The 52745-nt window shown below is 61.7% G+C and carries 47 protein-coding genes and 1 pseudogene; 21 read left to right on the forward strand and 27 right to left on the reverse strand.

All coding sequences use genetic code 11. The features are described 5' to 3' along the window. Positions 1-286 precede the first annotated feature (286 nt). The 3 genes from ACZXDY_RS29735 to ACZXDY_RS29745 are packed head-to-tail and all read right to left on the reverse strand — an operon-like array spanning position 287 to position 4346. Complete coding sequence (locus ACZXDY_RS29735; RefSeq protein ID WP_464347957.1) at positions 287-2509, reverse strand: xanthine dehydrogenase family protein molybdopterin-binding subunit; 2223 nt, start codon at positions 2507-2509, stop codon at positions 287-289. Beyond that, positions 2506-3000, reverse strand: a complete 495-nt coding sequence (locus tag ACZXDY_RS29740) for a (2Fe-2S)-binding protein (RefSeq protein WP_028168700.1) — start codon at positions 2998-3000, stop codon at positions 2506-2508. The genes ACZXDY_RS29735 and ACZXDY_RS29740 overlap by 4 nt, the downstream gene beginning before the upstream one ends. Beyond that, on the reverse strand, positions 2997-4346 hold the full coding sequence (locus ACZXDY_RS29745; RefSeq protein ID WP_464347958.1) for a cytochrome c: 1350 nt from the start codon (positions 4344-4346) through the stop codon (positions 2997-2999). The genes ACZXDY_RS29740 and ACZXDY_RS29745 overlap by 4 nt, the downstream gene beginning before the upstream one ends. A gap of 107 nt (positions 4347-4453) precedes the next feature. Between ACZXDY_RS29745 and recQ the strand changes: the two genes are divergently transcribed. Together recQ and ACZXDY_RS29755 are read left to right on the forward strand one after the other, a co-directional pair. Then, complete coding sequence (recQ, locus tag ACZXDY_RS29750) at positions 4454-6316, forward strand: DNA helicase RecQ (protein WP_464347959.1); 1863 nt, start codon at positions 4454-4456, stop codon at positions 6314-6316. Between the two features lie 53 nt (positions 6317-6369). Continuing rightward, on the forward strand, positions 6370-7311 hold the full coding sequence (locus ACZXDY_RS29755; protein WP_464347960.1) for a metallophosphoesterase: 942 nt from the start codon (positions 6370-6372) through the stop codon (positions 7309-7311). Positions 7312-7539: 228 nt separating this feature from the next. Here ACZXDY_RS29755 and ACZXDY_RS29760 read toward each other — a convergent pair whose 3' ends face one another. Both ACZXDY_RS29760 and ACZXDY_RS29765 read right to left on the reverse strand, forming a co-directional pair. Then, entirely contained in the window at positions 7540-8814 is a 1275-nt protein-coding gene (locus ACZXDY_RS29760; protein ID WP_464347961.1) for a S1C family serine protease, read from the reverse strand. A 209-nt stretch (positions 8815-9023) separates the two neighbouring features. Continuing rightward, a complete protein-coding gene (locus tag ACZXDY_RS29765) occupies positions 9024-10037 on the reverse strand; it encodes a 1-aminocyclopropane-1-carboxylate deaminase (RefSeq protein ID WP_464347962.1) in 1014 nt (337 codons plus the stop codon). Between the two features lie 161 nt (positions 10038-10198). Here ACZXDY_RS29765 and ACZXDY_RS29770 point away from each other — a divergent pair, with 161 nt between their 5' ends. The 3 genes from ACZXDY_RS29770 (at position 10199) to ACZXDY_RS29780 (ending at position 13780) form a co-directional block, all read left to right on the forward strand. Next, complete coding sequence (locus ACZXDY_RS29770) at positions 10199-10663, forward strand: Lrp/AsnC family transcriptional regulator (RefSeq protein ID WP_464347963.1); 465 nt, start codon at positions 10199-10201, stop codon at positions 10661-10663. A 115-nt stretch (positions 10664-10778) separates the two neighbouring features. Beyond that, the gene (locus ACZXDY_RS29775) at positions 10779-11339 is read left to right on the forward strand and encodes a carboxymuconolactone decarboxylase family protein (RefSeq protein WP_028166586.1); all 561 of its coding nucleotides are present in this window, start codon (positions 10779-10781) and stop codon (positions 11337-11339) included. A gap of 254 nt (positions 11340-11593) precedes the next feature. After that, complete coding sequence (locus ACZXDY_RS29780) at positions 11594-13780, forward strand: PQQ-dependent dehydrogenase, methanol/ethanol family (protein WP_464347964.1); 2187 nt, start codon at positions 11594-11596, stop codon at positions 13778-13780. A 70-nt stretch (positions 13781-13850) separates the two neighbouring features. Here the strand turns inward: ACZXDY_RS29780 and ACZXDY_RS29785 are convergent, their stop codons facing one another. Next, complete coding sequence (locus ACZXDY_RS29785) at positions 13851-17015, reverse strand: ABC transporter substrate-binding protein (RefSeq protein WP_464347965.1); 3165 nt, start codon at positions 17013-17015, stop codon at positions 13851-13853. Between the two features lie 390 nt (positions 17016-17405). On the opposite strand from ACZXDY_RS29785, the gene ACZXDY_RS29790 reads away from it, so the two are divergent. Beyond that, a complete protein-coding gene (locus ACZXDY_RS29790; protein ID WP_464347966.1) occupies positions 17406-18200 on the forward strand; it encodes a DUF899 domain-containing protein in 795 nt (264 codons plus the stop codon). A 16-nt stretch (positions 18201-18216) separates the two neighbouring features. Here ACZXDY_RS29790 and ACZXDY_RS29795 read toward each other — a convergent pair whose 3' ends face one another. Continuing rightward, positions 18217-18732 carry a DUF992 domain-containing protein gene (locus tag ACZXDY_RS29795; protein WP_464347967.1) on the reverse strand — a complete coding sequence of 172 codons (516 nt, stop codon included), beginning with the start codon at positions 18730-18732 and terminating at the stop codon, positions 18217-18219. 211 nt (positions 18733-18943) lie between these two features. Between ACZXDY_RS29795 and ACZXDY_RS29800 the strand changes: the two genes are divergently transcribed. Beyond that, entirely contained in the window at positions 18944-19207 is a 264-nt protein-coding gene (locus tag ACZXDY_RS29800) for a hypothetical protein (protein WP_349642690.1), read from the forward strand. 161 nt (positions 19208-19368) lie between these two features. Here ACZXDY_RS29800 and ACZXDY_RS29805 read toward each other — a convergent pair whose 3' ends face one another. Beyond that, positions 19369-20919, reverse strand: a complete 1551-nt coding sequence (locus tag ACZXDY_RS29805) for a serine hydrolase domain-containing protein (protein ID WP_464347968.1) — start codon at positions 20917-20919, stop codon at positions 19369-19371. A gap of 823 nt (positions 20920-21742) precedes the next feature. Here ACZXDY_RS29805 and ACZXDY_RS29810 point away from each other — a divergent pair. The 3 genes from ACZXDY_RS29810 to ACZXDY_RS29820 all read left to right on the forward strand — a co-directional run bounded on the left by ACZXDY_RS29810 (position 21743) and on the right by ACZXDY_RS29820 (position 25134). Further along, positions 21743-23149 (forward strand): selenium-binding protein SBP56-related protein, encoded by a 1407-nt coding sequence (locus ACZXDY_RS29810; RefSeq protein WP_464347969.1) that lies wholly within the window; start codon positions 21743-21745, stop codon positions 23147-23149. Next, the gene (locus ACZXDY_RS29815; protein ID WP_464347970.1) at positions 23146-23820 is read left to right on the forward strand and encodes a hypothetical protein; all 675 of its coding nucleotides are present in this window, start codon (positions 23146-23148) and stop codon (positions 23818-23820) included. Before ACZXDY_RS29810 ends, ACZXDY_RS29815 begins: the two co-directional genes overlap by 4 nt. Before the next feature lie 144 nt (positions 23821-23964). Next, positions 23965-25134 (forward strand): LysM peptidoglycan-binding domain-containing protein, encoded by a 1170-nt coding sequence (locus tag ACZXDY_RS29820; RefSeq protein WP_464347971.1) that lies wholly within the window; start codon positions 23965-23967, stop codon positions 25132-25134. A 30-nt stretch (positions 25135-25164) separates the two neighbouring features. On the opposite strand, the gene ACZXDY_RS29825 is transcribed toward ACZXDY_RS29820, so the two are convergent. Both ACZXDY_RS29825 and ACZXDY_RS29830 read right to left on the reverse strand, forming a co-directional pair. Further along, complete coding sequence (locus ACZXDY_RS29825) at positions 25165-25557, reverse strand: c-type cytochrome (RefSeq protein ID WP_464347972.1); 393 nt, start codon at positions 25555-25557, stop codon at positions 25165-25167. 74 nt (positions 25558-25631) lie between these two features. After that, on the reverse strand, positions 25632-25799 hold the full coding sequence (locus ACZXDY_RS29830; RefSeq protein ID WP_165435279.1) for a hypothetical protein: 168 nt from the start codon (positions 25797-25799) through the stop codon (positions 25632-25634). Between the two features lie 188 nt (positions 25800-25987). Between ACZXDY_RS29830 and ACZXDY_RS29835 the strand changes: the two genes are divergently transcribed. Next, the gene (locus ACZXDY_RS29835; RefSeq protein WP_464347973.1) at positions 25988-26863 is read left to right on the forward strand and encodes a bifunctional helix-turn-helix transcriptional regulator/GNAT family N-acetyltransferase; all 876 of its coding nucleotides are present in this window, start codon (positions 25988-25990) and stop codon (positions 26861-26863) included. Positions 26864-26970: 107 nt separating this feature from the next. Then, complete coding sequence (locus tag ACZXDY_RS29840; protein ID WP_464347974.1) at positions 26971-28062, forward strand: amidohydrolase family protein; 1092 nt, start codon at positions 26971-26973, stop codon at positions 28060-28062. A gap of 62 nt (positions 28063-28124) precedes the next feature. On the opposite strand, the gene ACZXDY_RS29845 is transcribed toward ACZXDY_RS29840, so the two are convergent. Continuing rightward, complete coding sequence (locus ACZXDY_RS29845; protein ID WP_464347975.1) at positions 28125-28715, reverse strand: MarR family winged helix-turn-helix transcriptional regulator; 591 nt, start codon at positions 28713-28715, stop codon at positions 28125-28127. A gap of 369 nt (positions 28716-29084) precedes the next feature. Then, positions 29085-30668 carry a porin gene (locus ACZXDY_RS29850; RefSeq protein ID WP_464347976.1) on the reverse strand — a complete coding sequence of 528 codons (1584 nt, stop codon included), beginning with the start codon at positions 30666-30668 and terminating at the stop codon, positions 29085-29087. A gap of 251 nt (positions 30669-30919) precedes the next feature. On the opposite strand from ACZXDY_RS29850, the gene ACZXDY_RS29855 reads away from it, so the two are divergent. Next, complete coding sequence (locus ACZXDY_RS29855) at positions 30920-31408, forward strand: MarR family winged helix-turn-helix transcriptional regulator (protein WP_464347977.1); 489 nt, start codon at positions 30920-30922, stop codon at positions 31406-31408. 18 nt (positions 31409-31426) lie between these two features. Then, the gene (locus tag ACZXDY_RS29860; RefSeq protein WP_464347978.1) at positions 31427-32386 is read left to right on the forward strand and encodes a LysR family transcriptional regulator; all 960 of its coding nucleotides are present in this window, start codon (positions 31427-31429) and stop codon (positions 32384-32386) included. Positions 32387-32568: 182 nt separating this feature from the next. Here ACZXDY_RS29860 and ACZXDY_RS29865 read toward each other — a convergent pair whose 3' ends face one another. Further along, positions 32569-32781, reverse strand: a complete 213-nt coding sequence (locus ACZXDY_RS29865; protein WP_130226732.1) for a hypothetical protein — start codon at positions 32779-32781, stop codon at positions 32569-32571. Between the two features lie 267 nt (positions 32782-33048). On the opposite strand from ACZXDY_RS29865, the gene ACZXDY_RS29870 reads away from it, so the two are divergent. Both ACZXDY_RS29870 and ACZXDY_RS29875 read left to right on the forward strand, forming a co-directional pair. Then, the gene (locus ACZXDY_RS29870; protein WP_464347979.1) at positions 33049-33870 is read left to right on the forward strand and encodes an aminoglycoside phosphotransferase family protein; all 822 of its coding nucleotides are present in this window, start codon (positions 33049-33051) and stop codon (positions 33868-33870) included. Positions 33871-34409: 539 nt separating this feature from the next. Next, positions 34410-34793 (forward strand): RidA family protein, encoded by a 384-nt coding sequence (locus ACZXDY_RS29875; protein ID WP_028166599.1) that lies wholly within the window; start codon positions 34410-34412, stop codon positions 34791-34793. 314 nt (positions 34794-35107) lie between these two features. Here ACZXDY_RS29875 and ACZXDY_RS29880 read toward each other — a convergent pair whose 3' ends face one another. The 4 genes and pseudogenes from ACZXDY_RS29880 to ACZXDY_RS29895 form a co-directional block, all read right to left on the reverse strand. Beyond that, positions 35108-35821 (reverse strand): DNA helicase, encoded by a 714-nt coding sequence (locus ACZXDY_RS29880; RefSeq protein ID WP_464347980.1) that lies wholly within the window; start codon positions 35819-35821, stop codon positions 35108-35110. A 370-nt stretch (positions 35822-36191) separates the two neighbouring features. Further along, positions 36192-36452 carry a hypothetical protein gene (locus ACZXDY_RS29885; RefSeq protein WP_028166601.1) on the reverse strand — a complete coding sequence of 87 codons (261 nt, stop codon included), beginning with the start codon at positions 36450-36452 and terminating at the stop codon, positions 36192-36194. A 123-nt stretch (positions 36453-36575) separates the two neighbouring features. After that, positions 36576-36779, reverse strand: coding sequence for a CsbD family protein (locus tag ACZXDY_RS29890; RefSeq protein WP_028166602.1), 204 nt, complete (start codon positions 36777-36779; stop codon positions 36576-36578). 227 nt (positions 36780-37006) lie between these two features. Then, positions 37007-37491 (reverse strand): annotated as a pseudogene (locus ACZXDY_RS29895) (aminotransferase class I/II-fold pyridoxal phosphate-dependent enzyme); the annotation flags it as partial. 260 nt (positions 37492-37751) lie between these two features. On the opposite strand from ACZXDY_RS29895, the gene ACZXDY_RS29900 reads away from it, so the two are divergent. Continuing rightward, on the forward strand, positions 37752-38669 hold the full coding sequence (locus ACZXDY_RS29900) for an NADP-dependent oxidoreductase (protein ID WP_028166604.1): 918 nt from the start codon (positions 37752-37754) through the stop codon (positions 38667-38669). 246 nt (positions 38670-38915) lie between these two features. Here ACZXDY_RS29900 and phnA read toward each other — a convergent pair whose 3' ends face one another. The 7 genes from phnA to ACZXDY_RS29935 form a co-directional block, all read right to left on the reverse strand. Next, positions 38916-40187: a phosphonoacetate hydrolase gene (gene phnA / locus ACZXDY_RS29905; RefSeq protein WP_464347981.1), complete on the reverse strand. Its 1272-nt coding sequence runs from the start codon at positions 40185-40187 to the stop codon at positions 38916-38918. Further along, positions 40184-40492, reverse strand: a complete 309-nt coding sequence (locus tag ACZXDY_RS29910) for an HAD family hydrolase (protein ID WP_464347982.1) — start codon at positions 40490-40492, stop codon at positions 40184-40186. Before ACZXDY_RS29910 ends, phnA begins: the two co-directional genes overlap by 4 nt. Before the next feature lie 193 nt (positions 40493-40685). Then, positions 40686-41576, reverse strand: a complete 891-nt coding sequence (locus ACZXDY_RS29915; RefSeq protein ID WP_028166607.1) for a LysR substrate-binding domain-containing protein — start codon at positions 41574-41576, stop codon at positions 40686-40688. A 140-nt stretch (positions 41577-41716) separates the two neighbouring features. Then, positions 41717-41869, reverse strand: coding sequence for a hypothetical protein (locus ACZXDY_RS29920; protein ID WP_464347983.1), 153 nt, complete (start codon positions 41867-41869; stop codon positions 41717-41719). 56 nt (positions 41870-41925) lie between these two features. Then, complete coding sequence (locus ACZXDY_RS29925) at positions 41926-42594, reverse strand: NAD(P)-dependent oxidoreductase (RefSeq protein WP_464347984.1); 669 nt, start codon at positions 42592-42594, stop codon at positions 41926-41928. A 68-nt stretch (positions 42595-42662) separates the two neighbouring features. Then, the gene (locus tag ACZXDY_RS29930) at positions 42663-43136 is read right to left on the reverse strand and encodes an SRPBCC family protein (protein WP_464347985.1); all 474 of its coding nucleotides are present in this window, start codon (positions 43134-43136) and stop codon (positions 42663-42665) included. A gap of 43 nt (positions 43137-43179) precedes the next feature. Further along, positions 43180-44049 carry an SDR family oxidoreductase gene (locus tag ACZXDY_RS29935; RefSeq protein WP_464347986.1) on the reverse strand — a complete coding sequence of 290 codons (870 nt, stop codon included), beginning with the start codon at positions 44047-44049 and terminating at the stop codon, positions 43180-43182. A gap of 100 nt (positions 44050-44149) precedes the next feature. Here ACZXDY_RS29935 and ACZXDY_RS29940 point away from each other — a divergent pair, with 100 nt between their 5' ends. Further along, complete coding sequence (locus ACZXDY_RS29940; protein ID WP_464347987.1) at positions 44150-45025, forward strand: LysR family transcriptional regulator; 876 nt, start codon at positions 44150-44152, stop codon at positions 45023-45025. Positions 45026-45688: 663 nt separating this feature from the next. On the opposite strand, the gene ACZXDY_RS29945 is transcribed toward ACZXDY_RS29940, so the two are convergent. From ACZXDY_RS29945 to ACZXDY_RS29955, 3 genes are all read right to left on the reverse strand, one after another. Continuing rightward, entirely contained in the window at positions 45689-46276 is a 588-nt protein-coding gene (locus ACZXDY_RS29945; RefSeq protein ID WP_035691358.1) for a class I SAM-dependent methyltransferase, read from the reverse strand. A gap of 113 nt (positions 46277-46389) precedes the next feature. Continuing rightward, a complete protein-coding gene (locus tag ACZXDY_RS29950; protein ID WP_464347988.1) occupies positions 46390-47238 on the reverse strand; it encodes an SDR family NAD(P)-dependent oxidoreductase in 849 nt (282 codons plus the stop codon). Between the two features lie 197 nt (positions 47239-47435). Then, positions 47436-48452 carry an AraC family transcriptional regulator gene (locus tag ACZXDY_RS29955; protein ID WP_028166613.1) on the reverse strand — a complete coding sequence of 339 codons (1017 nt, stop codon included), beginning with the start codon at positions 48450-48452 and terminating at the stop codon, positions 47436-47438. Between the two features lie 749 nt (positions 48453-49201). Between ACZXDY_RS29955 and rpsU the strand changes: the two genes are divergently transcribed. The 3 genes from rpsU (at position 49202) to ACZXDY_RS29970 (ending at position 51489) form a co-directional block, all read left to right on the forward strand. Beyond that, positions 49202-49489, forward strand: a complete 288-nt coding sequence (rpsU, locus tag ACZXDY_RS29960; RefSeq protein ID WP_028166620.1) for a 30S ribosomal protein S21 — start codon at positions 49202-49204, stop codon at positions 49487-49489. A gap of 134 nt (positions 49490-49623) precedes the next feature. Continuing rightward, a complete protein-coding gene (locus ACZXDY_RS29965; protein ID WP_028166621.1) occupies positions 49624-49917 on the forward strand; it encodes a hypothetical protein in 294 nt (97 codons plus the stop codon). 1401 nt (positions 49918-51318) lie between these two features. Next, a complete protein-coding gene (locus ACZXDY_RS29970; RefSeq protein WP_464347989.1) occupies positions 51319-51489 on the forward strand; it encodes a hypothetical protein in 171 nt (56 codons plus the stop codon). The last annotated feature ends 1256 nt before the right edge of the window (positions 51490-52745 follow it).

Raw genomic sequence — 52745 nt, forward strand, 5'->3', positions numbered from 1 at the left:
CGACGGCGGCTCCGAGGGGATGGCTTGGCCGGACCCCATGATCAATTTTGCTGAACTTGACGCACAGAACTCAAGCTCCCGCCTCTCCCCTTGTGGGAGAGGCCGCATTTCGCGCGCAAGCGGGAAATGCGGGTGAGGGGTCTGCCTCCGCGAGCTCAGTGCGTGGAGAGAGACCCCTCACCCGCATCGCATTCCGCTTCGCTGCATGCGAAGCGGCCTCTCCCACAAGGGGAGAGGCGGGTTCGAGCAAGCGGAGACGAAATCTCGTCTCTCGCATTCCCGTCCCTCACGCGTCGATCGCGTCTTTGATGCGTCTGCGCGTCAGCGGCAGGTTGCGCAGACGTTTGCCGGTGGCGTGGGCGATGGCGTTGGCGATCGAGGCTGCGGCGGGGCCCTGACCGGTCTCGCCGCTGCCGAGGAACGGCTGGCCAGGGCGGTTGATGATGTGGACATCGATGCGGTCAGGCACCGCGTCGAAGCGCAGGATCGGATAGGTCTGCCAGTCGATGCTGGTGATCCTGGTGTCGTCGAAGCTGACGCTCTCATACAGCGTCCAGCTCATCGATTGCATGATCGCGCCCTCGATCTGGTTGGTCAGCCCGTCCGGATTGACGACCTGCCCGGAATCGACAGCGGCGACCGCGCGCAGCAGCCGCGCACGTCCGGTCTCGCGATTGACTTCGACTTCCGAAGCGATGGCGCAATAGGCCGCAAGGTTCTTGTAACGGGCGAAGGCAAAGCCGTAGCCGCGGCCGGCTTGCGGTTTCTGATCTCGCGTCCAGCCAAATTCCTGCGCGGCCTTTTCGATGACGTCGCGTCCGCGCGCGTCCTGGAGATGCCGCAAGCGAAACTCGACCGCATCGGCGCCGGCGAGCCCGGCAAGCTCATCCATGAAGCTCTCGATCGAGAACACGTTGTGATAGGCGCCGAGCGCGCGCATCGCCGAAATCCGCAGCGGCATCGCTGGAATGAAATGATGCACCACGTGCGCGTTGGCAAAATTGTAGAGCGGGATCGCGTTGCGGTCGCCGCCGCCTTCCGGCAAAGGCAACGGCTTTGGCGGCGGAACGGCAAAGCCCTGCGCCATGTGCTGCGCGGCGAGCAGCGTGCCGGCTTTGCCCGGCCGCATCGAATGGGTGTTGCTCCACACCGCAAAATTCCAGTCGGCGATGCGGCCATCGGCGTCGAGCGAGGCCCTCAGCTTCGTCACCATCGCCGGCCCGAACGGCTCCCAGGCGTGTTCCTGCTCGCGCATCCATTGCACGCGCACCGGCCGCCCCGGCAGCGCCCGCGCGATCAACGCGGCATCGGCCGCGACATCGTCGGCGCCGTTATGGCCGTAGCAGCCGGATCCCTCGACATGGATCAGGCGAACGCTCGCGGGCGGCATCCGCAGCATCTCCGCAATCGCCTGGCGGTCGGGATAGACGCCCTGGGTGTGCGTCCAGACCGTCATCGCGTCGCCGACGAAATGCGCCACCGCGCAGGATGGCCCGATCGAGCCATGCGACTGATAGGGGCGCGTGTAAGTGGCCTCGACGGTCTTTTGGCCGGAGACGGAAGGATCGCTGCGATTGAGGATAGTGGAATCCTGGGAAGGCAGGCTCGTGATCACATTGAGCAGATCATCCTGCCTTGGCAGGCTCGGGCTTTCCTTCCATTTCGCGGCGGTGGCGAGCGCGTTCATCGCCTTGACCGCCTGAAATTCCTTGTCCGCGACCACCGCAAGGAAATTGCCATCGCGCACCACCTTGACGACTCCGGGCAGTTTCTCGACGGCCGAGCTGTCGCATTCGACAAGCTGCGCGCCATAGCTCGGCGGCCGCACCACGCGCGCATGCACCATGTCAGGCAGCCGCATGTCCTGCACATAGGCTTCGCCGCCCGTGACTTTCGCCGGGATGTCCACGCGCGGCATCGCATGTCCCATGATCTTGAACGTTGCAGGGTCCTTCAAATTGGATTGCGGCTGTGCCTGCACATGGAGCACGTCGGCCGCAACCAGTTCGCCGTAGGTCAGCCGCCTGCCATCCGGCGCGACCACCGCGCCGTTCTCGGTCTTCAGGCTGTCTCCGGCGAGACCGAGCCGTCTCGCCGCTTCCGCGATCAAGAGCTCGCGTACCTGCGCGGCGGCATTCAGGATCGCGGTGCCGGAATCCTGCATCGAGTGGCTGCCTGATGTATAACCCTCGTTGGCCGTGAGTTGCGTGTCCGCGGTGACGACGTGGATCGCTTGGAAGGCCACATCGAGCTGTTCGGCGGCGATCTGCTGGAACGCCGTCTTGAATCCCTGCCCCAGCTCGACCTTGCCGGTGAAGGCGGTGATGCGGCCATCGGCGTCGATGCGGAGCCAGGAATCGAGATAGGGCGCGGTCGCGAGGCTGCCCGGCCGCTTTGCAGCCGCCGGCGCTCCTTCTTCCGCGAATGCACGGCCGAGCGAGAAGCTGACAACGAGGGCGCCGCCACCCTGCAGTACGCGGCGGCGATCGAGGATGACAGGCGCGTTCATTGGCCGCTCCTCTCGTTTGCGGATGCATCCGCCGTATCCATCAATCGCGCGGCGCGATGCACCGCGCGCAGGATGCGCATATGGGTGCCGCAACGGCAAAGATTGGGTTGCAGCTCGGCACGGATCTGCGCATCGGTCGGCTTTGGATTCCTGAGCAGCAGCGCCTGCGCCCGCATCATCATGCCGGCGATGCAATAGCCGCATTGCGCCGCCTGCTCTTCCATGAACGCGCGCTGGATCGGCGCCGGCGCGGACACGGTGCCGAGACCTTCCAGCGTCGTCACCTGCTTGCCTTCGAGCAGCACCAGCGGCGTCACGCAGGACAGCACGGCCTTGCCATCGACGATGACGGTGCACGAGCCGCATTGGCCGAGCCCGCAGCCGAACTTGGCAGCGTTGAGCTTCAGGTCGTCGCGCAGCACGTAGAGCAGCGGCGTATCCGGATCGGCATCGATGTGATTTTCCTGGCCGTTGACCTTCAATGTCATCATGGCTGGTCTCCCTGCGAAGGGTCGGCCGGCGCATTGCGCGGCCCAATGGAAGTCTGGAGAAGCGCGGTCTGGGTGCGGCGAGCATCCGCAACGGTCTTTTCAACGTCAGTCCAGGGCTGTTCCTTGCTGAAACGCATGCGCAGGTAATTGAGGAGCGAAGTAACCTGCGCGTCGGTCATGCTGTCGGCGAAGCCCGGCATGATCGGACTGCGTTCGCTCGCCACCGCCGGAACGCCGGCCAAAATGAGATTGGCGAGGTTGCGGGGATCAGGACTGGTGACCGCAGTGCTCAGCGCAAGGTTGACGCCGCCATAAGGCAGCGGCCGGCCGGATTCATGGCAGGAGGCGCAGGCCGCGACGTAGATCGCGGCACCCGTCGGGTCTCCTTGCGCCGGTGCTGATTCGGCTTGGGCGAGCACAGCGCTGCGATCGCGTTCCGGCTTCGCCGCGCCGGAGACGTCCATCATATAGATGGCGATGGCGCGCACGTCGGTGTCGGGCACCGTGGAGAGGTTGCTCACCACCTCCGCCATCGGCCCGCGCGCGGTGCCATGATCGGGATGCCAGCCGTCGCGCAAATAGGCATAAAGCGACTCCGTGTTCCACGGCACCGGCGCATGCGCGCGGTCGTTAAGGGCATAAGCGTGCCAATTGTCGGCCTCGCCGCCGGCAAACTGCGCGTTCACGCGCTCGGCGCCCAGCGCATTGCGCGGTGTGTGGCAGGCGCCGCAATGGGCGAGGCCGTCGACCAGATAGGCGCCGCGGTTCCATTCGGCGCTCTTTGCCGGATCCGGCTGGAATGTCTCGCGGCGCAGGAACAGCAGTTTCCATCCGGCGATGATGGGCCGCTGATCCAGCGGAAAGACGAGTTCGTTCGGCCGGGCCACCGCATGCACCGGCGGCCGGGTCATCAGGAACGCATAAAGCGCCCGGTCGTCCTCATCGGTGACATTGGTGAAGTGGTCATAGGGGAAGGTCGGATAGAGATGCTGGCCCTCGCGATTGACGCCGCTGCTCATGGCACGCCCGAAAGCCTCTTCCGACCACCTGCCGATGCCGGTCTCCGGATCCGGCGTGATGTTGGAGGAGAAGACCACACCGAACGGGGTCGGGACCGGCACGCCGCCGGCAAAATCCCGGCCGCCACGCACGGTGTGACAGCTACTGCAATTTCCCAGTGCAGCGAGCTCGCGGCCACGCTTGACAACGGCCGGATCGAACGATGCCGGTGGCGGCGGTTCGATCGCGGCGATTGCGGGTTGCCACACGATCGCAAAGGCCGCCGCTGCGCCTGCGGCCAGCGCGACAGCGACAATGCCTGCGATGATCCGTGGCGATCTCGCCATGCCGGCCATTTGAGTTTGTGGTTGGACCGTGTTTTAACACGGATATCCCGGCATCGTTCGCCGGCGGGGCTCCCGATCACCGCTTGTTGACTGCGTCTGAAACCGACATGGATTCTGTCCTCAACCGTCCGTCCGGCGAGACCAGCGATGCGCTTGCCGTGCTCAATTCCGTGTTCGGCCTCACCGCGTTCCGGGGCGCGCAGGAAGAGATCGTTCGGCATGTGACCGATGGCGGCAATTGCCTGGTGCTGATGCCGACCGGCGGCGGCAAATCGCTCTGCTACCAGTTGCCGTCGCTGCTGCGCGAGGGCTGCGGCATCGTGGTCTCGCCGCTGATCGCGTTGATGCGCGACCAGGTCGCGGGCCTCACCGAGGCCGGTGTCAACGCGGCGGTGCTGAACTCGACGCTGTCGCCGCAGGAAGCCAACGAAGTCGAGCGCCGCCTGATCGCAGGCGATCTCGATCTGCTCTACGTCGCGCCGGAGCGGCTGGTGACGCCGCGCTGCCTCAGTCTGCTCGCGCAGGCGAAGATCGCGCTGTTTGCGATCGACGAGGCGCATTGCGTCTCGCAATGGGGCCATGATTTCCGGCCCGAATATATCGGCCTTTCCGTGATCGCCGAGCGCTTTCCCGACGTGCCGCGGATGGCGCTCACCGCGACCGCCGACGAACTGACCCGCGAGGAGATCGCCGAACGGCTGTCACTCACCGACGCGCCGCGCTTCGTGTCGAGTTTCGACCGACCGAACATCCGCTACGAGATCATCGACAAGGTGAATTCGATGGCGCAGTTGAAGGCGTTCATCACCGAGCGGCATGCGGGCGAGGCCGGCGTGGTCTATTGCCTGTCGCGCGCCAAGGTGGAGGACGTCGCAGCCTCGCTCAGCGCGGCCGGCATCCCGGCGCTGCCTTATCACGCCGGGCTGGAGCCCAGCGTGCGCGCACGCAACCAGGATCGCTTCATCAATGAGGACGGCATCGTCGTCGTCGCCACGGTTGCTTTCGGGATGGGCATCGACAAGCCGGACGTGCGCTTCGTCGCCCATCTCGATCTGCCGAAGAGCATCGAAGCCTATTACCAGGAGACCGGCCGTGCGGGGCGCGACGGCAAGGCGTCCAGCGCGTGGATGGCTTATGGCCTCTCCGATATCGTGCAGCAGCGCCGCATGATCGACGAGTCCACCGGTTCGGATGCCTATAAGCGCGTCTCGATCGGCAAGCTCGATTCGCTGGTGGCGCTGGCGGAAACCGTGGGCTGCCGCCGGCGGCGCCTGCTGGCCTATTTCGGCGAGACGCTGACAGAAGAGAATTGCGGCAATTGCGACAATTGCCTGTCCCCGCCGCGCGTCCGCGACGGCAAGATCCTGGCGCAGAAAATGCTGTCCTGCGTCTACCGCACCGGCCAGCGCTTCGGCGCCATGCACCTGATCGACGTGCTGGTCGGCCGCCTTACTGAGCGCGTGACCCAGTTTGGGCACGACAAGCTCTCGGTGTTCGGCGTCGGCCGCGAGCTCAACGAGAAGCAGTGGCGCGCGGTGCTGCGCCAGCTTGTCGCGATGGGGCATCTTTGGGCCGACGGCGAGGCTTTCGGCGCGCTGAAACTGACGGAGAGCGCGCGCGGCGTCCTCAAGGGCGAGACTGAAGTTCTCTTGCGCGAGCAGGCGGAAGGCGCGCGCAACCGCGCCGTTCGTTCCAAGTCGCGGCGCGGCGAGCTAGCGCCGGTCGCGACCGGCCAGGGCAAGGCAGCGAACCCCGCGCTTCATGCCGCGCTGCGCGTCTGGCGTTCCGAGGTGGCGCGGCAGCGGGGCGTGCCGGCCTATGTCGTGCTGCACGATTCCACCATCGACGGCATCGCCGCCGTGCGCCCGACGACGCTCGACCGGCTTCGCGGCATCGCCGGAATCGGCGACAAGAAGCTCGAGCATTACGGCGACGAGTTGGTCGCTCTGGTACGGACGACCGAAGGGTGAGCGCCAGATCTCGGCGTTAGGCGGCGACATCCCCGTTTGCTATGGTGGCAGCCATGCACGAATTGGGCCTTCAGGACTTGATCAAGCGGATCGGCGCCGAGCATGTCCGGCGGCGGCTGAACGACGAGACCGAGCATGAGGCTCAACTGTTCGGCCAGGGTACGCTGTTCTTCAACCTGGAGAACTCGCTGCTTGCGCCGCGCGTGATCGCAACGGCGCTGAAAGTCACCGGGCTGTACGGCCGCGCGCGGCAGAACGCGGACCTCGTGTGCATCAGGCGCAACGAACTTGCCTCGACCGTGCTGCCGAAGAGCTTTGACGGTTTCACTCTCCTGCATATCAGCGACCTGCACGCCGACATGAGCGCTGGCGCCATGCGGCGGCTGCCCGGCATGGTCGCCGATCTCGCCTACGACATCTGCGTGCTGACCGGTGACTATCGCGGCCAGACCTTTGGTCCCTTCGACAAGAGCCTTGACTATCTTGCGCCGGTGATCGCGGCTTTGAAGCCGCCGGTCTACGGCATCCTCGGCAATCACGATTCGATCCGAATGACGCCGGCATTGGAGGCAATGGGCATCCAGATGTTGTTCAACGAGTGCGAGGCGATCCGGCGCGGCGATGAAGCGATCTATCTCGCCGGCGTCGACGATGCGCATTTCTATCGCGCCGACGACATCGGCAAGGCCGCCGCTCCGATTCCAGACGACGCCTTCTCAATCCTGCTTTCGCATACGCCGGAAGTGTACCGGGCGGCGGCAGCCGCAAGCTTTGATCTGATGCTGAGCGGGCACACCCATGGCGGCCAGCTCTGCCTGCCCGGCGGCATCGCGATCAAGCTCGAAGCCTGGCTGCCGCGCAAGTTCGGCGCCGGCGCCTGGCGCTACGGCAAGATGGCCGGCTACACCTCGGTGGGCGCCGGCACCAGCCTGCTGCCGGTCCGCCTCAACTGCCCGGCGGAGATCACGCTGCACACGTTGCGACGGGCGGGGTGACGCGCAGGCGCGCGTCAGAGCGAGAGCCGATCAGATTGAAGCGGTTACGGATTGGCTTCACCTCTCCCGCTTGCGGGGGAGGTCGGCGCGCAAGCGCCGGGTGGGGCTCTCTCCACTCGGGGAGTCCCAATGCGGAGGCACCCCCACCCCAGCCCTCCCCCGCAAGCGGGAGAGGGAGCGCAGCTTCACCGCGGCTACGGTTCAACCTGATTCGAATCATGCGTTGGACTAATTGCCCGGCTTCTTCGCGCTGGCGTTTTGCTCATTCGCCGTGCAGGAGATCAGAAGCGTGAAGCCGCGGGCACTTTTGGCGATCTCGGCCGTCTCCTTCTTCATCTCGCGCCGCTCGGTCACCCGGTACATCACGACGCTGTTGTCGAGGAAGTCCCTGAGCGCGCCGGTCTTGATGGCGAAGTTGATATTCTCAGGGATGTTGCCGGTCGCCCGCGCGACCTTGAGCGCGTTCAGCTTGGCTGCGACCACGCCGACCAAAGCGCCGGTGAAGTCGAGCAGCGGCCCGCCGCTATTGCCCGGCTGCACCGCCGCGCTGATCTGCAAATGGCGGGTGTCGTTGAAGATGCCGCTCAGCGAACTGACGATGCCGGTGGTCACGGTGAAATCGGACGTCAAGAGCCCGTGAAAGGGATAGCCGATCGCGATCACGCCGTCCCCGGTTTGCACGGAGTTTTCCCTGATGACCGCAGCCTCCTTGAACGGGGTCGGCGCCTGCAGCAGTGCGAGGTCGTTGGTCTCGTCGCTGGAAACCAGCCGCAGCTTGACGGGCGCCTCGCCGCTGAGATTGCCCGTGATCTCGCCGCAGCCATCGATGACATGATGATTGGTGACCACGTGACCATTGCTGGAGATCACGATGCCGGTCCCGGTCTGGCCCCTGGCCTGCTTCGGTGCGGCAGCATTGGGTGCGGCGGCACTCGGCGCGGCCGGCGTTGATGGGGCCGGCTTCGGCGGTGCGACCGCGAACTCACCGGCATTGGCGAGCCCATTCTTCCTGACGCTTTCGACGCAAGTGACCAGCGCGGGCAATAGCTGCGCGGTCTGGTTCAGGTTGAACTGGAAGAGCTGGCCCTCGGCGAACGCGCTCATCGTCCGCGCCTTGCGGAATTGATTGATCAGCGACGAATTGAGCGGCATGTCGACCGCCACGAGCTGTGCCCCAAGCGGCCGCCCATGCACGTTGAAGGGCTGCTGGCCGTCAAAGGTCAGCGTCATCGGAAAGGATTCGCCGGCCGTCAACCGCCAGCCCTGATGGGAAAATCCCAGGCGCCAATTGCCGCGGGCGTCGATCAGGACCAGAAAATAGATGCCGCTCTGATAGGAGGCACCGGCGGCGCAATGAGTGAAGTTGCCGCTGTTGTCGTCGGTATAGGCGCCGCCCTGCCAGTTGCCTATCGTGATCGAGCCATACGGCCCGCGCGCATGCGACGACGTCACGGACAAAACAACGCACGCGGCCGCGACAACCGCGCTGATCGCAAACCTCATACTCCACTCCCCAGCCAGCGCCCCATCATAGGAAGCTTCGCAAGTCATCCGCAAGTTGTGCGCGCAATGTTCCTATTTTGTTCTTTGAATCAAAATCCGTCAACCACAAAGTGTTTCCCGTAGCCCGGATGGAGCGAAGCGCAATCCGGGGCCTCATGCCGCGGGCGCGCCAACGCTCCATCCGGGCTACGGCAGTGGGGTGGATGCCGTCACCCATTTCGGAACGTGTAAGCATACCCATTGATCGCCGGCACGCCGCCGAGATGGGCGTAGAGCACACGTGAGCCGGCCGGGAAGAAGCCTTTCTGCACGAGGTCGATCATGCCCTGCATGGATTTGCCCTCATAGACGGGGTCGGTGATCATGCCTTCCAGCCGTGCACACAGCCGGATCGCTTCCTTGGTCGCGTCCGACGGCACGCCGTAGGCGGGATAGGCGTAATCCTCGAGCAGCACCACATCGTCCTCGACGATCTCGCGGCCGAGCTCGACGAGAGCGGCGGTATTGCGTGCGATCGAGAGCACCTGCGACTTCGTCTGCGCCGGCGTGAAGGAGGCATCGATGCCGATCACGTTTCGCGCGCGGCCGTCGGCGGCGAAGCCGACCAGCATGCCGGCATGGGTCGAGCCGGTCACGGTGCAGACAACGATGTAGTCGAAGCTGAAGCCCAGCTGCTTCTCCTGCGCCCGCACCTCCTCGGCGAAGCCGACATAGCCAAGCCCGCCATATTTGTGCACGGAGGCGCCAGCCGGAATCGCATAGGGCTTGCCGCCCGCGGCCTTCACCTCCTCGATCGCCTGCTCCCAGCTCTTGCGGATGCCGATATCAAAGCCGTCATCGACCAGCCGCACGTCGGCGCCCATCACGCGGCTGAGCAGGATGTTGCCGACGCGATCATAAACCGCGTCCTCATGCGGCACCCAGCTTTCCTGCACCAGGCGGCACTTCATGCCGAGCTTGGCGGCGACGGCCGCGACCATGCGGGTGTGGTTCGACTGCACGCCGCCGATCGAGACCAGCGTGTCAGCGTTGGACGCGATCGCATCAGGAATGATGTATTCCAGCTTGCGCAATTTATTGCCGCCGAAGGCGAGCCCCGAATTGCAGTCCTCGCGCTTGGCAAAGATTTCGACCTTGCCACCGAGATGCTTCGACAGCCGCTCCAGTTTCTCGATATGTGTCGGCCCGAAGGTGAGCGGATAGCGCGCGAATTTTTCCAGCATCGTGGTCCCCCTTGATGGCGTGGTCTCGATGCGGATTCCTAGCACCGGCTGCGCGAAAGGTGCTCTCTATTTCGATTGACTGCTTTATGCTCTGCTAGGCCAAATGTGCGCTCATACCGCCACTTCTCTCACAGACCGGCCAAATAATGAAAGAATCTTCCATGACTGCCAAGCTCGATCGCATCGACCTCAAGATCCTGCGATTGCTGCAGAAGAACGGCCGGTTGAGCAACGCCGAACTGGCCGAGAAGGCCGGCGTCAGCCCCGCCACCTGTCACCGCCGCACCCAGCGCCTGTTCGAGGAAGGCTTCGTGAAGGAAGTCCGCGCGATCGTCGCCCCACGCAAGGTGGACAAGGGCGCGCTCGTCATGGTTGGCGTCGTGCTCGATCGCTCCACGCCCGAAAGCTTTGCGTCCTTCGAGCAGGCGATCGCGAAGCTCAAATTCGTCCTCGACTGTCACCTCGTCGCCGGCGACTTCGACTACTTCCTGAAAATCCGCGTCGGCGACATGGAAGATTTCAACCGCATCCACGGCGAGCAATTGATCGCGCTGCCTGGCGTCCGGCAGACGCGAACCTTCTTCGTGATGAAGGAGGTGGTGGACAATGCACCGCTGGAGTTTTGAACCGGATCGGCCGCATCTTGCCGATCGCATGTCACGGCAACTTCACTTGCTTCGTGCCGCCATGGACGCGACGCTCCCTCTTCTTTGGGCTTTCATCAGAAAGAGGAGCTTTGCCATGCGCCTTCCCATCCTCGATCCGACCGAGCTGACCGACGAGCAGAAGCCGCTCTACGATGACATGCGCAAGGGCATCGAACGCCATTTCAAGGGCTTCGTGAACATGCGCGCCGACGGCGCGCTGCTCGGCCCCTGGAATCCCTGGCTCCGCGAGCCGAGATTCGGCAAGCCGGTGTGGGATTTGGTGAAGGCCGTCGCCTCGAACCCGCTGCTGCCGGCACCGGTGCGCGAGGTCGCGATCCTCGTCACCGGATCGCATTTCCGCTCGGGCTATGAGCTCTATGCCCATGTGCTGGTCGCCGAGGCGCGCGGCCTCTCCGACGAAAAGCTCGCCACCATCGTCGCCGGCCAGCGCCCGCTCGACCTGACGCGGCAGGAAGCGGTCGCCTATGATATGGCTTCGGCGCTCGTGAACGGCGGCGTGCTGCCGGAATTGACCTATCGCGCAGCGGTGCAGGAGTTCGGCGAGCACGGCGCAGCCGAGCTGTCTTATCTCGTCGGCGTCTACTGCATGGTCTCTGTCACGCTGAACACGTTCGACGTGCCGGTGCCGGATTGACGAGAGCCGAGTTCGTCTCTCTGCGTAGCCCGGGTGGAACGAACGCGAAACCCGGGACATCCGTATCAACACGACGAGCAGCCCCGGGTTACGCTAACGCTCCACCAGGGCTACGGCATCGGCAGTCCCCGCCATGTGATGGCCGCACGCCTACAACTGCAACCGTTTTTCGGGAGACTGAAATAGTGCCGTAGCGGGAAGGCAGTTTGAATACGCCATATCAACCAGCGCAAGGCGTAGGCCAGGGACGACACATGGCGCTATCAAACTTGAAGGGCGAATGGCCAGGGACGACACCGGGATATCGGTTCAAGATCCACAGTTCCTCCAGTGACATAAAAGTTGTTCTTGCGGTTCTCCTTGGTCTTTCTCTCCCTTTCAACGCATCGGCGCAGAGCATCACCAGCGCGACGCTCGACCGCATCAAGGCGAGTACCTCGGCGGTCGACAGCAACTTCATCAAGGCAAACGCCACAACATCCAAGGACTGGCCAACCATCGGCCTCGACTACGCCGAAACGCGGTTCAGCAAGCTCAATCAGATCAACACCGACAACGTGAAGAATCTTGGGCTGGTCTGGAGCTACAATCTTGAATCATCGCGCGGTGTCGAGGCGACACCCGTCGTCGTCGACGGCATCATGTTTCAGTCGGCGTCTTGGAGCGTGGTCCATGCGATTGACGCGCGGACCGGAAAAAAACTCTGGTCGTTCGATCCAGGTGTCGACCGGTCAAAGGGCTACAAGGGCTGCTGCGACGTGGTCAACCGTGGCGTCGCCATTTACAGGGGCAAGGTATTTGTGGGGGCCTATGACGGGCGCCTGATCGCGCTAGATGCCGCGACCGGCGCGAAGGTCTGGGAAAAAGATACGCTGATCGACCACGCGCATTCCTATACGATCACCGGCGCGCCTCGCGCGTTCAACGGCAAGGTCGTGATCGGCCAGAGCGGCGCCGAGTACGGTGCGCGCGGGTATGTCACGGCCTACGACACCGAGACAGGTAATCAACTCTGGCGCTGGTTCACTGTGCCCGGGGATCCATCGAAGCCGTTTGAAGACGCTTCGATGGAAGCCGCGGCCAAGACCTGGGACCCGGCAGGCAAATACTGGATCAACGGTGGCGGCGGGACTCCGTGGGACACGATCACGTTCGATCCCGACTTGAACATGGTCTATATCGGTACTGGAAATGGTTCTCCCTGGAATCGCAAATTCCGCAGTCCGTCGGGCGGCGATAATCTCTACCTCGCCTCGCTCGTCGCGCTCAACGCCGACACCGGCCAATATATCTGGCACTACCAGGAGACGCCCGGCGATAATTGGGACTACACGTCAACCCAGCCGATGATCCTCGCCGACATCATGATCGACGGTGTACTGCGTAAAGTGATCTTGCACGCGCCGAAGAATGGCTTCTTCTTCGTTATCGATCGTACCAACGGCAAGTTTATCTCGGCGAAGAACTTCGTCGATGTGAATTGGGCGACGGGATACGACGCCAACGGGCGGCCGATCGAGTTGCCGGCTGCGCGCGGCGACGGTCCATACGACTCCATTCCCGGGCCAGACGGAGCTCACAATTGGCATCCAATGTCGTTCAATCCCCAGACCGGCCTCGTCTACATTCCGGTGCAGCACATACCGGTTAGTGTGACGCCGGAAAAGTCGTTTACGCAGAATGCGGCTGCGCCGGGCAAGGTTGGCTCCATACTGGGCGGGAATATCGGCTTCGTTTTCAACAGCACACCTCCGAAATCGTCCGCATTCGGACGTCTGCTCGCTTGGGATCCGGCGCATCAAAGGGAAGTCTGGCGGGTCGAGCACGTCTCGCCGTGGAACGGCGGTACTCTGACCACCGCGGGCAACCTGGTCTTCCAGGGGACGGCGGATGGCCGCTTTGTCGCCTATGACGCAGCAAAGGGAACCAAGCTGTGGGAAACCCCGACCGGCAACGGCGTGGTCGCGGCTCCCGCAACTTACATGATCGATGACATACAGTATGTCTCGATTGCGGTCGGCTGGGGCGGCGCTTTCGGCATTTCTCAGCGAGTGACCGAGTACCAGAACCCGGGAACGGTCTATACATTTGCGCTGGGCGGCAAGGCGAAACTACCGGAGTTCGTGAAGTACCAGACCGAAGGTCTCCTGCAGGGCGTGAAGTACGATCCGAAGGATGTGAGGGAAGGCGGTGCCATCTATGTCGCGGCGGCGTGTGCAGCCTGCCACGGCGTGCCTGGTGTCGGCCCCGGAGGCAACATTAGAAATCTCGGCTACGTTCCGGCCGAAGAGATCGCCAATCTGAAGGACATTCTCTTCCACGGTCCGTTCCGCGACAAAGGCATGCCTGATTTCACCGGCAAGCTGACGGAAGCGGACGTTGTGAAAATCCAGGCCTTCATCCAGGGTACCGCCGACGCCATCAGGCCGAAGCGCAATTAGTTAGCCTTAAGCCAGTTGCGCCTCTGAACGGCGGCGCGCCGCCCGAATTGACTCCGTCCAAGAGCCTGGACTAAGCCGATGCCTTTGCCGAGCACATCGCGAGCAGCGACTTTGCAACTGGATCATCGGGGAAGGCAGTCAAAATACCCTCGTAGCAGCGGGCGGCTTGATCGAATTCACCTCGCTCGAAATGTAACGAGGCGTCCCACGTCAAATCGCACAGTCTGGCTGCATTGTCCGACGCCTGTAGCTCCGGATCGTCGCTGGCCTTGATGCCCAGAAGCTCATAGATCATGAACTCCCGCTTGCGACCCTTGACCTGAACCTTTCTGATCGGCCTTGCCACGATTTCCGGCCCGACAGCCTCGACCACGCTGTCGCTGATGCAGATCGTGGTTCCGAAATTCTTGTTGATGCCCTCCAGTCGCGCCGCAACGTTCACTCCGTCTCCCATCACCGTGTAGCTGAGCCGCTCGCTTGAACCGACATTGCCGACAAGCACCTCGGCGCAATGCAGCCCGATCCGAAGATGCAGTGACGGTCGCCCCTGCTTGCTCCAGTCCGCATTGAGCTGTTCCATTCGCCTCGTCGCCCGCATCGCGCCACAGCAGCCACGCAACACATCGTCGTCGCGATGGACCGGAGCGCCCCAAAACGCCATGATGCCGTCACCGATGAACTTGTCGACCGTACCGGACTCCTCCGCTATCGCGTGCGAGACGACTTCGAAATAGTGCGAAAGTTGCGCGAGGAGATCATTCGGCGCCATTTGCTCCGACAGGGTGGAAAAGTCCTTCAGGTCGGTGAAAAGCACCGTCATGAAGCGCTGTTCCACACCGAGCGTCAGCGGGGTCCCCGTCTTGATCAGATTCCTGACTATGCCCAGCGGTACGAACGAAGAGAAGGAGCGCAGCGACGTCTCGAACAGCTTGACGGCGGTTTGGAGTTCCTTGATCTCCTTGATCTTTGATGGCGTCGCGACCCCGTGCGAGAACGTCAGGTCCTCCACTGACCGCAAGTCCTGCGACACGCATTCGATCGGCCGTGACAATCTGCGGGAGAAGAAATGGATCAGCAGCAACTCGATGCCGGTGAGAGCGGCGATCAGGGCGACCATCTGCCTGTTCGTTCGCTTGAGGGTCCCGATAAAATCATCGGTCGGCGTCAGGGTGATAACCTCCCACGGTTTGCCGAAACTTCCTGGAAAGCGGGCAAATGAGGCGCTGATCTCTTCGCCGCCCTGCGGCGATCGGAACAGGAAATCGTCGCGATTGGTATCGCTCTGTAGCCGATGAGCCTCGCGCACATTGGGGTCGTCAATCGTATCCAGCCTGGCCATTTCCAGGCGGTCGTTCTCCAGTCTCACGCCTTTCTTCGGGTCAGGATAAGAGATGATCGTGCCATCGGTCGGATTGGCGATCACGGTGGTGCTGCGCGGGCTGGCGCGATGGCTGGTGAGAAACTGCGACAGCACGTTGAGCGTGATATTTGCCGAAGCACAGCCAACGAACGCGCCGTCCTTGATGATCGGGACTCTCACAATGATGACCGGAAAGCCGGTGTCCGGATTTGGCCTAGGCCCCTCGATGATCAGTGCGCGGGCATCTTTCGCCGCCTGGTAACCCGCAAGGGTCCTGATGTCCTCGATTGTCCCAACGTCATAACTCCCTACGACGTGGGGCCACGTATCGTAGAACGTGCGGTGCCGGACCCGTCGCGGCGAGCCGGAGAAGCTGTCGATATAGCCGGAATGCCAGTTCGCTGTCGCCGGAATCTTGGAATCGGAGCGCCGGCGGTCATCGTCGATGCGGGTCACAACCCGATGATAGCCGTCCTCCAAGCTGACATAGACCGCATCGATCTGCGGCGCCGATGTAAGCGCCTCGTGGAGCAACTCGCGGCTCTCCTCCTTTTTGAATATCTCGGGATCTTCCGCGGCGAAGGAGGCGAGCAATTCCAGCGTGGCCTCGACCGGATTGATCAGGCCTCGGGCGTCATCGATGCTGGCCCGCTTGGTCTTGGCCACGACGTCGTTCAGCGTCGCATTGATCGTGGCCGAGTTTTGCCAGTAATTGTAGGCCAGGATGAATATCAGCGCGGGAATGCTGAGGAGGACGAACAATCCCGACATCGCCGCGCTCAGTCGCAGCGCACCGATTGCGGGCGCGATCCGGCGATAAAGAATCCGGCTCAGCAGGATGGCAGCAACGACCGCAAGGAAGACCCACGGTCTCGGATCCCGCATCTGCGATCGCCATGATTGATCGTCAGACGCATAGATCAGGCCTTCCGGGAGCTTCGCTTCATCCAACATGCCGAGGTCGACATAGGCGCGCGCGATGGCGTTCCAGCGCGCGACACTCTGCTGACCGATCGGCGTGAGATGCGGCTCGATCAGCAGCTCGGTCCGCGCGGCCTCGAACAGCAGCGCCTTCTGAGTTTTTTGCGCGGCGTACTTGCCTCGTATCAGATCGGCGATCTCCTCCTTGTGGGCGAGCGCATAGGCCCACCCCCTCAAGCTCGCCTCGCGAAACGCTGCTACGCGCTCCGGATGCGCTGCGATCTGGCGCTTTGAGGTGCAGAGGTTGTCGCCGTAAAAGTCGAACCCGTAGGCGCGCGGCGAGAAGGCCAGATATGGCGTGCCGTACTCTTCGAACAAATACGGCTCGTTGGTGCTGTAGGCGACCATCGCATCGGCCTTGCCGCTGAGCAGATCACGCGGATTCCCGGAATGGGCGATGCGGGGCAGGTCCGCGTAGCCGACCCCCTCGTGCTTCAGCATCGCCGCGATGTCGTCGCTGCCGGGGGCATCCATCAAAGCGTGGCCCTTCAACTCGGAGACCGCATGGATGCCGGCGCGGTGCAGCACCAGGATGATGGCCGCGGAGTGCTGAAAGATCACAGCGAGGACGACATTGTTGGCGCGTTCGGCGCTGTTGACGAGCACGCTGGTCGTGCACACGCCGAAATCAGCAGCGCCTTTGGCCACTTCGAGGCCCGCGTCGACGCCAGGGCCGCCTTCGCGAACCGAGACATCGAGGCCGTTGTCGCGATAAAATCCCTTCTCGACCGCAGCGTAATACCCGGCGAACTGGAACTGATGTTTCCACTTCAATTGCAGCGACACCTGTTCGAGCGCGTGGGCCGGCGTGACCCGACCGAAGACAAGTTCGACCACGAGGCACAACGCGAACAGCACGTCGCGCCCATGACGCAACATTTGCGCTGCGGACATGTCGAGCCCTGCGCTCATATGTCAGCCTCGCAGGCAATGCCTGCCCTTCAGTCGCGAATTTGCCTCAAATAGACAAGTCTTGAGATAGCAGAGTCTGCATCAAGCCATACGGCACATCAAGCAAGGGGGGCTGGTGAGGCCGCTCCCAACACCTTATGGCAGCGCACCAATAATGCGTCAGTGACACTTCTGCTTCTGGGCCTCAAGCGACAATCGGATCGACGGGGAATGTCTGCCTCGCGCATAGCGGCTGCAATCAGCGACTCGAACCGAATAGCGCCACACTTGTTACTCTCACCGTCCGATTTCCGCTGCCAACTTGCGGCGAATGGAATCGCGCCTCACGCCACGAGGCCGCGAATTCGTCCAAATCAGGAGGTTTCCGGAGCCATGAACACATCGACAGAGAACGGACGGAAAGGCGGCCAGCGCGCCATGCACACACCACCGGTCGTATCGCCGCGGGAGTGGGAAGCGGCCCGCCAGCAGTTGCTCGTGAAGGAGAAGGCGCAGACCCGCGCCCGTGACGCGCTCGCCGCCGAACGCCGGCGCATGCCGTGGATGGCGGTGGAGAAGTCGTATACGTTCGAGGGGCCTGCGGGCAAGGCCAGCCTGCTCGACCTGTTCGACGGCCGGCGTCAGCTCATCGTCTATCGCGCCTTCTTCGAGCCGGGCGTGTTTGGCTGGCCTGATCACGCCTGCCGCGGCTGCTCCATGGTGGCCGATCAGGTCGCCCACCTCGCCCATCTGAACGCCCGTGACACCACCCTCGTCTTCGTCTCACGCGCGCCGCAGGCGGACATCGCGCGGCTGAAGGCGCGGATGGGCTGGCAGATGCCATGGTTCACCATCACTGATGGCTTCGACGCCGACTTCGGCGTCAACGAGTGGCACGGCACCAACGTGTTCTACCGCAACAGTGACCGCGTGTTCCGCACCTACTTCATCAACAACCGCGGCGACGAGCAGATGGGGGGCACCTGGAACTATCTCGACATCACGCCGCTGGGCCGGCAGGAGGTCTGGGAGGACTCGCCCGAAGGCTATCCCCAGACCCCGACCTACAAGTGGTGGAACTGGCACGACAACTACGTCGCCGACGCCGCGCCCGACAAGACGTGGGTCGAAGTGTCCGATGCCGGAGAGAAAGCATTCCGGAACAAGGACGCCGGCACGCAGCAATGAGCCGGGCTCGTTCCAGTCACTGAGCCCTGCGACGTGCAGGCGGCGCAGCGGTCGGCCGTAGCTCCATGTTGGATACGCCCGCCGCGATATTCAGGCCCGTCTGCGCCTGCACGGACAGCGGCTGCAAGGTGACCGTGCGGTCCGAGCCTCCGACCAGGACGTTGGCGCCCACGCCGGCGCCGACCGTGCCGCCGGCGGTCGCCCCCACATAGGTTCCCGCCAACGCGCCGCGGCGCAGTGTCGTCGGCGCAAAAACCGCCCATGTCAGTTGGCCGCCGGATGTGGCGCCGATGTCGAGCCCGAGCGTGCTGACGGTGCCATCATAAGGCTCGCGTGCTCTGCCTCTCGCCGACGTAAGGATGCAGCTCAGCTGCCGCTGTCCCCCGACGATCATCCCGACCCCTGGCGATATGCTGCAAGTGAGCGTGCCGACCTTCGTTCGCCCGGCCTCTTGAGCATTAGCCGGAGCGATGCCGAGCGCGAGCGCCAGGACACCTGCGGTTGCGATTCCGTTCAGCTTTGCTTTGTTCATGGGTCGCCCTTCATTGAAGCATTCCAACGGCACCCTCAACGCGGACAATGTCGTGATGTTCCCGCTCCTCGCAACGTCGAGGTGTAAGCGCGTTCGGAAATCGCTGCGCAAGACATTTGCAGCCGCGAATTGACTTCATTCGCTGCCCGCGACTGCACGCTCATGATGAACAGGTGTTCATGAGCGTGACCAAATCGTCACGGGAGTTTCGTTGAATGGCCTTGTCGATTGCTTACGTTTCTTTCGAAACGGAGGGCTTTCCATGAAGCAATCGCAGCATCTCTTGGATAACGCGGTGATCTGTTCAAAGCTTGCAAAGCGGACGACTGACAAGCAGACGAAAACTTATTTCAAGCGCTTGGAAGATTCCTGGAGGGCTCTGGCGCGCGAGCAGGACTGGCTCGATGGAGAAATCGCTCCGGTCGAAGTATCCAGGCTTCGCCGCCGGACCGGCGTCGGGCAGTCGCTGTCGTGACGCTGAACGGACTGAATTGGCTTCCTTGGTCGGCGAGATAGTCATGACCGTCTCGTCGACCAACCGACGCGAATAGCCGCTTCCGATATTCGATCGACACATCGCGCGGCTCACGCGCGATGTGTTGCAGGACCAGACTCCGCCGTCATAGCGGGCTGCATTCACTCGGTGCTCTCGCCTTGCAGCTCCGCCTTGAAGCCGTCGGTGTTTTCGAAATTCACCTTCACTTTGTCGCCGTCGAAGGTCAGCGCCCAGGTCTGGATTTCGCCATGCCCCAGGATCCGGCGCTCCATCACGAACGTATGGTCGCTGGTCCAGCGCCCTCTTGCGGCGTTGATCCCATACTGCGCCGGAGGGCTCTTGCGATAGGTTCCGTCCAGTCCGACCAATCCTGTGAACCGGCCATCTGACTTGTCGGTATAGGTCGTGATCACCCAGGACGAATCCGTGTCGTAAAAATTCAGCGTGAAACTTTTCAACCGCAGCCTGTTGTCGAAGAAATGATAGACCTTTCCCGAAACCACCTTGGCCAGCTCCGGCGTGCCGCCGATGGCGCACGGCTTTTCCGTCGCGGCTCGGCGTATCGCTTCGGTCAATAACGCCTTGGCGATGGGATCCTCGGGCAGCGGCTTGTCGGATTTGACCGCGCCCGAGATGTCGTCGATCAGCCCGGAGGCCGAATAGAACTCGGTGTCCCGCAGGGCCCCCGTCATAACGACGATAACATCCAGCCTCGGTATGATCAGGATCAATTGCGAATGCCGGCCGCGCGCCATGTAGGCGCCCTTTTCGGGATAAGACCACCACAGGTTCCCATAGTGGAATCCAAACGTCGCGGCGACCGGCCCGGACTTCGCCCTCTCGACCCATGACGACGGGATAAGCTGTTTTCCCTCCCACTGCCCGTTGTGAAGATATAGGTAGCCGATCCTGGCCATGTCGTGCGGCGAGAGATACAGGCCCGCTTCGCCGTCCGACACACCCTGCGCATCCACATTTCCCCATCGGGCGCTGTGGATGCCAAGCGGTTCGAACAGCTCCTTCTTTGCAAAATCGAAGGCGCTCTGCCCGGACCTCCTGTTGACGAGCGCGGACAGCAGATAAGGGTTGCCGCCATTGTAATTGAATGTGGCACCGGGCGCGCCAGCCATCGGCTGGTTCAGCACGAAGGCCGTCCGATCGGGGCTCTCGTACATCTTCATGATGGTCTCGCCGGGGCGATATGCCTTCTCCACCCATTCGATGCCTGACCTCATGTCGAGAAGGTTTTGCACCGTCATCGCCTTCTTCCGGTCATCGACGTCTTGGATTTGCTTGTCTGAAAACAGATCGATGACAGGGTGATCAACGCTATCAAGCTCGCCCTTTTGCAGCTCGATGGCGGTCAGCGTGCCGACGACGCTCTTGGTCACCGATCTCAAATCGTGGCTGATACCGGCGATGTACGGCGCATAGTAGACGTCAGCGACGATCTTTCCGTGGCGGATGATCGTCAGGCTGTCTTGCTGATAAGTGCCGACATTCTCTATCAGCCGGACAAGACTAGCCGAGTCCATCCCCTGTTCTTCGGGGCTCGACGTCTGCCAGGATTTTGTCGGCCAGAGGACTTCCTGAGGACCTTCACCGTCAGTTGCGGCATCAAGCCGGTTGGATGCGCCATAAAACTGAAAGCTCGCGACCAACGCGACAAGCGTCAGCATCTTGAAACGCATTCGACCCTCCCGGTTCACGCCTCTCGCCGAACTCTGCTCTTATCAATCATAGATTGAAATCTGCGCGAGATCGAGCCCGAATGAACGCAGGCTTGGCCATAGGCAGCTTGCGCGTCCCAGGCTTGCGAGTATACGCCCCGAACGATGATCCGGTGCAGACAGCGCCGGGCGTCAGATCCGAAACGAGTGCCTGATCTGCCTCAGCATTGACAGCGCAGCATCCGTGTAACGGCCTGCGTAGCAGTATTGATCGAACTGCGATGCACCAAGCAGCAGCAAGACCGCAATTGCGAAGCCCTTGAGCATAGGGGCCTCCTTTGTGGAAGAGACCGCCAACCGGGCCGGTCCGGGTTTCAAATCATTCCGGAATTCGCTGTCGCTAAAGCATGATCCGGAAGCGTGACTACCGCCTCCCCGAAAAAATCATGCTTAAACTAAGAAGCTAAAGCGGGATCACAATTCGAGGAAAAGTCATCACGCTTCAGTCGGCGACCACTTGCAATGACGAGAGGTTGGCAGGGATTCCTAGCCGAAAGCTGAATAAGCTTGGTTGACGGAAGAATACCGGAATCACAGAGATACTTGCCCATTCGGCGTGGCCCCGAGCGCAGTGCGACGCGCCGCGGATGTCGCACAACTCCGCGGCAGGGCCCAATCGCCGCACCGCTGTCCGCCCACAAGCATATTCCGCGCAGGCGCGCGATGCCGTAAGCTGGCGCTGCCAACCCTCGCCCGCGGAGCCCCGATCGCAAGTCCAGAACAAGCCGTTTCCTCGCTCCGACCGTCCGAGCCGTTGGCCCAAGCCGATATAACGGAGGAAGTCATGACGATGAGACCGGACCCCACGTTCCATGCGTCGCCGAAGCTTGCCATGGAAGCGCCGCCGGAGAATTTTGCCTACACGCTGTTGCTCAGCCCCGATTTCTCCAAGCCCGACGCGCTCGCGGTGATCGACGTCAAGCCGGGCTCAAAGACCTACAGCCAGATCGTTCATACCGTGACGATGCCGAACAAGGGCGATGAATTCCATCATTTCGGCTGGAACGCCTGTTCCTCCGCGCTGTCGCCGCTCACGGGACATGCCTTTATCGAACGCCGCTATCTCATCATCCCGGGACTGCGATCTTCGCGCATCTATGTGATCGACACAAAGCCATCGCCGCTCGAGGCAAAGATTCACAAGATCATCGAGCCCGAGGAAGTGTTCGACAAGACCGGCTACTCGCGGCCGCACACGATCCATTGCGGGCCGGACGGCATTTATGTCTCGACGCTCGGCGGTGGCGGCAAGGACGGCACCAAGGGGCCTCCCGGCATCTTCATCATGGACTGTGAAACCTTCGACGTGCTCGGACGCTGGGAGATCGATCGCGGCCCGCAGATGCTGCATTATGACTTCTGGTGGAATCTGCCGCGCGACTACATGGTGAGCAGCGAATGGGGGCTGCCGCCGCAATTCGAGAACGGCATCGTGCCGGAAGATCTGCTGTCGAACAAATACGGCCACAGGCTGCATTTCTGGGACCTTCGGGCCCGCCGCAACGTGCAGACCATCGATCTCGGCGCCAACCACCAGATGGCGCTCGAGGTACGCCCCGCGCATGATCCCGTCAGGGAGTATGGCTTCGCCGGCGTCGTGGTCGACACCACCAACCTCGAAGGCTCGATCTGGACCTGGTGGCGCGAGGGCGGCAAGTTCCATATCGAGAAGACCGCAACAATTCCGGCCGAGCCCGCACCGAAGGAAAAATTGCCGCCGCTGTTGCAGGGCTTTGGCGCGGTGCCGCCGCTGGTGACCGATATCGATCTGTCGATGGACGATCGTTTCCTCTACGTCGCCTGCTGGGGCACCGGCGAAATGCGCCAATACGACGTCGGCGATCCCAGGAAGCCGAAACTTGCCGGCTCCGTGCATATCGGCGGCATCGCGCGCCGCACACCTCACCCCAATGGAAAAGCCTTCGCCGGCGGTCCGCAGATGGTCGAGATCAGCCGCGACGGCAAGCGTGTGTACTGGACCAACTCGCTCTACTCGAGCTGGGACGACCAGTTCTATCCCGACGGCGTGCCGGGCGCCAAGGTGATGGCCAATGTCGGGCCGCAAGGCGGGCTGGAGCTCGCCCGCGACTACTTCGTGAGCTTCCCCGATGGCTACCGCGCGCATCAGATCCGCCTCGAAGGCGGCGACTGCTCGACGGACTCCTTCTGCTATCCATCGGTCTGGAATTGAACGAAGCAGATACGCCCATCCTCTGGCTCTGGCTTGGCATCGTCGCGAGCGGCCTCTATCACGGGATCAATCCCGGCATGGGCTGGCCGCTCGCGGTCGCCGCGGGCCTGATGGAGAAATCCCCTCGTGCACTCGTCAGTGCGCTCTTGCCGCTGTCGGTCGGTCACCTCTTGGCAATGCTGCTGGTGCTGTTGCCGTTCGCGCTCCTGATCGCGCTGGTCGAGTGGCAGCGCCCGATCCAGGCCGGCGCCAGCCTGTTGGTCATCGCCTTTGGCGTCACGCGACTGCTCAGGCCTCGCCATCCGCGCGCACTGGCACGGATACCGCCGACACAACTTGGCCTGTGGTCGTTCGCGGTCGCGATCGCCCATGGCGCCGGGCTGATGATCCTGCCGCTCTATCTCGGGCTCTGCCTGCCTTCCGGCATCCATGACGGCCACGAGGCGGCGGCAGGCGTCGTCAACCAGAACCTCGCGATGGCGCTGCTGGTTGCCCTGGTCCACACCGCAGCCATGATCACCGCCGGCGGATGCCTGGCGTGGCTGGTGTATCGTTATCTCGGCGTGAGGTACGTGGCGAGAAGCTGGTTCAATCTGGAGACGGTCTGGGCCGTGAGCCTGGTCCTGGTCGGCGCCATCGCGCTCGCGATCAATTTGGCGGATTGGCACTGAGGAACGCTGGAGGATTAGGTCAGTCCGGCTGACCAATCTACCAAGCGATTTGAAGGCTACTTGATGGACTGAACAGATGGGAGCAGTGTTCCCGACATGCTGCGCCTCGCGCCATTAAGCGATTCGGCCAAACGGATGAACATCATGAGCGCCACGTCGATAAGCCGAATGGTCGTGCCGATGCTGGCATTTGCCATCGCCGGCGTCGTCGCGCTGTTCTTCCTCATTCCTCCCGCGCGGCAAACGCCATCGGTCTCAACCAGTTCCGCCACGACGTCTGCGCCTGCAGCGCAGGATTCGGCATCGGACAAGCGCGATCAGGCACCATCGGCTCTATCGGCCCTGCAATCCGAGGCAGCCAACCTCGCAACAGCGCTTACCGGCCTGCCTCCCGCGCCGGGTAGCAGCGACGGCACGCCGGAGTTCGACGTTGTCCGCATCGAGCCAACAGGCGAAGCCGTGATCGCGGGCCGGGCGACGCCGGGTGCGACGGTGGAGCTGCTCCGCAACGGCGAACTGCACGATCGCATCGTCGCCGATCAATCGGGACAATTCGCCATGATCCCGCGTCCGCTGCCGCCGGGGAATTACGATCTGACGCTGCGCGTCAAGCAGCCGGACGGCAAGGAGACCGCGTCCAAGCAGAGCGTCGCGGTGGCGCTCGAGCCTGCCGGGAAGGAACAGCCGATCGTAGCGCTGATAGCGCCGGATAAACCTGTGAAGGTGCTCTCGCAGGATCCCGCCCCGACGCCGGGGGCGGAGCGCGTGATCGTCGTGGAAGCGGTCGAGACCGAGCCGGGCGGAAAGCTCCGTGTCAGCGGTCGTGCGCATCCCGGCGCCGCGGTGAGGCTCTATCTCAACGACAGCTTTGTCGCCGCCGTGACGTCGGACGACAACGGTCGCCTCTCCGTCGCGATCAACGCCGGCGTGGCGGCGGGCAATTACCGGATCAGGCTGGACGAGGTGGAGGCTGCTTCGGGCGCCGTCCGCGCGCGTGCCGAGGTGCCGTTCAACGTTCCGAGCACATTGACGACTGCCTCCTTGCCGGCGCAGGCCAAGCCCTCGGAAGCTGCCCCGACCAAGCTGGCCGCTGCCCAGACGAGCGCTCCGTCCGACAAGAGCTCGCCCTCCGCCGTGGTGGTGCCGAAGATCACGACCGCCACCGTCTCCCGCGGTGACAGCCTCTGGCGCATCAGCCAGCGCGCGTTCGGTGCGGGGCAACGCTATGCCGTCATCTACCGGGCGAACAAGGAACAGATCCGCAATCCCAACCGCATCTATCCCGGCCAGATCTTCGTCGTGCCGACGCACTGAAGGCCCGCCCGCGCGACGGGAGCTGCGGACTCATGGGCCGGACGATTTGAGGAAAGCGATGATCTTCGCCTTGTCCTCGGCAGAACGGACTCCGGTATAGGGTGTCATGCCGTTGCCCGGAACCAGTGCATCCGGATTTTCGATGAAGCGTCCGAGCTTGTCTTCGTCCCACACGAAATCGGCAGATTGCATCGCCTCGGAGTAGCGATAATTCGGCAGCGAGCCGGCCTTGCGGCCGATGATGTTGTGCAGGTGAGGACCGAAGCGATTGTCACCCTCTTTCGTGGTGTGGCAGGTGCGGCAGGAATTGTTGAACAGTTGCTGTCCCGATGCGCCCGCGTCTTGCGCCATCGGTTGCCCGGAAGCGAATGACGCGAGCAGCAACGTCGTCCCGCCGAGGGCCATGATCAACTGCCGCTTCATTCGCGTGACCTCACGGTAAGACAACGGCGCCAAAGGCAGCGCGCGGCGAGGATACGAGAAGACGTCAGTGCGTGCTACGCCTTGATATCGACGGCAACCGCGTCGCGCTCGACCTTGTTCTTGGCCGCGAAGACGTCAAGGACGGCTTCGTTGATGACACGAGGCGGGGCCTTTTCCATCTGATGGGCGAGAAGCTGAACCCTCGCCTTCGTCACTTCGACAGGTACGGGGTAGATGAGCATGCTGCACCTCCGGTGCGGAGGCTGCGCTTGCAGGTGTTTACGGATTGTTAAGAGGTTGGGTTAACGGGCGCGATAGGTGCCGCTGGTGGCCTGTCCGGCGAGTGGCATGGTGAAGCGCGCAGGGCTTCGTCCCAACTTCGCCCCGCCCTCGATTGACAGAACAATTTATCTGACTAAAGTCAGATATCATGCCGCTAGACCCTGTTGCGCGCGTCCGCCGCTTCAACCGCGCCGTCACCTCCGAGGTGGGCGCCCTCGACACCTCCTTTCTCGGGCGCGGACGCCCGCTCGGCAGCGCGCGCGTGCTCAACGCGATTGGGCATGGGCAATCCGATGTCGCGGCGATCCGCGACTATCTCGGGCTCGATTCCGGCCTGATGAGCCGCCTGCTGCGCGGCCTGGAAGACGAAGGCCTGATCGAGACCGTGCCACATCCCGAGGATGCACGCCGCCGCGTCGCGAGGTTGACCAAGGCCGGCCGTTCCGAATTCCGCGCTTATGAAGCGCTCTCCAACGCCCAGGCCAAAGACTTCCTGGCCCGCCACTCGCGGCAGGAAGAACTTCTGCGTGCGATGGACCTGGTCGCTTCCGCGCTCGGGCGCGGCCACATCGTGCTTGAGGAAATCGACCCGAGGCGCGAGGACGCCAGATACTGCCTCGGTGAATATTATGCCGAGCTGGCGCGCCGCTTCGAGAACGGCTTCGACGTCTCGCTGTCCCGCGATCCGGAAGCCGTGGACATGATCCGCCCGCGCGGCGCGTTCCTCGTCGCGATGTCGGACGGCCTGCCGATCGGCTGCGTCGGACTGAAGGGCGGTGGCAGCGAGATCGCGGAAATCAAACGGCTGTGGGTCGCGCCATCAGCGCGTGGCCTTGGGCTCGCACATCGTCTCATGGAGGCCGCCGAGGACATCGCGCGCGAATTGTCCATCAAGGTCCTGCGTCTCGATACCAACAGCGCGCTGCCGGAGGCGCAGCAGCTTTACCGCAACAGCGGCTGGAACGAGATCGCGCGCTTCAACGACGATCCGTATCCGGACACGTTCTTCGAGAAGCGCCTCTGAAAAGTTGCCGCGGTTGCATTTTGTGCGGCGCGCACCGGCTGCCTTGTTGAGGCCGCGTTTTCTACCTTACCTTGCACACTTCAAAAATAGAACTGGGAGGAACCCGCGTGACCACCCGTCGAAACTTCCTGAAGGGCGGCGCTGCCGCCAGCATCATGTTCTGCAGTTGCGGCCTGTTGCGCAGCGCGCACGCGCAGCAGCCGGCGCGCCAGACGCTGCCGGTCAGCGTCAACGGCAAACGTGTGAAGACCATCGACGTTCACGCGCATTGCCAGATCCGAGAAGCCGGCGCACTGCTGGGCAACGATGCCAGCAAGATCCAGGTCCCCCCGGTGCGCGGCGCCGAGGAAGCTTTCGTCAATCTCGATCAGCGGCTGGCGGCGATGGACGCGCAGGCGGTCGACATGGAAGTGCTGTCGATCAATCCGTTCTGGTATAGCCGCGATCGTGAGCTCGCCGGCAAAATCGTGCAGATCCAGAACGAAAAGCTCGCCGAGCTCTGTGCATCCAAACCGGATCGTTTTGCCGCCTTCGCGTCGCTGACGCTGCAGGCGCCCGATCTCGCCGTGAAGGAGCTGGACACCGCCGTCAGGAAACAGGGGCTGAAAGGCGCAGCCATCGGCGGCATGGTCGAGGACTTGCCGTTTTCCGATCCGAAATTTCACCCGGTCTGGGCCAAGGCCGAGGAGCTTGGCGTCCCCCTGTTCATCCATCCGCAGGGCATCGCGGAATTGAACAAGCATCTTGCCGGCAACGGCTGGCTCTCCAACCTCGTTGCCTACCCGACCGAGACCAGCATCGCGTTGGCGCACCTGATCTTCGAAGGCACGTTCGACCGCTTCCCCGGCCTGAAGATCATCGCCGCGCATGGCGGCGGCTATCTGCCTTCCTATGCGGATCGTGCGGATCACGCCTGCCTGGTCAGCCCGGCCAATTGCAATCCCGACATCAAGCTGAAGAAGCGGCCGACCGAATATCTCAAGCAGATCTATTTCGATTCGCTGGTGTTCACGCCGGAGGCCATCCGGCATCTGGCCGCGCAGGTCGGCGCGTCGCAGCTCGTGCTGGGCAGCGACTATCCCTATCCATGGCAGTTGCAGCCGGTCGACCACATCTTCGCATGCACGTCATTGAGCGATGAGGAGAAGGCCGACATCCTCGGCCTGACGGCGGCGAAGCTGATCAACGTCCAGGCGTGATCGTCAGCCGCGGCGAAAACGAGAAACGACAGCGGTGACGACAGCACGTTCGCGGCGAAGGCTCAGACGCTGCGGACTTGCGCTCCGTTCCGACGGACGCGCTCTTCGTCCGGACAATCCCGCCCTGCAAGTTTCCAGAGGCAGGAGAGAATCACCTTTGCCTCGGTTTCATCGAGCCGCGCCATGATCCTTTTCTGATGGTCCCGGGCGCGCCGTTGCAGCACCTTCACGAGCTGATGGCCGCTCTTGGTGAGATGGATCTGTCTGACGCGGGCATCTTGGGCGACTTGGGTCCGCTTGGCTAGCCCGCGCTGTTCCAGGCTGTTGAGGGTCGGAACGATCCTCGGGCGCTCCACTTCAAGGCTCTTGGCGAGATCAGCCTGGTTGATGCCGGGGTTCTCCGCCACCACCACAAGCACCAGGAATTCCGCAGCCGTTACGTCGGACTCAGCGAAACACTGAAGAATTCCCTCAAACACCGCCAATTGTGCCCGATGGAGGGCATAGCCAAGGGAATCGTCAAGGTAAGACATTTCTGCTGGTTCAATATGCTCGCGGGACAGGATGGGCATGACCGACGGCGCCCCCGACTGCTCCTCCTGGAAGCGACCCTGGAGCGCCGACAGGGCGCGGGATGCTGCATCGGCCGCCATAGGAAACGCCAGAGCGAAAATCGAAATTCACCGGCCGGTTCTGCATAAAATATGAGCAAAAGCGGAACACGCGCAACAACAATATGTCGCGCGGACACCATGTCACGTGAATAATATGTCATCTCAAAGGAAAGACCTCCGGCGGGGCATCGCCGGAGGTCCCTGGAGGTCAACACGAAGATCTGTTTGCGGCAGGTCTCTGTTGACGTTGGCTAGAGCATGATCCGGAAAAGTGGAAACCGGTCTCCCTCGCGACAAACGCGAGGCGTTTGCGCGGAGATCATGCTCAAACAGATAGAGGGGATCATGATCCGATTGGTCTAATCGGATCATGATCTGGAGCCGCAGGCGCGCTGCGGCTCTTTGTCCTCAGAAGTTACGCTGCGCGCGGAGCTGGAGCAGGAAGGTATCCTGGTCCTTGAACTCGTAGCGAGCGGCCGGCTTGGGTGCCGACGGGCCCAGGACGGCGGTGCCTTGGAAGCTCTGGTCGAGGTGGAACCACTGGAATTCAGCCGAGAAGGTCAGGTTCTTGACCGGGGTCCAGCGAGTGACCGCACCGAGCTGCGACACGTTGAAGTTCGGGTTGCAGACGAAGTCCGCGCTGACCGCCTTGGCCGGCGTGATGTAGTTCAGGCACATGAACGCCTTCGCCGCACCATCATACCGGACCGCCGAATAGCTGCCGAAGAAGCTGGTCGACCAGTAGGGATCCCAGTTGTGGTTGAAGGCACCGCGGATACCGAAAGCTTCCGTCAGATGCAGCGATCCATCGCCACCAGCCGCGACCGGCAGGTAGACGCCGTCGGTGGTGGCGCCGAAGCCGATGCTCTGATAGGCGCCGAACGCGCCGCTGCTGCCGAACATCGCGAAGCTCGGCGAGGCCGACGAGCTGGAGATCACATACTTGGTCGCGCCCTTGGCGTAGCTGACGTCGAACTTGATGTCGTCGCCGGGGCCGGTCGGGATGTTCTTGATGTTCACGCCGATCATCGCCGCACCACCCCACTTGGTATCAGGGTGACCGGAAAGTTCGGACGCCGCGGTCGGTGCCGCACCCGGCAGACCGACGCCGCCCGCGGGAGCGCCAGCCGCGTTGAGCGTGTTGTAGGAGCCGCTCACTTCATGCGCCGCGGCCGAAATCTGGAACAGACCCCAAGCCTGGTCGATGCGGATGTTGCCGACCACGTCAGGCGCGTGAACGCCCGCATAGGCGTTGCCCGTGTTGAAGGTCGCGTTCAGCGGCAGCGACAGGTTGTAGACCGCGGTACGATCCCAGACCGTCGGATCGTCCAAGCCGATGCTGGCCGACACGCCGTTGCCGAACTGCGCGGTGTACTGGATGTTGTTCACACCGGTGTCGGTGTTCTGGCCGCCGAGCAGGTTGGAGTTGATGTTGCCCGGGAAGCCCTGCCACGGAGTAGCGTAGGCGGAGGCAGACTTACCGAAGGTGAAGCCGGCGAACTGAATGAAAACATACTCAACCGCGACATAGCCGCCGCCGGGAGTGTCGAGCAGCTGCGAGCCGGCAACCGGCAGGCCGGTATTGATCGAGTTCGGGTTGTAGGTGCTGCCGCCGAGCGTCGAGAACTGGAAGTCGGCCTGACCGAAGGTGCGAACCACGCCATATTCGGTGGCGGTGCGGGTATCGATCGTCAGCGCCATACGGGAACGAGCGGCGAAGTAATCGCGGTAACGGTTCCCCTGACCGATATCGCCGTTCCACGCCGGGGTGCCATGGATGCCGCCGTTGAAGGTCGCGTCCACGCGCAGATAGCCACCGATCTTCATGCAGGTGTCGGTGCCCGGGATGTACCAGAAGCCGGCGCCGTACAGCGAGCAGACCTTCACATATTCGACGGCCTTCGCCTTCACCGGAAGATCGGCCGCCTGCGCGCCCGCCAGAGTGATGAGGCTTGCGGCCCCACCAAGTACGAATGTCCTAACGACAGTCATTTTATTGCAACCTCCTGATCTGACGGACTGGTGTCAGTCGAAGCGGAACGAGCGGCCTGAGACCCATCGCTCTCGCGTAATGCCCAATTACAAGTGTCTCAAGCTGACGGAAAATTTATCGCGCCCAGCCAACCAGCCCCCTTGCCCGAGCATAAGTAACGAACTTATTTGTCATGATCTAGATAACACCATTATCAAATGACAACAAAATCGATCTTGTTGCAGCCAAGCTACACTCGGTGACATGACCAATGAACGGAGCAGATGTATTCGCAATGAGGAAGCGAGACTCTATTCGACAGTTTGGTCGGGAAATAGCGTCGCTCCACGCATCCCTTGATGAACTCTATCAGTCCTGGGCGAAAACGCTCGGAATCACCGGTCCGCAATGGAAGATCATGCTGATCCTCGCCGATACCGCCGACGACAACGGGTTGTCGGTCGGCAACGTCTCGAAAATTTTGAACGTCGAAGCGTCGTTTGTCACAACGCAGTCAAAAATCCTTGAGAAAGAGGGCTTAATCCAGAGAAAGACATCGCGACGAGACGGACGAATCGTCAACCTGTCGCTAACGCATCGAGCGTTGGAGCATCTGGAAGGATTGGCACCGCGACGAGATTCATTGATTGAATTTATCTTCGCGGAGTTCGCGCCCGGCGAACTCGATGAGCTCAGTGGAAAACTATTCTCTCTCAAGGAAAGGCTGGAGAAAGCACGTCTGCAGGTGGCAGAGCCTTAGAGAACAGGCGCACCGGCGATGGACCTTCTCGGCAGCCTCGGCATTCTCGTACGCGTAGCGGAAGTTCTTTCGTTTTCCGCCGTCGCGCGCGAGCGTGATGTGAGCCAGGCCGCGGTCGCCCGCCAGATTTCGCAGCTCGAAGAACACTTCGGCGTTCGCTTATTCCATCGCACCACGCGAAAGATCAGCCTCACCGACGACGGACAGATGCTTGTCCTTCTCGCCCGACCGATATTGGACGGCGTCGAGGGCATGCTGACGGCCGTGGGACGACAGAGCGCCTCTCCCATAGGCCTGGTCCGCGTCGGCGTGACGGGGACCGCAGGTCGCTTCCTCGCGCGGCGTCTTCCCGAGTTGCTCGCAGATCACCCGGGGCTGAAGGTCGAGCTCGTGGTGAGCGATCGGATCGGCGATATGATCGAAGATCGCCTCGATCTCGCGATGCGCGCCGGCGAAATATCGGATGCATCGCTGGTCGTTCGTCACGCCGGCACGATTTCGCGCGTCGCCGTGGCGGCGCCGAGCTATATCGAAAAGTATGGCGAGCCTTCCTTGCCCGCCGAACTTGCAGAGCACACCTGCATTGTGCACGCCACCAGCCAGAATTCGGATATGTGGACGTTCGTGACCAACGAAGGCACCCAGCAATTTCGCGTGTCAGGCGGATTCCTCGCCAATGACGGCAGCGCTGTGCATCTGGCCGCCAGAGGCGGATACGGGATTGCCTATCTCACGCTGGTCGACGTGTTCGACGATCTGCGCAGTGGCCAGCTTATCCGCGTCTTGAACAACTTCCCGTCGCCGAACATTCCGCTCAGCCTGGTCTACTCCTCACGCCGACATCTTGCGCCGCGCACGCGCGTGGTGCTGAATTTCATCCTGGAAGAGCTGCGAGAAATTCGCGCTTTGCTTTCCGAGGACCCGGGCGAGATCCGGAACCAGGGAAGCGACCAAAGCGCTCCGGTTCTCAGCGTGTGAAGCGCGGGCCGCCGAAGCGAACCCGCACTGTCGTTCGACATTCAAGATGGACGATGCGTCAGTCGCAGCGAAGCTGCCGATTGTCCGCTGCAGCAACGGCTCGCGATCCGGATTTCTGAGACCGAACCCGCGGCGCGCATTGCGAAGCACGACCGCCTTCCATTGCCGCGTAGGCGCTGGCGTCATTCACGAGCTTGTTTGCGCTCGCCCCCGAATTCAGCACATCCGAGTTGGGATGATAGAATGCGTGCAGGCCGGGCTCCTGAATCGCTTGCTGCGCGAACACCGGCGCCGCCGCCAAAGCCGAAAGCATCATGGCCGAAGCGACTGATATCTTGAGGCTGTTCATCTTGTTTCTCCGTAACTGCCTTGGTGAGGATCACGGCAGCAATCATCGCCCACGCAACAGCGTGGTTCTGGTAATCGTTTGAGGGACATGCCCGCCTGACTCGCAATGGCTGCAACTGATCTGACAGCACAGCTATCGCGGAACACCGATTCGGAAAAAGCGCGCCGCGCTTGAAAGACTTGTGCGCAAATCGCAGAAATCGGCGCGTCGCCAAGCGGCGCAAGGAATGCATCGCGCTCGTGCGAAAATAACGATGAATTACCTCTACACGACCGCGTGAACAACACGATAAACGCCGCTATACGCTCATCGGATGTTCGATTCATATCTCTCAAACTGGCGCCTCGTCCCTGATGGCGAACCCATTGTCACCCATGCGGCGCGGCTGCTGCCGGTGCTACGGCACGGCGAACCCGCCATGCTCAAGCTGGCGTTCGAGGAGGACGAACGCCTCGGCGGCGCGGTCATGGAATGGTGGGATGGAGACGGCGCAGCCTGCGTGCTGGCGCGCGACGAGCACGCGCTGCTGCTGGAGCGCGCCACCGGTCCGGCCTCTCTTAGCGACATGGCCCGAACGGGGCAGGACGATGAGGCCTGCCGCATTTTGTGCCGGACAGCCGCCCGCCTTCATGCGCCCCGCACCAAGGCCTTGCCGAAGCTGATACCGCTGGCGCAATGGTTTCGCGAACTCGCGCCGGCCGCGCGAACCTACGGCGGGATTCTTCCCCGCTGCACCGAGACGGCCGAAGCCCTGCTCCGCGATCAGCGCGACATCGTCGTCCTGCATGGCGATCTGCACCACGACAACGTGCTGGACTTTGGCGCGCGCGGCTGGCTCGCGATTGATCCCAAGCACATTATGGGCGAGCGCGGCTTCGACTTCGCCAACATCTTCACCAATCCCGATCTCGCCGACCCGACGCGGCCGGTGGCCACCGTGCCGGGCCGCTTTGCACGGCGTCTGGACATCGTCGCAGAAGCCGCAAAGCTCGACCGGCTTCGCCTGCTTCGCTGGATCCTGGCTTGGACCGGTCTGTCTGCAGCCTGGTACTTGGGCGACGGCGATCCGATGGCGGAGATCGATCTGCATATCGCGCAACTCGCTGCGGCGGAGATCGATCGGATGGGTCGATGAGGAACTTCGCACCTGGCCTGAAGGTTATCGTGGGACATCATTGGGAGAAGCGAATGTCAAAAAGTAAGCTCTCCATGCTGATCGCCGCAGCTCTCGCACTCGCGCCACTTCAGGTGTTTGCGCAAGGCGTCGGCAGTCCACCGCCGCCCAGGCCTGGAGACCCGGCCGCTGCAACAGGCGCCGTGGGCGGAAGCGCGCCGCCACTCAAACCTGGAGCCCGGACCGGTGGTACCCCCGGCAGCGTGGGCAGCCCACCGCCACCGAGGCCTGCGCCTCCGAGCGATGGCAAGAAAGGCGACTAGCGCGCCAACGGCAGGGCATGCTGTTTTCCGTCGCGATGCATCTTGCCTTCGACTGTTCTGCGTCTGACTTCATTTCGTTCTCAAGGAACGAATCGAAGCCGCGAAAATCGGTCCGGACAGCGTCCTAACGATTGGTTTCCGCCGAACGTGGCGACGTCATCTCGTTGACGCTGCGTCGTAGCTTTGACTAGCATCGACTGCATCATCTGCCCTTTGTCTCCATTCAGGATGGTCGCCATGCGTGCACTGTCTCCCTCGTCGATTCGACCGCCCTTGGCGCGATACAGCCACGGGATCGCCGTGCCGGCGGGCCACCGGCTGGTGATCACTGCGGGGCAACTCGGCATCGCTCCAGATGAGAGGATTCCCGCGGACAGCGAAGCGCAGGCCGATCTATGCTTCGCAAACATTGCGGCGATCCTTGCCGAAGACGGGATGACGCTGGCGAACGTCGTCCGCCTCAGCGTCTATGTGACGGCCCGTGAGCACATGGAGGGCTACAGGCGATCGCGCGACCGGCAGTTTCCGGGAACGCCGCCGGCGACGACGCTGATAATGGTGGCCGGCTTGGTGCGGCCGGAATTCGTTATTGAGATCGAAGCCATCGCGGCCGCCCCTTAGCGCGTTGCCGAACAGTGGTTGCGTGCGAGAGTGAATGCAAGAGAGGCGACTAGCACGCCCGCGGCGGGGCGCGCTGTTTTGCGGGCGATGCACCTGTCTTTGACTGTTCTGCATCTGACTTCATTTCGTTCTCAAAGAACGAATCGAAGCCGGAAAAAGCGGACCCGACCGAATCCTAACGATTGGTTTCCGCCGAGCCTGCCGAAGGCGTGAACACGATTGGCGATATCAGAAACGCAGCAACGGGGCATTGCAGCCCCTGTCGCGCGCGATCGATTTGGCACACGACAGGAGCAGGACCGGATTGGCCCGCGCTAGCTCACGCCCCGGAACTGGACTTCGCCTTTGTTCAAGAAGCACGTCTTGTTGAACAGCCGCAAGTCCAGCGGATTAGGCAGCCGGACATCGCCAATGTCAGGACACGTCTTCTTCGCCGGATCGTAGGAGCGATCGATCTGCGAGATGAAGACGATGATCAGCCCCCGCTCCCGCGCGAACGATTTCAGCACGCGAACCTGCTCGGCCAATCCGGGGTGTTCACGTTTCTGATCGAGCAATTGCAGACAGTCCACCACCACCAGGGTGCCGCGAGCTGCCGTCGCCAACACCCTCGTGATGTAATCGGCACTTATCGCGTCGGAGCAGTCGAGTTCGAACAGTCCGTCGAACCGCGCGTACTCCGCGCCGATGGCCTGGAAGCGATCCAGAACGTCCCTTTCGGTATACTCCAGCGTGAAGAACACGGCGCGATTGCCGGATTTCATGGCCTCAATGGCGAGCTCAAGACTCATCATCGTCTTGCCCTGGCCCGGACGCGCGCCCACCAGCACCAGGTCACCAGGCTTCAACCGAGCAAGCAGCTTGCCGGCGGGCCTGGACGCGGACAGCTTCGCCGCAAGCAGGCTCCAACCGCTATAGCCTTCCTGAAGGGCGATGCGATTCAGCGCGACATGGAGTGGAATACCTTCCTCGCGGGATAGTCGTTTGGCTTTGCGCTTCAAATGGTAAATCGGCGCAGACAGCTTCATCGGCAACCTCCTATTGCGAGCAATCTTCGCAATCCCTCCTTATGCTTGGCGCTCGAACAGTCGGTTCGATGATCAGGTAGCCCGGTATGAACAATACTTTCCCGATCGGAGGGGGGAGGCGTGGGCCGCGCTCGAATCGGATGATAGCGCACTTCGTCGCGGACGGGAATCGCACGGGTCCGACCTCCGACCAAACGCTTGTACGACCATGCCGCCTCGTATGAGAAAGCCCCCGCTAGGCAGCGGAGGCTCTTTCAGAAGTTGAAGGGCCGGACGGTATCTTGCGGATCCAAGAATGCCCGCTTGATGGCCCGATCGCCTTTTCCAATTTTCTCCGGCTGTTGCCGGCCGTCTTCGCCAGTCGTTTCGATCAGTCGTTGTCATGATGAATGACGGTTTTCTCGCGAGACCCGTCCTCATTTTCTTTCTTGATGACCGTTGTCCTGTCGGTCTCGCGAGGCTCACGCTCTTTGATGACGGTGGTCCGATCGCGGTCGCGATGGTCGCGAGGCTCACCGACAGTGACGCCGCCGCCGACCGGTCCGGCCTGAACCCCAACGCCAACGTCTTCAGCCAAAGCGGGGGCGGCAAACGACACCATCAAGGTGGCGGCAAGAAGGTAGCTCTTCATCTCGTTCCTCCATTTCGATTGCAGAGGAAGAACGTGCCGGTGCGACATTTCGTTCCTGTCCTGAAGGAGGTCGAAACCCGGACTTCCGAGAAAAAAGCCCCGCAAAAGCGGGGCTTCTTGAAGTTACCACTTCTGACGACCGTACCAGTCATCGATCTCTTTTCTGGCCTGGTCCTTCGCATAGCCGTAACGCTGCTGCAAACGTCCTTCGAGCTGGTCCTGCTTTCCCGCGATGACGTCGAGGTCATCATCGGTGAGCTTCCCCCACTGCTCCTTGACCTTACCTTTCATTTCCTTCCAATTGCCCTCAACGCGATTCCAATCCATTGCTCTCCTCCTTGGACAACTGGTGGCCAACCGACATTGCATGCTTTTGTTCCAATGGCCTGCGCGGCGGCTTCTTGTTTGAACAATCGACATTGCTGCCCGCCTGCTCGAAAGGTACCTCGCCCGCTCCATGAAGATCCCGCGACATGGCGCGGGCGCTTGCCAAATCCTGGGAAGGTTGAGCATCACGACGACAGCGCAAGAAGGTCGAAATATTATTCGCTCCGGGCCGTCGAGAGAGATGCAAGAGCCGGAGCCGCCCGTCCTTTCAGCTGCAGTTCGCTCAGGTAATCGTCCTCGATGATCCAGGCGTCGTTCCGCCGAGCCCAGGCGATCAGTGCAAGCCGCCGCGGCAGCGACACCGTCATTCCCAGCGGTGCCTGCTGGCCTGGCGTTACAACTGCCAATGTCGCTCCACCGGCGGTCTGGACACCAGCGGCGACATCAAGTCCTTCCGTATCGACCGGGACAGCTGCACGGCCATGCCAGCCAGACCAAGCGCGGTACGAGTGAGCGGAAAGCCTGGATCCTCGATCCAGGCTTCCATCCTTTCAAGCTGAAGCCCTCGGATCGCCAGACCGAGCGCACCTGAGAATCCGCCTGTCACGAGCACCTGAGAGGGGCTGCACTGAATGCCACGGGCCAGCCCCAGGTAAGCCGCGATCTCGTTTCGCAGCCCCGGATCGCCACGCGGATCCGGATACGTCACCGGCGGATGCCAGCCATTGCGCGATGGTACAGCCAAAATTGGCAATCTTGGTACTGTTTTATAACCAGCCGCAACGCATCTATTCGCCAACACCGGCGACCGGAGCGATCCCGATGCATCAGGCGTCGTGGGAACCCCGGTCAGTGCAGACAGCGCAGATCGCAGGCATGGAGACCGGACTTCGACAATGGCTGACATTTTGTGGATAGCCGGCGCGTCCACGCTCCCGAGCCAAAGAGACAAATGACCGAGGAGAAATTACCATGAAAGCGATCGTTGTGACGGACCAGGCGGCGGGAACGGCCGGGATGACGCTGGTGGAGCGGCCCGAGCCGCAGGCAGCGATAAACGACGTCGTCGTTCAGGTTCATGCGTCGGGATTCGTCCCGACTGAGCTGGCGTGGCCCTCGACCTGGACCGATCGCCTCGACCGTGATCGAACACCGTCGATCCCGGGGCACGAGCTGGCCGGAGTGGTCACCGCTCTCGGATATGGCACGACCGGTCTGTCGGTGGGACAGCGGGTGGTCGGCCTCGCGGATTGGTATCGCGACGGCACGCTGGCCGAGTATGTGGCGATCGAGGCACGCAACCTCGCGCCGCTGCCGGGCGATGTCGACTTCACGGTCGGCGCGAGCCTGCCGATCTCGGGCCTGACCGCGTGGCAGGGACTGTTCGAGCACGGCCGCTTTCAGGCGGGGCAGAGCGTCCTCGTGCACGGTGCGGCCGGCGCAGTCGGGTCGATGGTGACGCAACTCGCACGAGAGGCCGGCGCCTACGTCATCGGTACCGGACGCGCCGCCGACCGTCAGACGGTGCTCGACTTCGGCGCGAAGGAGTTCGTCGACCTCGACAACGACGCCCTGGAAGACGTCGGCGGAGTCGATCTCGTGTTCGATGTCATCGGCGGCGACATCGGGAAGCGGTCCGCAGGCCTGATTCGAGCCGGAGGAACGCTGGTGTCTATCGTCGGGCCGGCCGAGGCACGGCCCGCCGACGGCCTCGCGGTCGACTTCGTCGTCGAGTCCGATCGTGCCCAACTGAGTGAGATCGTCCAGCGGGTGCGGGACGGACGACTGCGGACGAACATCGGCAACGTCTCGCCCCTCGAGGATGCCGTCGCCGCCTTAAACCCGACCGAGCGACGCAAGGGGAAGACGATCATCCGCGTTCGTCCCTAAGCGACGCACGCCGATTGACGCACGCAGGCGGCCGGCGCTGTCCAGGTCGGCCGGCTGGCGAGCGCCGATGTGAGCAAGGCGCAAGCGCCCCTGGGTCAACGTGGGCGACCCCTCCGTGTTGCGCCGGACGGCCTTGCAAAACCTTTGGGAAGCCTATCGCGTGCTTGTAGGGATAGACATTGACGGACGGAACGATCAGCGGTTCGCGCAGCTACGGACCGCCGCTCTCGATTGGCGCTTTGCTGTCTAGTCGACAACTCCGTTCAGCGCGAAATCGAAAATGTCGTAGTTGTGCAGCGGTCCGGCTTTTGCCTTTTCCTTGTATTGCTCGCTGATCGGACGCGAAATCAGGAACGGCACCTTCTGCTCGCCGAGGCCACCGTGCGAGCGCAGCCGATGGCCGGCCAACTGGCTGAGATTATGGTCCTCCCGTCGAGCGCCCACCACGGTGTTCCGATCGCTGAAGACCGCAAAATCTCCCTCACGGTCGATGGGCAGTTCGAACTGCCTACATACCTGCTGCTTATCCAAGACGAGTTCGATTCCCGGCAACGTCTTGGCAAAGGCAATCATCGCGTGGACATCGCCAGGCTTTCGCAGGTGCACCCGAACAAAGGAACCGAGCGCCCCGTGATGACGAACGAATGGATCCGCAATCGGACAAATCACGCGCACCGAGCCGTCGCCGAACCGTGAGTTCAATTCGTCCTCGAGGTACACGACATTGGGAGTGCCATCCTTGGCAGACTTGTCGTTCATCCCGTGATCTGCGGTAATCGCAACAGTTGCTCCAAGCGAGATGAGGGACGCGATCGCCTTGTCGACAGCCTGATGATACGCGTCAGCTTCGGGCTCGCCCGGCGCATGTTTGTGTTGGACGTAGTCGGAGGTTGACAGGTACATGAGCTTTGGATGCTCAGTCGCCAGGAGCTTGACACCGGCGTCGAAGACGAACTGCGAGAGATCTGCCGAGTATTGGTCCGGCGTAGTGCGCCCCACCAATTTTTCGACGTTATCGATACCGTTTTCCTTCAGATTGGCTTTGCCGGCGTACTCCGAGGAAAAGTTGATCCCCTTCATCTCGTAAGCGAGTACCTTCAGCAACTTGTCTTTCGCGGTCACAACAGCCGTCTTTACGCCAGCCCGACTCAATGCACCGAGGATGGTGCCGCACCTAAGGCGTTTGGCGTCGGTGACCATGATCTCCTTGCCAGTTTCGGCATCGAGATAATAGTTTCCGTTGATTCCATGCACGACCGGCGGCACGCCGGTGACGATTGACGTATTATTGGTGTTCGTCGTGCTCGGCATCGAGCAATCCGCGATTGCAACAAAGCCATGTTCTTTGAAGGACTTCATCGCGGGCAACGTGCCGTTCGCAATGCCATGCTCCAGATAAGCGGGGTCGAAACCGTCGACACACACTACGACGGTCGGACGCTTGGGCGCAGCATAAAATCTTCCGTTCACGTCGACTCCCGTTGCGGGATTCTGCGAGGGCGCGAGGCGTTGGTTCATGGATAAGGCTCCTGCTTGGATGTGGTGGATGAAGCTGCGCCTTTCGGCGCTGCGTTTTTGGCACGGCATGCCGGCGGCACGAGATCTAGAATGTCCATGGGTTTCGCATCGGCCGCCATCAACGCTCGCTCGATAAGCTTGGGCACACCGTCGCCGATCATGGCCCTGATTTCGGCGGCAGCGATGGATCTCAAACCGACTTCGGCGAAAAGCGAATTGACCGCGGCGCGAATGTCTTCCGCGCTGTCGACGAGCGTGCCATCCAAATCAAGGATGACCGCCTGCAGGGTGGGCAAATCGTGCATGGCGGCACATTCCCGCTCGCGAGCGAGAGTTTCAATCGAATTAAATGCACCTATATGTGAGTTGTAGTAACTGTCCCAGCCAGCAGATGACATCCGCGAAATCGGTTTGCGGAGAGACGTCCGAACTCAGTTTTCTGGCACGCAGAAATCCGCCGGCGCCGGACAAAATTGACCGGCACGTTTCGTGGGTGCGCTACTTCCCGATCTCTTCTTTCAGCCAATCCACGACGCGATTGACATGTCGCGGATCAGCTCTCGAAGTAGAATGCGCGAAGTACTGCTCTCCTTTCACAGCGATGCCTGGGAGCGGACAGCGCAGCTTCCATCTGCTCGGGCCAGCGAAGAACTCTTTGGGTGCTACAATCGATCCCAATCCTTCGCGCACCGCATGCATCGCGACGAACATGTGATCAAATCGGTGGCCGCCTTCAAGCAGATAATCGCGGACCCCGGCCTCCTGCAGCCACGCTTCCCAGTGCCCCGGACGCGTTGCCGATGTGATCAGAGAATGCTTGAGGATATCAGCCGGCTTCTTAACGGGGCGACGTTGCAAGAGGACCTCCGCGCTGACAGGGGTAAGGTTCTCGGTGAAAAGTGCCGTGGTATCCTTGAGGTACGATCCAATCCGCTCCGCTGTGCCTCTCGTTATCACTAAATCATTGGCCGATATGTCGGGGGTCTCGCCGGTCATGCGCGTTGAAATCCAAACCGACACGTTGGCATTGCGCACCTCGAAACGTCTCAATCGGGGCATCAGAAAGTACATTGCGAATGTGGAGGGTGCCTCTATGGCAAGAACCGTCTTGCTTCGCTGGCGTCTCACGTACTCGCAAGCGGCTCCGATATCCTTGAAGGATTGCCCCAACTGTTCTGCGAGAATCTTGCCATAGGGGGTCAGCGTAAGACCCCTTCCCTCACGCGTGAATACGTGTTGACCCAGCCAACTCTCGAGGGACCGAATTTGCTTGCTAACCGCTCCGTGAGTCACCCCGAGTTCTTTCGCCGCGGAACTCAGACTGTGCGCACGTGCGGCGACGGCGAACGCCCGAAGGGCGATGAGAGGCAACTCTCGTTCCTTGGTCACTGAGCCCTTCCTGATACCAAAACTCACGTATTATCGCTATATTATCGACTTTCTGTCTGACAGCAAACCGCTCCAGCCGAGAAAAGCGCCACGTTGCACGCGGCGATGCATTGCCTCCAACTCTAGCACTTCGACCATGATCACGGCCGTGAGACCGTGCATACCGAAGGCGGCTTCGTGGGGCCTTCTGCAAGAATGAGCAGCATGTCGCCTACGGGGATGATGGCTTCCACGCGCAGAATGATGCCGACCCCGCTTGGCGCGCCCCACATCATGAACGCCAGCATAGTCAAGCCCGCATTCCGCACACTCCTACGCGTTACGGACCAGACGGTGCGCGGAATCGCGTTCACCAGGTGATCAACGGAGCACGATGCAGCCAGACATCGGCGCGCAGTTGATCCAAGACGAACGCCGCAACGTCTTGTCGCGATATGCTTCCGCCATGGAAGTCCGAGAGATCCGTTATGGCCCGGACCGAGCCGCGGCTGGGCTGATCATTCAGGACGGAGGGCCGAACGAGAATCCAGTCGAGCCCGCTGTCTCTGACGATGGCTTCCTGGCGGTTCTTGTCGGCGTACACCTTCTTCAGGAGAAGCGGAAAGATCAAGTTGTCGAAGAGAAAGCCGCCGTGTCCGGCGCTGTCGCCGGCGCCGATCCCCGTAATGCAAACCAGGCGGGACACGTGCTCGGCCTTCATCGCGCTCACCAGTGCGCGCGTTGCCGTCGAGAGCAGCGTCACCTCGCTGAAGGGGTTTGCCGGCGTGCCGAGCGCACTCACGACGGCGCCCTGTCCCTCGAGGGCTTCGCGCAACGCTTGTTCGTCGCGGACGTCTCCGACGACGAGCTTGGCGCCTTTCAGATCGCTTGCCTTCTGGGTTGAACGCACCAGCGCGGTGACCTGATGTCCGCGCGCCAACGCCTGGCTGACGATCAGACGTCCGGTGCCGCCGGTCGCGCCGAGAACCAACAGTTTCGATGGGGAAGTCCTGGTGCTGTCGTTCGTGGGATTGCTCATGGATGCCTCCTTGAATGGCGGGACGCCTCTCAGGAGGGTCGTGCCGCGGTTTCGGTTTTCGGTGATGATCAGAGCGTGGTTTCCGCGAGCAATTCGCGGGTCCGCTTTAGCGTGGACAGGAGGGCGGCCTTGTAGCCCTTGTCGCTGTCAAACTGCGCCTGCTCGGCCTGCTCTTCGGGGCCATTCGGCTTCTTGCCGCGCAGTCCCGTGTAGCAATAGAACCGCAGTTGCAGGGCGCCGACCTCGTCCTCGAAGAGTTCGTTGACGATCACGCCTTCGCGCGGGCCGGTGGCTTGGAAGAAGGTCACCTTCTTCTCCGGCTCGAAGGCGATGATCTCGCGCAGATCGTCGCCGGCGATCGTGGCTTCACGCACGATGTGCGTCTTGCTTTCTTCTACCACCTCGCAACGCGTGCAGAGAGTGGGCGGAAGAAACAGCCGGGCGTCGCGGGCCTTGAGAACAAGGCCCTTCCACACCTGCGCGCGGGTCAGCGGAATCTCGCCTTCCGGATTCACCGGAACGGTGGCGATCGAATAGATCATGGTCGTATTCCTTGGTTGTCGCGTTTGGGCGAAGCCGCTGCCATCAGGCAGCGGCCGTGATCTCGGCAACGAAGTCGCGATAGGAGCGCAGCGGACGGCCCAGGAGAGCGGTCAGACGCTCGACGTCGCCGGCCTCCGGGATCATTCCGTCAGTGAGGAAGCGCTCGCTCATCAGCCGCATGTCGAAGGCCATCCAGCTCGGCATGAACTGCCTCAGGTTCTTCTCGAAGCCGGCGGTATCGTCGGCCGGATATGCGATCGTGCGACCCAGCACCTCCGACCAGATGGCGGCAGCTTTCGCGCCGGTCAGCATATCCGGACCGACGAGATTGATCCGATCGAGCGCAAGCGACGCGACGGACGTCTCGCGGCGGACGAGCTCGATGGCAGCGATCTCGCCGATGTCGCGCGCGTCGATCATGGCGAGGCCCTTGCTGCCGATCGGCATCGGGTAGATGCCGTAGCCAGTCATGACGTCTTTGATCGTGAGATCGTTGTTCATGAAGTAAGCGGGGCGCAGGATGGTGGCCTTGAAGCCCATCTGCTCGATCATCCGCTCGACTCCGAACTTGCCGGCGAAGTGGGGCACGTTCACGTAGACGTCGCTGTGGATCACCGACAGGTACACGATGCGCTCGATGCCGGCCTCTCGCGCCAGGTTGAGCGCGATCAGCGCCTGGGTGAATTCGTCCGCCACCACTGCGTTGAGCAGGAACAGGGTCGAGACGCCTGAGAACGCGCTGCGCAGCGAGTCGACGTCCAGCAGGTCGCCTTTCACGGCGTTAACGCTTGCCGGGAAGTTGGCCTTTGCAGGATCGCGCACGAGGGCACGGACATCGGCGCCGCGCTTGACGAGTTGTTCGACGACATGGCGGCCGACATTGCCGGTGGCGCCGGTAACGAGGATGGTCATGGGGATCACTCCGGGTGGGTTGCGACACCCCGCAAATTAGTGATCCAAATTCAGCCAGATAGACGCTATATTTAGACAGATCGTCTCACTGGTGGAACGAATGGATTTGCTGGCCCTCGCCGATTTCAACCTCGTCGCCCGCCATGGAGGCTTTGGACGGGCCGCCCGGGCCGCCGGGCGCCCGAAAGCGACGCTCTCCCGCCGAGTCTCGGAACTGGAGAGCAGCCTCGATCTGCGGTTGTTCGAGCGTGGAACGCGCACACTGAAGCTTACTCAGGAAGGTCGAGCGCTTTTTGAGCGGACGGGAGCATTGCTCGCCGAGCTCGACGAAACGGCGGCGGCGATCGCTTCGGGCGGGGACAAGCCGCGAGGCCGGTTACGGGTCAGCGCGCCTCTGCTTTTCTCGCAGACCGCCATGGGAAAGCTGGCTGCCGCGTTCGCGCTGAGATACCCGGAGGTTCGGCTCGAGGTCACGACGGAAGACCGCGCCGTCGACATGATCGAGGAAGGCTATGACCTGGTGATCAGGGTCAATCCGGATCCGGACGAAACCCTTGTCGGACGAATCCTGATGCGTGATCGGCTGGTGGTGGTGGCGAGCCCCGACCTAAGTCGTCCTGCGCGCGATCTTGCCGTTCCGACCGTGGTGCGCGGGGTGAGCGATCTGACATCCGCATGGGATGTGAAGTCGTCAAGCGGAAACGCTCGGATCACGACCGACCCGGTGCTTCGCCTGTCGTCGATCGTCATGGTCCGCGATGCGGTCCGCGCAGGCGTGGGCGCCGCACGCCTTCCTGTGTCGCTCGTGAGTCACGATCTGGCCGCCGGCAAGCTTGTCCACGGACCGGAGATCGTCCTCTGGGCACTCTATCCATCGCGCCGATTGCTGAGCGCTCGCGTATCCGCGTTCCTCGACTTTCTCAAGGAAGCCTTCCCCTCAGGGACACCGGAGGAGCTTGCGGCCTTCATCGATTAGCACAACCGCCAAAGACGCCGTCCGGGGCCGAGAACAGCGGCAACCGAGTCGATGAAGAGACGAACGCGCGGCAAACCCGGGCGGCCCGATGGTCGCGAGCTAGTCGAACGGCTCGGTATCGCGCCCGAAGATTTGCCGCTGATGCTTCGCCCCAACCACAGCTGGAAGATCGGCGCGTCCACATCCTTGTTGATGGGAGATCACTTGGAGTTTCTCATGCAAGCCACTGGCGTGCATTCGGCACAACTAACGAACCCCAGCGCGCGAAATCGTAGTTCGGGTACAAAATCGTGCAAATGGCGGAGAGAGTGTCAGTCAATCCTCGTTGATGTGCAAACTGTTTTTCCTTCAAGTACGGGGGAACCAACGGTTCTGGCTACTAGCAATTGGCCTATCCCGTTCGCACGCTGCCCGCAAACCTCAGCGCCTTCCTCCCGCGACTTAGACGTGGCGGCCGACGGTGACGACGCCCGCAATACGATGAAGAGACTGATTGCAGCCAACGACATCTTTAAATGCAGGTTCGAAGAGCTCGGGGTTGGGGAAGGGTAATTCACGCGATTGGCTTTCGTGGATCCGCGAGTTCAAGTACGCGTCACTGAGCTTGAGCTCGGCTATAGACTTCTTGCCTTGGCCGTCGCAATTGCCAGGCAGGTACAATCCCTAGATGCGCCGCTGCGGGCGCCGTCGGATTCGATAGACGGATGCCGGGGGAATGTTGAACGCCGTTCTCCCGACGAGGCTGGCCTTCAACCCGAGACGATCCAGGATCGGGCGCGGCACCGGACAGCGCGGCCCATACGTGAACTGATAGAAGGTGCCGTCATCGCGCATGTGGCGGAAGGCGCCGCTGAGAATTGCGATCACCTTGCGCGGCGACATCGACAGGAGCGGAAGTCCGCTGACCACCGCGGCGGCGGGGGCAATGAAGGGTTCGTATTGCGAAAGCTGACGTGCATCCATCCACAGCACCCGCGCCCTCGGGAAGCGCTCTTGCAGCAAACGGACGAAGTCGGAACCGTATTCTACCAGCAACAAGTCGCGTTCCGGCACGCCGCGTCGGAGCAGCGCCTTCGTGAAGGTGCCTGTCCCCGGCCCCAGCTCGATCACCGGGCCGGCACCGGGAACGATCTCCTGCGTCATCAGACGCGTAAGCGTCTGGCCCGACGGAGCGACCGCAGAGACCTGCCTCGGATTGGCAACGAAGGCGCGGATGAACTCAAAGAAGTCCAGAACGACAGCGGTATCCAACGAGATGTCCTCTCTGGTTGCGAGCAAAGCTGCTCGGGTCAAATGGTGGATCTGAACGGCAGCCACCTCGAGGCGGCCTCGACGCCCGAGCGCCGAGGACCGGCTCTGTCGCGCTACGATGCGATGCTGTGCTGCCTGGCCTCACCTTGCGCGGCGTTGGAGAGCGCTTCCCACGCTTCCAAGGTAGCGAGGCGGTCGGCGTAGGCGGCGCGGGCGCGCGGCAGACCTTCCGTGCCGACAAAGAAACGCAACGGCGGGTTCTCGGCGTCCACGATCTTCAGGATTGCATCCGCCGTCGCTTGCGGGTCACCGAATTCGAGCTTGGCCCCCGCCGCGAACACCTCGGCTCGGGTATTGCCATAGGCTGCGACGACGGGCGTGATCTTGAGCGAGGACATGCTGGCGAATCCCGTCGCGTACGCGCCCGGCTCAAGCATCGTGACCTTCAGCCCGAAGCCCTTGATTTCCTGCGCCAGGCTTTCATGGATGGCTTCGAGCGCGAATTTCGAGGCGTTGTAGAATCCCGTGATGGGTCCGGCGACGATGCCGGCGACGCTCGACACGCCGATGATATGGCCGCTGCCCTGTCGCCGCAGCAGGGGAAGCGCTGCCTGAATGACCCGAAGGGTGCCGAAGACATTGGTGTCGAACTCGGCGCGCACATCGGCCTCATGCGCCTCCTCGATCGCGCCGACGAGCGCATAGCCCGCGTTGTTGAGGACAACATCGATCCGCTCGAAATGCGTAAAGGCTTTGGTGACGACGTTCTGGACCGCGACAGCGTCGGTCACATCCAGCGCCAACGGCAGCACGGCGTCGCCGTAGCTTTCCGCAAGATCGGCCACGTCCGCCAGGATTCGGGCGGTGGCTGCGACCTTGTCGCCGCGCCTAAGGGCGGCCTCGGCCCAGATGCGGCCGAAGCCGCGGGATGCGCCGGTGATGAACCATACTTTGCTTGACATGCGATGTTCCCTGGTGAGTTGGCTTTCAGCAAATGCTGTCGGGTTCTTAGTATCGCTCGAGCAGCCAATCAGCAGTGGCGAACCACGCCAACGAACTTGCAGTAACCGCCAAAGGAGAGGCTGGAGTGGACCAGGCCGAAATCGAAGAGCCGCATGCAGCGGCCGCCTCAATGTTCAATGCATCCGGATTCCGTTGGCTAGTGAAGTTTGTTGCCGTGCAGCTCCCGCCAGCGGCTTGGCGTCACGCCTTCCCAATATCGGAAGGCTCGATAGAACGAACTCGCATCCTGATAGCCCAGGAGGCACGCGACTTCGTCAATTTCGGCCGACGGGTCGGACAGAAGCTGCCGCCCGAGTTCCTGGCGCGCTTCGACCAGAAGATCGCGGAAGCTTGTGCCCTCTTCGGTGATGCGGCGCTGAAGGGTGCGCTCGCTCAGGCCTAGATCACGCGCGACATCGGATAGCTCCGGCCGTCCGCTCGCAAGGCTCCGCTTGAGTACGACCTTGACCTGCTCCTTGATGGAGCTACGCGCCTGCAGCTCGCCAAGTGCTGAGGCCAGCGCCGGTGTGAGCATCTCGAGCAGCGCCTGATTGTACCCGGGAAACGGACGATCGAGATCGGCCGGCTTCAGGATCAGCGCGTTGCGCACCGCGCCGAAGCGGATGGGGCATTCGAAATATTTCTGGTAGACGTCGCTCTTCGGACGAGGGCGGACAAGCTCCATGCGTTTCGGCGTCAAGTGCTGTCCGGTGCCGCGGCGCCCGAGCTCGACCAGGGACGCGAAGGTCACGTCCGTGGAAATCCCGGGCTCCGGCTCACTTGCGTGGGGCCATTCGACCGTGACGACGCATTCGTCCTTGCCTTCCACTATCCGCGGTTGCTCCGGCGAGCAGAGCCGCTTGAAGCGCGCGATGCGAAGCAGCCCGTCGCGGTAATCCTTCGCATAGAACGCGACCAGGCTCGACGGGGGATGCACGGCCGTGTCTGTCCGCTGGACCAGCTCGACGCCGAGACCGGGCTCCGGCTTCAGTTCCTCCAGGGCCCTCCAAAGGGCGAAGAACTGATCCGTGGTGACGTGCCCCTGCTCGTTCAGGTGCAGGGTCGCAGGCAGGCGCGCCTGCCGCAACAGAGCGGGCGGCGGCACGCCTATGCGCTCGACGGTCTGCCAGAAGGCCTGTGGCACCTTGCACCTGTCTGCGGCCGCTGCACTCATAACTGGTCCTAGCGCATCTGGCTCATGATCACGCGATCGAACATGCGGTCGCCGAACCACTCGCGGATCTTGATCATCGGCTGGCCGCGCAGATTGATGCCATTAAATCGTTTCTGCCACCCGCGCGTTCATATGACGAGCGGGGGCGCGAGCGCGGACACATCATCCTTGCTGAAATCGGAAATGATCCGCAGCCTGCGGATCATTGACGCCGCATTCTTAAATCTCGGACAGCGCAAAAAGAAGCCTTGTGCTCTAGAGGAAAGCGCATACCTTATCGTCATTCGATTAGCTGTGTGCCTTGTTGTTGGTCCAACCTGGGCCCTTTCCAGAGACATCGTCGGATTGCATTTGTGGAATTGGGCGGCTCCAAGCGAACTGCGCGTTTGCGTTTCGGAGAATATGGCTACAGGTACAGGGGCATAGCGCGATCGAGCGGGCCGGAATTCGTGGACTCGCCCACGGTTAGCGGATGAAGTTCTAGGTCAGGATCGACCGGAAGTTCGGCCCGGTCCAGCACCGAGAACTCTTGCCCTGGCATAAGCAGCTTTCGTCACTCCACGGATGTACTGGAATGACTGTGCGGCCGGCGCGATACCGGGATTGAGCGGGCTTTTGCGCGAGGGGCAATCTGTCCCTTGAACTTGGATCGTTAGTCGAGCGGGATCTACTGCGAAGGAGTCGTTGCCGCGCTTCAGCTGCCACGATCTTCAGCCAATCTGGCCCTGCAACTCTGAAGGAGCACAACTTTGCAGGTAATCGTTCGCGATAACAATGTCGACCAAGCGCTTCGCGTTCTCAAGAAGAAGATGCAGCGCGAGGGCGTGTTCAGGGAAATGAAGCGCCGTCGTTCTTACGAAAAGCCCTCGGAGAAAAGGACCAGAGAGAAATCTGACGCCGTCCGCCGTGCCCGTAAGCTTGCTCGGAAACAGGCCATCCGCGACGGACTCATCGCCGCGCCGCCTAAAAGGGAGAAAGTCTTGATCAAGCGTGCGCAAATGCTGCCCGCCACTACTCGTGGCACACGGGAGACCTAACAAGCCGCGGGAGGCGGATCGTCGTCCGCGCGGTATTCGCAATACTCCGCGTAACGCCGCCTTGTGGGGCCGAGAAGCTATGATGACGGGGAACCGAGGAAGGGCGTTCGGATGCTAAAGATCAGGAACACGCCATGAAATTAAACGAAGCACAGATAACCAAAACCCTGTCTCAGTTTCCAGCGCAGGTGCTTGCTGAGGATCATCCAGCAGTTGCACAATTTCGCGAATTGTTCGGGCAGCATACTTTCTTTCTCGACCCCACGGGGTTGCATGTTTTGGAGTTGCTCGAAGTTCCTGGGATGGAGGCTGAGGAAGGAGAGCTAATAAGTCTCGCAGATTGGAGCGACGCGAGCTTTACAAAGTTGACGACACATCGGCCCGAACCCACCGGCGTCGTCGTTCGCTTGAAAGAAGTTCAACACTGAGAGGGCTCTAAGGGCAAGTTTCCGCGTCTGGGATCGGCTCCGCGCGGTTACCGACCTCTGGTCACCGTCTCTCACGTGTGCTCCTGTTTCGGCGTCAGCGTGCATTAGGTTGTGGAAGGCGCCTCTGCGAGCATCCAAAACGGAAAGGTACCTGAACGGGAGTTATGGGTTGACGGGCGGGCGTTCACCGCCGACAGGGAGCTATTGTGAAAAGATAACTCCCTGTTTTCCAATAGTGCGTCGATCGAGTTGTGGCTAGATAGCCACCTCAACCATAATCGACGGGTAACCCCGATCAACGCGAGCAGTGCAACAGTATCTTTTGTTGCTTCCCGGGGAATTACTGTTGTATTGCACGGGATAAAGGCGCATCCCCCGACTACGGTTTCGCGGCCGTTTTCGGTGATGAGAACGCCGGTTGCGCTCCCGCCAAGTCCTCGATTGGATGGAGCCGCTCGGGCATGGCACGCCATCGCCTTCAACAACGGTGCCATCAGGACGTGAAGCAACTCATCGCTGACGTGCTGCGGCAGTTGAACATAAGCGCGTAGGCTCAGGACATCGCCGCCTGGGCGAACCATTCCGCCGATCAAGTGAGATCGTGCACTTTCTTGAGTGCTGCCCAATATCGCAGACGGGTCATTGAACAAGCAAAATGGCCTCAGTGCGCGCGCATCTGAGGCCATTTTGAGACCTCCCGCCGGGCATTGGGCAAAATGTCGACCGGTCGGTGGCTTAGCGTTCGGGGATAGGATCGCCGTTTGCTGAGGACCAAGACCAGCCCAGGTGAATCGTTCCGTCCAATCTGAAATATTTAGCGTCCTGATCGCACCGCGCGAATGGCGCGCGGCCGCCTCTGTTTTGACCCTTGAATCGCTGTGTAACCACGAATTCGGCAACCGAACACGAATTAACTGGCTATTTGGTTCGATCGGGATCCATATAGCTTCCATCACCGCCGCATCACGGGCATCCACCGGTGAGAGAGAGTGTTGCGCTCCCGCTTATTCGAGGGGAGGCGTCATATGCCCCAATCTCAACACATGTCGTCCGCCATTCCGCCGGTTGCATTTGGGCGCCCTGCCTGTCCGAAGTGCAAGGCCGAGATGATGCTTACCAGCATCGAGCCAGCATGCCCAGGCGTCGACTTGCATACGTTTGAATGTGCTGTCTGCAATCACGTAGTTACGGCCCTGGCCGCGTATGAAGATCCCATGAAGTCCAAGGCTCTTGGACGCTGGCTTCTAGGCGATTTGCACTCGCCGACGTAGTTAAGTGTAAACACAAAAGGGCAAATTAGGCCGCTCCCGGGAAACTCCGATGCGACTTTCGACCCCAAAACTGCGTAGTGAGCAAACGCAAAGGAGGAGGGAAATGAGGAATTACACATACGAACGGAAGATGCCCACCGTGGCCGAGCGTGAGGCACGAAAGGCCTTCAAGGAGGCGGACGTCAAGGTAGCGATGGCCGAGTATGAACGCACTCAAAAGGCGTTCCATGCAAACCACGAGCGGTTAAACGCGGAGCGATTGGCTCGCGAGGCCGAAGCAGCGCGGAAGCTCAAAACCTGATCGGAGGCTTTCGGTCAAATCTGAGTAGCTCCTCGAACCTGTTAAGCTGAAATATCTTGCCGTACTCGTCGGTGATCTGCACCTGCCATTCGGCCCAAACTAGGGTGCGACCGCTTTGACCCCTGCGCCGATCACTTCCGGTCTACCCCGATGAGCGGACCTTTTCAGACTCGGTCTGCTAGTCTCAAAAGGCCCAGAAGCGGACATGGCGATAGTCAGATCAGCGCCACACCTGTTCCTCTCGGGAAGGCCGGTGGGAGCTCAGCAGCAGTACCTGTGCTTTAGTCGACCTTGGGACAAGGCTCCCAGAAGGTTTGCAAGGTCAAGCACGATGCTTGCTGTCGTGGCGGCCGGTCCACCAATAGATGATGCCGACCGCGGCAACGATCAGAAACGGGAGCGCGTAGGTATAGACGTCAAGGACGGTCATTCGCGGAGTCTCCCGAGGATGCGTCTCGCGGCAAAATGTAGGGCTAAAGTCGCGAAAAGCCAACTGAGGCTCAAGACTTCAACAGGGCAACTGGAGGAGCGGGGGACGTCGCCGGGAGGCCTTCCCCGGTTTGGGGGCAAAATCCAAGCGCCGCCGAAGTACCCAGTTGGCCGCGACCCATTTCGCCACGATGCTAGGACGCCAGATCGGCGCGACGACCACAGCATCGTAGGAGAAACGCACCGATCTTCAAGTGGAGATTATAGGGTGATGAAATGTTCGTCGACTATGGATCAGCTTCCCGCGAGGAAACGAATAACTGCGAACGTGCCGATCACGACGAGCGTTGTCACAGTGACCGAGAATAGGATTCGCATAGTTAAAGCCGCGCTCCGCCAGCCGGGAAATTTCACGAGTGGCAGCGCTGCATCCGCATTGGATCAGACGGCGAGCAATAGAGCCATCGCAACCAGCACCACAACAAGCAAAGCATATTCGAGTTTGTGGCTGTAGGAACTGAGAGATCTCCTGTTCGATATCATGTCAATTCTCCTTGGCTGAATTCCTAGCGGCGCCTACACGAAGCGCCGGACCGGGCGTCGACCCGTTAGAAGGTCTACTGCGCCGGCTACCACGTAACGGTTGGGGCTGATCCTGCGGCTTCCGTCGGGCTTGAAACTGAAAATTACGTGGGAGCACGCATTCCCGGCGAAGTCAGCCACTTATTGATCTGGGTGGCAGCATCTATCGTAAGCGTCGTTCTCAGGCCACGGCTTTGAGGGCTTGAGCGCGGTAGGCCCAGGGCAGTAGCTGGTCGATGTCGCGG

It is taken from the genome of Bradyrhizobium sp. LeoB3 (assembly GCF_055456055.1).

Coding starts and splice junctions, on each gene's coding strand:
- ACZXDY_RS29735 (WP_464347957.1), bottom strand. CDS start 2,509: ATGAACGCGCCTGTCATCCTCGATCGCCGCCGCGTACTGCAGGGTGGC.
- ACZXDY_RS29740 (WP_028168700.1), bottom strand. CDS start 3,000: ATGATGACATTGAAGGTCAACGGCCAGGAAAATCACATCGATGCCGAT.
- ACZXDY_RS29745 (WP_464347958.1), bottom strand. CDS start 4,346: ATGGCGAGATCGCCACGGATCATCGCAGGCATTGTCGCTGTCGCGCTG.
- recQ (WP_464347959.1), top strand. CDS start 4,454: ATGGATTCTGTCCTCAACCGTCCGTCCGGCGAGACCAGCGATGCGCTT.
- ACZXDY_RS29755 (WP_464347960.1), top strand. CDS start 6,370: ATGCACGAATTGGGCCTTCAGGACTTGATCAAGCGGATCGGCGCCGAG.
- ACZXDY_RS29760 (WP_464347961.1), bottom strand. CDS start 8,814: ATGAGGTTTGCGATCAGCGCGGTTGTCGCGGCCGCGTGCGTTGTTTTG.
- ACZXDY_RS29765 (WP_464347962.1), bottom strand. CDS start 10,037: ATGCTGGAAAAATTCGCGCGCTATCCGCTCACCTTCGGGCCGACACAT.
- ACZXDY_RS29770 (WP_464347963.1), top strand. CDS start 10,199: ATGACTGCCAAGCTCGATCGCATCGACCTCAAGATCCTGCGATTGCTG.
- ACZXDY_RS29775 (WP_028166586.1), top strand. CDS start 10,779: ATGCGCCTTCCCATCCTCGATCCGACCGAGCTGACCGACGAGCAGAAG.
- ACZXDY_RS29780 (WP_464347964.1), top strand. CDS start 11,594: ATGGCGCTATCAAACTTGAAGGGCGAATGGCCAGGGACGACACCGGGA.
- ACZXDY_RS29785 (WP_464347965.1), bottom strand. CDS start 17,015: ATGTCCGCAGCGCAAATGTTGCGTCATGGGCGCGACGTGCTGTTCGCG.
- ACZXDY_RS29790 (WP_464347966.1), top strand. CDS start 17,406: ATGAACACATCGACAGAGAACGGACGGAAAGGCGGCCAGCGCGCCATG.
- ACZXDY_RS29795 (WP_464347967.1), bottom strand. CDS start 18,732: ATGAACAAAGCAAAGCTGAACGGAATCGCAACCGCAGGTGTCCTGGCG.
- ACZXDY_RS29805 (WP_464347968.1), bottom strand. CDS start 20,919: ATGCGTTTCAAGATGCTGACGCTTGTCGCGTTGGTCGCGAGCTTTCAG.
- ACZXDY_RS29810 (WP_464347969.1), top strand. CDS start 21,743: ATGACGATGAGACCGGACCCCACGTTCCATGCGTCGCCGAAGCTTGCC.
- ACZXDY_RS29820 (WP_464347971.1), top strand. CDS start 23,965: ATGAGCGCCACGTCGATAAGCCGAATGGTCGTGCCGATGCTGGCATTT.
- ACZXDY_RS29825 (WP_464347972.1), bottom strand. CDS start 25,557: ATGAAGCGGCAGTTGATCATGGCCCTCGGCGGGACGACGTTGCTGCTC.
- ACZXDY_RS29830 (WP_165435279.1), bottom strand. CDS start 25,799: ATGCTCATCTACCCCGTACCTGTCGAAGTGACGAAGGCGAGGGTTCAG.
- ACZXDY_RS29835 (WP_464347973.1), top strand. CDS start 25,988: ATGCCGCTAGACCCTGTTGCGCGCGTCCGCCGCTTCAACCGCGCCGTC.
- ACZXDY_RS29845 (WP_464347975.1), bottom strand. CDS start 28,715: ATGGCGGCCGATGCAGCATCCCGCGCCCTGTCGGCGCTCCAGGGTCGC.
- ACZXDY_RS29850 (WP_464347976.1), bottom strand. CDS start 30,668: ATGACTGTCGTTAGGACATTCGTACTTGGTGGGGCCGCAAGCCTCATC.
- ACZXDY_RS29855 (WP_464347977.1), top strand. CDS start 30,920: ATGAACGGAGCAGATGTATTCGCAATGAGGAAGCGAGACTCTATTCGA.
- ACZXDY_RS29860 (WP_464347978.1), top strand. CDS start 31,427: ATGGACCTTCTCGGCAGCCTCGGCATTCTCGTACGCGTAGCGGAAGTT.
- ACZXDY_RS29865 (WP_130226732.1), bottom strand. CDS start 32,781: ATGATTGCTGCCGTGATCCTCACCAAGGCAGTTACGGAGAAACAAGAT.
- ACZXDY_RS29870 (WP_464347979.1), top strand. CDS start 33,049: ATGTTCGATTCATATCTCTCAAACTGGCGCCTCGTCCCTGATGGCGAA.
- ACZXDY_RS29875 (WP_028166599.1), top strand. CDS start 34,410: ATGCGTGCACTGTCTCCCTCGTCGATTCGACCGCCCTTGGCGCGATAC.
- ACZXDY_RS29880 (WP_464347980.1), bottom strand. CDS start 35,821: ATGAAGCTGTCTGCGCCGATTTACCATTTGAAGCGCAAAGCCAAACGA.
- ACZXDY_RS29885 (WP_028166601.1), bottom strand. CDS start 36,452: ATGAAGAGCTACCTTCTTGCCGCCACCTTGATGGTGTCGTTTGCCGCC.
- ACZXDY_RS29890 (WP_028166602.1), bottom strand. CDS start 36,779: ATGGATTGGAATCGCGTTGAGGGCAATTGGAAGGAAATGAAAGGTAAG.
- ACZXDY_RS29900 (WP_028166604.1), top strand. CDS start 37,752: ATGAAAGCGATCGTTGTGACGGACCAGGCGGCGGGAACGGCCGGGATG.
- phnA (WP_464347981.1), bottom strand. CDS start 40,187: ATGAACCAACGCCTCGCGCCCTCGCAGAATCCCGCAACGGGAGTCGAC.
- ACZXDY_RS29910 (WP_464347982.1), bottom strand. CDS start 40,492: ATGCACGATTTGCCCACCCTGCAGGCGGTCATCCTTGATTTGGATGGC.
- ACZXDY_RS29925 (WP_464347984.1), bottom strand. CDS start 42,594: ATGAGCAATCCCACGAACGACAGCACCAGGACTTCCCCATCGAAACTG.
- ACZXDY_RS29930 (WP_464347985.1), bottom strand. CDS start 43,136: ATGATCTATTCGATCGCCACCGTTCCGGTGAATCCGGAAGGCGAGATT.
- ACZXDY_RS29935 (WP_464347986.1), bottom strand. CDS start 44,049: ATGACCATCCTCGTTACCGGCGCCACCGGCAATGTCGGCCGCCATGTC.
- ACZXDY_RS29940 (WP_464347987.1), top strand. CDS start 44,150: ATGGATTTGCTGGCCCTCGCCGATTTCAACCTCGTCGCCCGCCATGGA.
- ACZXDY_RS29950 (WP_464347988.1), bottom strand. CDS start 47,238: ATGTCAAGCAAAGTATGGTTCATCACCGGCGCATCCCGCGGCTTCGGC.
- ACZXDY_RS29955 (WP_028166613.1), bottom strand. CDS start 48,452: ATGAGTGCAGCGGCCGCAGACAGGTGCAAGGTGCCACAGGCCTTCTGG.
- ACZXDY_RS29965 (WP_028166621.1), top strand. CDS start 49,624: ATGAAATTAAACGAAGCACAGATAACCAAAACCCTGTCTCAGTTTCCA.
- ACZXDY_RS29970 (WP_464347989.1), top strand. CDS start 51,319: ATGCCCACCGTGGCCGAGCGTGAGGCACGAAAGGCCTTCAAGGAGGCG.